Here is a 57671-nt window from a genome sequence, read left to right as displayed (position 1 = left end):
CTTCCAGGGCCCACCTGTGCCCGAGCGAGCCGAACACCTCGCCGCTCGACGGCTGGGTACCCAACGTGGCCACACGCTGGCGCACACCGTTCCACTGCTGATCAACCATGCGCAGACCGTACGCGGTGCCAGTGACAGCGGAAGCGGCCGGATACCCACCATACGCGGGCATACCAACTACGAGGCTCAGCCGCGGGTCGATACCCTCGCGGGACCGCTTGATCCGCAGCCGCACCTATGCGCCGTCGGGCGTGGCTGAGACCGCCTCATGGCCGAGCAGGACCCCTGCGGCCCTTGAGGTCCGAAGAGGCGGACAGGGCCGCTCCTTCGGACCTGTCACTCGCTACCCGGCGCGGAGGCGTCCAGGACGACTCGTGCGTGCCGGACGACACCGGTCATCTGGTAGTTGTCGGCATGCCCGGGGCTGTCGGACAGGGTCAGTAGCGGGGTGAGAGTCCGGCGTACATCGGAGACGTCCCGGGGTCCTTGCGGCCCGGTCGGGAGCTCCCGGTCCCCGAAGCGGCGACGGCCGGGCTTTACACGGCACGGGCTGAGACGCCGTGACGGCACGAGCCGCGTACGCACGTTCATTGAGACGGCCGCTGCCTCCCGGACGGTGCCGCCTACTCCCCGTACTTCTCTTCGTGTTCCCGGTCCGGTTCCTCGTACGGGGTCGGCTCCGTGACCCAGCCGACGGCGAGGACGAGGCGGGAGGTTCGGTGTACGGCCAGGAAGCCGAAGGGACGGTGGAAGCGCACGGCCGCGTGGCGGACGCGGTAACGGCATCGGGGTTGGCCGGCCCCCGCCGCCATGGCGAAAGCGGTTACCGCAGCGGCCTCGAACCCCCGTGCGTGGAAGCGCGCGAGCGCCGTCTGCCGCGCCGAGCCGACGGCCAGAGGGGCGGAGCTGATCCCGGGGAAGTGGCCGGCCCCGGTGTCCGAGGCTGCTTCCAGGCCGAACAGCTGTGCTTGGTCCAGGAGGTTGTGCTCCGCCCGCACCTCGAAGGCAGGTGTCGAGACGCTGAGCCATGGCCGGGGCGACTCGGAGGGCACTGTGCGGATGGTCAGGCCCGGGCCCGGGTCCCCAACGGGGAGCAGGCTCGCGCCTGTGGAGGGACGGGCCCTGGTGGCGGCCTGGATCCCGGTCGACAGGACCACTCCCGGTGGGACGCCGGGCTCGCCCAGGACGAGGTGAACGTCGACCCCGGTGTCCCCGACCACCTCCAGCAGCGTGACCGGACCGGCGGGTCCGTGCGCCACCTTGACCCGGTCCAGCAGCGATGTGGTGCGGTGCAGCATGACCAGATCCCGGCCGGCCCACGGCCCCTCGTCTGCCTGGTGGGGGAATTCCTGGAACGGCTGGATCCACTTCAGCCGCAGCGTGAGCGCGGATGCCAGTACCAGCCTGATCTCGTCCGGGCCCTGCGGAAGCTTGACTGGCATGCGGCCGATGAGGCCGTCCGTCCGCTCGACGGCCCACGCGTCCAGCGTCTTGTGGTCGGCGTCTGGGTTTCCGGTCAGCGTTCCCCGGGCGCCCTCGGGGAGCCTGGCCAGCCAGGCCGGATCCAGGGGGAGGTCGGCCCTGGACCACAGGCCTGTCGCCGCCCGCAGGCCCCGTACGCCGGCCAGCGCGCCCAGCAGTTCCCGCGCGGCCCCCGACGCTTCCTCGGCGGGTATGCCGAGCGCCTCCGCCAGTTCCGCGCGGGCCGTGCCCGCCGCTCCGTCCGCGAGGAAAGCGAGCAGAGGCCAGACTCCGGCCGCGGTGAGGACCGTACCCCGGTCCCCACCGCAGGCGACGGCGGCCCAGCGCGCCGCAAGCCGGTTGACCACTCCTACCGTCGAGTTCTTCATGCCGGGAGCGTACGTGGTGCGCGCCTCTGGGCCGGATGGTTTCCCCTTGCCCAGAGGCACTGGCTCAGCAGCCGCGCAGACCCTCCTCGAAGGCGGTGACCGGCTCGCCGTCGGTCGTGTCGGCGTCCCGGGACGGGCCAGCTCTCCGCGCACGTGATCTTGTCGTTTATCGTCCGGCTTCGGTGGATGGGCGGGCAGTGAAGAATGTTCAGATCCAGTTGCCCCAGCCGAACGTGGCGATGTAGGCCCGTCGGACGGCGTCCCAGCCACGGCCGCTGCCGATGTGAATCACTGCCAGCGCAAGAAGGAACCAGGCTGTGAAGGCGCCAGCAACGATCAAGGTCCATTGAGGGCCGGAGAAACTGGCGACCACGATCAAGACGATGACGGTCACGCCCAAGCCCAGGTGGGCGGCGGGCAGATCTGAGCGCAGTGCCTCGCGCACAGAGTGGCGTTCTGCCTGCATGTCCCGGGTGTACCGAGAAGCCGAGCCTTCGCCGCTCTCCCGCTCAGAGCTGTGCTCCATGAGTAGCCCCCTGTAGATCCAGCTGTGACTGCAACCCAAGCAGCCTATTCCGTGCCGTGATCACGGCCATCATCGATCGTCCGCCGGGGCTTCATCCCCTTCTTGTGGTGTGCGGTACTCAGGAGGTGGGCGATGCGGGGAGCGTCGTAGCCCGCGTCCAGCACGACCAAGAATTAGTGCGCGTATTTGGTCGTAATCAAGGGATGGTCTTGGTCAGGTCTTGATCGCGATCATCGCGCCGCGGAGGTGAAGGCCGGCGAGGCAGCTGCCCGGGGTCTTGTCGTACCGGGTGGTGATGCCTCGCCAGGCCTTCAGCTTGTTGATCAGGCGCTCGACGGTGTTGCGTTCCTTGTAGAGATCGAGTTGTGGCCGACGGGCCGCCCCGGCCCACCTTCCAGAGACGTGCGCCCTGGCTGGCCCGCCGCATGTCGAAGAGCCGCTCGGTGACACCGCCCCTTTCGTAAACCGCGCATCAATTCCGACGCGCTCGCCACAGCGGCCTCGCGTGCCGATGTGGCCTCGCCAGCCAGCCCGGCGGTGGCCAGCACAGAAGAAAAGATCAACAAGTTGTTGGCGACTGCGTCCACGTCGGCACCCGATTTGGCAGTGATCCGCCGGTATGCCTGGATCACATCAAGCGCGGCAAGACGCGCCTGGTCGATGTCTCCATCGGCGATCAATCGCTGGGTCAGCATGTGGAGGGCTTGCGCGAGAACCGTCCGGTGCGTCAGCAGCGCCTTCGTCGGCGGGTCACACTCTTTGCGCACGTCGACAGCGGCTTGGGCGGCGGTCAGGGGGCTGGCTCGTAGACGACGGTGGTCGTGGGGCAGTCCTCGGCGAGCCCGAGGAGGGCCTGGTGGTCGGCCTCGTTCGACGCCTACGGCGGCCCCCGCTACGTGCACGGGGGGGCTGAGCTGGCCGCCACTAACTGGCAGGAGACAGACGCCTCTGGCACGCGAGGTCGCACCTCGGCCGCGGGGTCCGAAAGCGACTGGGGTCGGGTCTGGAGCGTCATGCGCACACTCAGCAAAGTCCACGGCGCGGAGAACGTACGTCTCGTCGTCTGGTTCCACTGACCCAACGCCAGGGCTGGCCACCTACTTGGCCAGACGGGCCAAGTAGGTGGCCAGTGCGGGTCCCACAGCGCTGCGCGCTGTGCCAACGAACCGCCTCGCTTCGCTCGACGGGGCCCGGCTTCGCCCGGCCGGGGCCGGCCCTTCGGTCCCGGGTCCTGCGCTTCGCTCCGGACGGGTTCGGTTCCGCTGCGCTCCACCCGAACGGTCCGCTCCGCAGCCCTGAGTGACTTCGCTTCACAAGGTTTGGGCCTGCGGCCCGTTGGGCGGGTCCGCTCCGCTCTCCCCGCCCTGGGCTCTTCCGGCTCCGCCTCCAGACCCACCCGCTCCGTGGGCCGTCGGCAACACTGAGGGCGGGGTCGGGCTGGCAAGCCGCTGAGAGGCCCTGATGCCCCGGACGCCGGTTGGGCCGTAACCACCCCCGCGCAGACCGGGAGGACTGCCGTTGAGTCTCCAGTGCTGGAAGCTTCGGAACCGACCCCGCCAAACAAGGATCCTAGGCACGCCCTCTGACAACCGGCCACATCAAACCCGATGCTCCGATTCACCCCCCTGGACCGTGCGGGGCTTGCGACCGTACACACACGGGCAAGTCCGAAAGACCCCGCCCCGCGGTCCTGGCCGGGCGGGGCAAGGCGGGCATGCGGCCTTGCCCCGCGCAGTGTCTGTGGGTCAGTTGGCGCCGAGGTGGGCGGCCTTCGCCCACTTCTTCTCGCTGTCCTTCGAACAGGTCGAGGTGTAGACGGGACCGAACGCGGCCGGGATGGCGGCAGCCGACGAACAGGTCGAAGAGAAGCCAGCGTGACCACCGGCGAAGCTCTCGATGTCGACTCCGTCGTTGGCCAGAGCGGCGCCGCCACCGCCCAGCAGAATGCCCGCGGCCAGGACAGAGGCGGTCAGGACAGAGCGCATACGCATGCCTACTCCTAGGAGAGTAATCCGGATGACGTGTCAGGAAAGGTGCACGCCGTCCCGTTAAACGTCACAGAAGGAGACGAGAAACGACGTTTCACTCCAATGCCAGGAGGTCACCCGCAGGGCAGACACCACCAGAAGAAGCGCCGACATCCAGGACAAGCTGGACGACCGTACCCGACACCGCCCGGCACGGCAGCGCCAAGCACAAGCATCAGGTGACGCGGGCCCATGTCTGTGCCTGCTTCACTCTCACCCACCGGATGAAACTTGGATTCGGACCACGCACCACTGCGGGACTACGCAACGCTCAACCAACCTGCACGACCTCAGACCAGGAGCGTGACGACTGCTCAGATTCACTGACCGCCGACATCCCAGACAGGACAGTCCCTCTCGCCAACCCCGACCACGCCCACGCCCACGCCCACGCCCACGCCCACGACAACAAACCGTCAACGGGGGAAACGACAGCAATCGTCAGCAGTAGAGCGACATCACAAAACCCGCGGCCAGCCAGAACACTCACGACATCGACTGCCAGACACTGTCGCCAACCACTGCCCCTCACACATCGCCCGTCACGAGACTCTGCGCCCATACCCGTCAGCACGCTTCGGGCCCGGCACCCCGCACATGGGTAAACCCATGACAGCCACTACGAAACAAGCTGCCGCGTCGTACCAGACCGCCCGCGCCCCAAACCGGCAACATGAATGATCAAGATGTGACCGAAGCGAGCTTGTCAGACGGCCCCTCCTTCAGGCGCGAGACCGAGCAGGTCGTCAACGAAATCGCCCAGGAACTCCGCACCTTGGACGACGGGGCCGCCTGGTTCTCCGGACTCTCCCAGGCGCGCCGACAGAACGTGCTGAACGAGGTCGCCAAATACGCGATGCAGGCACACATCACGGCCGCGGACGGCCGCGCAGGGGTAGCGCAGTCCGGGGTGAAACCCACTGCCAACCCCTCAGTCACAACCTGCGCACGGCAGCCGAGAAGCCGTAACAGCGGCTACTCCCAGCACCGTCACCGGCTGCCACCACACCGGTCGAACCGTCGTTCGCCTACGGAGTACCGGTCTTCCGTAGCAGCCCGCTTGGCCTGTATGGGGTGGTGCGGCCCTTGCCCTGGCCTCCTGGCAGCGGCAGACGGCGAGCCCTGGCCCCGACTCTTCCTGGAGACCCCCTCGGATCACGCTTAACCTCCAGCCGCTGCCGGAGCCGCCCCGAACCCCCGCCACGTCCCCATCAAGGCGCAGCCGTTTGAAATGCAGCGGGTGGCGGAAGAGATCACCACGGTCAACGGACGTGCCAGCGCTGATCTCCGCCGCCAGTTCCGACGGACCAAGATCACGTCCAGGACGCCACGGCTGCCCCGCGCCCAGGCAAACCGCAGACTGCTCACGGGTGCTCGGTGCCGACGCGGGGCGGCGCAGCAGCGGGCGCCAGTGACGGCGACGGCCTGATACAAGCCCCCCGCTCTGGTTCCTCGACGGCGCGCTCATCCTGAGTGTCGTCTTGGAGCCGGCACAAGACGGTATAGCCAAGGCAAAGCACCGGCGGCACCACCTCTCTACTTCACCATCATGGAGAGCGTCGGCTGCAGCAAACTTCGCTGAGCTCAGGGGGTTCTTCATTGGCAGGTATCGCGCACCGTCAGGCACGGCTCAGACTTGCCCGCCGACGGCCTCGCCCTCAGCGGGTTCGGCCAAGAGAGTTGGCCCCGCCGCACGCTGAGCCCGACCAAGCGCCCGCACCGCGGTGGTGGCAGCGGGTCAATTGGACCGTGACCGCCACACTGGTCACCGTGCTGGTAGCCGCCGGCGGGTTGTTCTTCACCGCTGTGAGTACCTACTACGCCACTGAAGTAGCAGTGGACCAACTGGAACAGTCCCGGGAAGACGACGAGACAAAGGAGCGCAAGCAGGCGGAGTTGGTGTCCACGTGGTCGGAGCGACTGACAAACGGCGGGAGCAGCGGCGTCATCTCCAACCGGTCCTGGGACCCGGTCACCGACATCGCGGTGATCGGACACGCGCTACCCGGTCCGAGCAATCCGAAGTCCGACGAGAACGCCAGGGTGTTCTTGATCGTATTCCAGACGCTTCCTCCGTGTGCAAAGGTCACCCTCACACCCGATGTCCTGGTGGCTTCCCTCGCAGACTCGTGGACGGCGGATACCAGGATCGAGGTGGAAACTGTCTGGTTCCGTGACTCCTCCGGCGCATGGTGGGAACGCGACAGCACCAAACCGCTAGTCCGATCCAAGATCATCCAGGAGGAATTGAAGGCGCGGACCGGTGCGGAAATAATCGACAACAAGGCCGACGCCAGACTCCGAGCCAGGGTTGCAGCGGCCGAACCTCTGAAGGAATGCATCAAGTAGCCTACAAACCCAGCCCGGCCGGCTGGCGGGCCGGCCCGGAATCGTCTTCGACACCCCTGGTCTCCGACCGTCCGGTCAGTCGCTGGCCTCTTCAGATCTCGCGCCGAGTGCTCCAAGATCGTCCGACTCAGCCAGGGGCACACCCCACAGCCACCCCGCATAACGGGGACCGGTCAGACTGCACACTGAGGAAAACCGGGACGCGGCGAAGTGGGGAGCACCGTTGAGCCAGCTGGACATGCCGGCCGTGTGGAACCTGTTCAGCAGCTACCTGGTCGACCACCTGTACAAGCTCAACGTGCCGAGTGAGCGGGAAGCCGCAGAGCAACTCTACGACGGCGCGTGTGGCGGGACACCTGCGGGGGATGCCGGACGACAGGGGGAAGCGCCGACGCCGAATGTCGTCCCGATTCCTTCCGCGTTGGCATCGCCATACCCCCGGCTCCACCGACGGGGCACGCTCAGCGGGTCATGACGTAGATGACCAAGGCCAGGGGCGCGGGGCAGGCCAGGGCGCCCAGCAGAGTGAAGCGGGCCTCGCGCGACAGTCGCCGGGTGCCAGGGGCGAAGTAGAGCAGGGTCAAGACCGTGCCCGCGCCACCGACGATGTACACCGGCCAGAGCATCAGTTCGGTCATGTCCCCACCCGTCGCCACGCCCAACAGGCTGATCGCGGCCACGACGAAAAGGATCAACCCCACTGCCGACCCGGTGACGGCCCAAAGGACCGCTGCGGCCACCACAAGGGTGCGGTTCGGCACAGCCGTCCTCTGGCGTGCGGATACTGCGGACATGTCGGACTCCCTGGCGCTGACCTTTGGTGACGCACCAAGTCTGGAAGGCTGGCGACGCTGGGGGATGAGTGCGGGTACTCAGAAATGCGACGGCCGGATGCTCAGGAACGCCTGGCATGGGTCGCCAACCGCCTCACCCGCCGGAATCAGCGGCACCGCCAAGCCCCGCATCGCTCGCCGCCACCGTCCGCCTGTGTCAAAGCGCCGCCAATCCTCCCTCCGCACGCGCCGACAGCGAAACAGTCGGCCAGGCTGTCGCTGACCTGAACACCTGTCGCCGCAGGCGATGCGCGGGACAGTCGCGATTGCTCGGCCCGTCGCTGCAGCTGCGGTCGCTGCTGAGCGGGTGTTGCGTCCGGGATGGCTTCACAGAGGCGGGGCGCAGCAGGTCCGTCTGGCGGGCCGCGGGACCGGTTCACCGCGGACGCCTCGGCTTCCCAGGTCCCCTCGACCTTTGGTCCCCCGGGGTGCAGGTCATCGACACGTGGAAGCGGACCGCACCCTGTGGGGGTGCGCTCAGCACACGGTGTCGTCTACCGGTCCTGGGTGGTCTCGAAGACCTCTACAGCCGTGGCTCAGGACTGCGCGAGTTCCCGCTGCCAGCGCTCGGCAGAGGTGCGATCGTAGTGCACGGCCGAGGCATTCTCCTGCCCGTCGAGGACCCATCTCGCCCGGGAACGCACCATGGCCATCGCCGGACCTCCGTCACGCTGTAGAGCGGCCGCCGCGACAGCGCGGAGCCTGCTGACTGATGCCAGCCCTCAGCCACCAGTGACAATCCCGCGGGCGGAGCCGGACCGGTGTCAGTCCAGGGTCACGCGCAGGACGTACGGTCGGCCGGTGCTGATGGCCTCGGCCTGTCCAGGCAGGCGGGGTGGGTGAAACCGAGCAGGGCGTCGTCGGCGGCCCGGCGCGGCAGCGGGAGGCCCCGCAGGGCGGGCACGACATCGCGTCGTTCCGGCCCCAGGTCGTAGACGACGAGCTCCGCGGAATGCCCCTTCTCCGGCCAGCGGAACCGGCCGGTCATCCGCGAACCTGACCACAGTCGGCGGAGGCGTTGCTGCGTTTGGCGTACGCCCTGGCGCCTGAGATCGCGTCCACGACTAGCGTCTGTTCCATGAGCGGGCTGAGAAGGCCGGGTGATGGGCAGGAACACGCCCCGCTGCCTGAAGAGGTCCAGGCCAGACTCGGGAAGCGCCTGGACGATGTCGCCAAGATCCTCGCCGGGGCCCTGGTCACCGTAGCGGGCGTCATGACCGCTCTCGGGCTCACCAGCGACGTCGTATTCGTCGCGCTCAACAACGAGTCGTGGCCCATCTACGTGGCGTCGCTCTGCGCCATCCTGGCGATTGTCTGCAGCATCGTGGCGTTGCTGATGCGTCCCACGCGGCGGGGCAACTTGTGGGAGACCGGCGTGCTCATCCTCGGAGTGATCTTCTACATGGTCGCGCTGAGCGTGGCGGTGGTCGGTGCCGCCAAGGCGGCGGGCGGGAACGGGCGGCCGTCCATCATCGATGTCAGTCTCACGGGGCCCCGATCCGATCCGAGGCTGAGGTTCGGTGTGCATGCCGACGGCGTCGATACGTGGGCCAGCATCGAAGTTTACGCGTATGCCGTGGATGTGGAAGGAGAACCTCTGAAGCCGTCAGTGGAGTTCTTCCGCAGCAATCTCCGGCCCAATGACCGGGGCGTGATCGAGCACCGGGTCGACACACCGGTCACCATTCCGGCGAGGGCGTGGGGCATCGCTATCAACGCCGTGGCAGCCAACGGGTCGGACGTTTGCGAGACGCGCGCGGAGCGCGGACCCACATGCGTGGTGATCCAGCTGCACTGACGTGCCACGGGCCGGCGACCTCAGGCCTAGACATAAGGTCCGGCAGCGCGCGCGTGGCATGTCGGTTGCGAAGAGCCTGCGGAAAACGTGTGGGGTGAACGTCATGCGGGTGGCTTTGGTCATGTGTTGAGAACGGACAGCAGATGTTCACCACTTCGGGAGGCACCGTTGTCCGGGGCTGTTCGATCGGTACTGGCACCCTGTCAGTCCGCTAGAGGAGGCCGGTGCGCATGTGCTGCGTGAGGTTGTCAGTGATCTCGCGTAGCCACGGGGTGCGGACGGCTGGCAGCCGGGCCAGGGTTCGCTGGAAGACTTCCCAGTCGATCCGGAACACGTCCTGGACACTCGGCGTGGGCGGGTCGTCGCGAAGGACGCCGTCGGGTATGGGACCCGATGCGGGGACGGGCAGTTGCGGCTCGGGGAAGACCAGTCGGAGCCACACCCCGAACGGCAACGGGACCGAGTACGCCGGAGCGGCCGGGGTCCATGCCATCCCGGTCTGCGGGTGGGGCGGCACGAGGAGGATGTCCGCGTCAGCGTTGCGGGCCGGCTGTCCCGGTCCGGCCAGGACGGCACGCCGCGTCGGGCCGCCCAGCCGGCAGCAGGGTGTCGAGGGCGCGTTGGAACAACTTTGCGGTCAGGCCGTCCTGAACCGCCACCGCCCGGCCTTCCGAGGCCACCAGGAGGTGGGAGAGCGCCTGCCCGGCTGCCGCCACCCACTGTGGGCTCCAGTGCCACTGGTCGCTCGCCCCGAACGGCGCTCCCCACCGGGCGATCGGCTCGGACGGGGGCACGCCCGCCCCCTCCGCGAGCAGGTCCGCCCAGGACAACAGCCCGGCGTCGGCGCCTTCGACGGGAAGGCGGCGCACGGCGTTCGGCGCGAGCCACACGGCCTGCCAGAGCGAGCAGTCGTCGATCCTGCTCGCCACGAGAAGACCGCATGCATGGCAGGCCGTGTTGGGGCCGTCACCCCCGTCGAAGCCGCAGCAGGCGCCGCCGCGCTTCTCCGGGATCAGCACAGTGCCACGGGTGTCTCCCGGTGCGATGACGACCGCGCCGGCCGCGCCTTCGGACAGGGCGTGGACCGGCGCGTAGATGCCGCGGGCAGCCGCCTCGTCCGGATCGATCTCCTCCCACCTTCGCCACGGCGGCCCCCAGGACTCCAGTTCCACGGCGAACGTCCCCGATTCCATGAGCACCGGGAGCTGAAGCCCGTTCCCGTACTTCTGACGAGCGTGGGCCGGCAGGGCGACCTGGGACAACGGGGCGGTCAGCTCAGCGCCACACCGCACACACACGAAAACGAACAAACGTCCTCAGCTCGGGAAACAGGGGGCATCGTCGCAGCTCCGTGGCAGACCGGCCAACGTGTTTTCGATTCGCTGTGGGGCCGAAGTACAGCCACGACGCCGAACATCACAGTTCGAATCCTCGGCGAGCCCTGATACCTCCCGAAGTGGTGAACATCTGCCGCCCGTTCTCGGGCTCTGGCTCAACCTCTGTGGAGCAGTGACGCTGCGTGCTGCCGAAACCCCGCTCACCCGACCCGGATCCCAGGTGGCGTCCCGCCCGTCCCGGGATCACCGCAGGCGTATTCCGCCCCACGCCCTCAGCTGCGTGCTTGTTGCGAGAGGATGGGGTGGTGATCCGCCACGACCCTGAGATACAGGCTCTGTTCCGCCGCTATTGCGCCCCCGCGCGCCGCTACCTGAAGCTCGGCGGAGCGGTACTTCGTATGCCGCGCGAGGAGTACGAGCCGTTCGTTCATGCCCTGGCCGCTGATGCGAATGCTGTCTCCGACGCCGAGCTCACCATCCTCTTCGAAGGCAGCTGGCGCGAGCGGCGGACCGCGGCATGGCTCGCCGCCGTCTCGCGCCGTGATCACTTCCGCGAGCGTCTGGGAGCACTGCTGCTGGAGAGCGAGGTCTGCTGCGCGGGCGGAGCCTACTGCGTGGCGCTGGCGAGTTTCGGCACCGCATGGGACGCCGACCTGCTCGCCGCTTACCTGGATCGCTACCTGCGCCGGCCCGACCTCGCCTACGACCAGCCCACAGCCATGGGCGCCCTCGCGTACACCGACTCCGTCCTGCACGGCGACCGGGCCAGCCGCTTCCTCCAGGAGGGCGGCCTGTGGCCGCAGTGGTTCCAGGACGCGCCTCACATGCACGGCGATGACGGCATCTCCACCTACCTGGGCGGCATTCGCCTCGCCTGCGCCGTCATCGACGAATGCGCCGACACCTGACCCCCGTTGGCTTTTGTTCACTTCAAAGACTCTGGCTCAACGTCTGTGACGCGGCCACCCTCCGTCACGCCAGTAGGACGCGCTTGCGGAGAAGTTGGAAGCCTGCCCGCCCGAACATCTGGCGCTTGAGCATCTTGATCCGGTTGACATGTCCTTCGACCGCGCCCGAACTCCAGGGCAGGCTCAATCCGGCGATGACGGCGTCGAGGTCGCAGTCGATGCCGGCGGCGAGAGTGTGGAGGCTGGGCAGGTCGTCCTGTCGAACGGCGTCGAGCCACTCCGGGAGACGCTCGCCCTGGCGGTCAGTGAGCATGGTCGCGAAGGAGCGGACGTGACGGGTAAGGGCGTCGAGTTCGGGGCACTGGTCGCGGACGGTCTGGAGCTGGAGCTGGTCGGGCTCGGTGAGGGTTTCCGGGCGTCTGAGGATCCATCCGGAGACCGTGCGGGGCGCGACGGCGGCCGGGCGGTCACAGGTCGCGGTGAGGTGCGCTTCTTGTGCAGATGGGCACGGACGCGCTGGTAGCTGCCCTTGTAGCCGAGCGGCACGATCTCCTCCCACAGCTTCCACGCGTTGGTGAAGCCCTCGTTCCAGCGGTCGTCCAGGTAGGGCTTGTAGTCGTCGAGGACCGAGAGCCGGTTCTGCCACTGCCCGGTGAACAGGTCCTCCGGCGTCGAGGCGTCGGCGAACCGTTTGACCGTGTGCCAGGCCATGCCGAGCTGCCGCCGGACCAAACGCAGGCTGTGTCCTGCCTGTAAGAGTGCGTGAACGGCGGCGTGCCGGGCCCGAGTGCGGTCTGCGAACCGGTGCCCGGTCGGCCACGGTGAACCGGACTCTTCTTCTTGTGGGGCCGACCCAGACTCGGATTCGGGGGTCGCAGGAACAAGGGCTCGAAGGCACTGGCGGTGCTGGGCGACTGCCCGCTCTGCGGCCTCGCTCAGGTTGCGCCAGAGGTGCCACCGGTCCGCGACCTGAATGGCCTGCGGGGCACCGGCGGCGGCGCCTTCGGCGAAGAACGGCGCCCGGTCGCGGCAGACGATCTCAACGCCTGGCCGGTCGGCGAGCCAGACCGCCAGGCTGGACGCCTCCCGGTCCGGCAACAGGTCGACGGGGCGGCGGCTCTCGATGTCGACGAGAACGGTGCCGTAGTGGCGGCCCTTGCGGGTGGCGTACTCGTCGACGCCGACCACCCGCAGCGCGGGGGCCTCGGGATCGGGGAGTACGTCGACCAGGCGGAGCACTCTGCTGCGGCTGACGGGTACCCCGAGAACGCGGGCGATGCGGGCTCCGGCCCGGCCCGCGAGGGCCAGACCGGCCGCGGCCAGGGTGGAGCGCAACCGCTCGGTCCGCTGACCGTGCCGGCGTGTCAGGCCGGGTATCTGCTCGACGAAGGTACGGCGCGCACACCCCCAGTTCCCGCAGATGAACCGACGGACCCTGAGCTGGAGAACAACGCTTCGGCCACCGCTCGGCACATCAGCGGGAAACCGCAGGTAGGAACCATGCACTCGGTTCGACCAGACTCCGCAGACCGGGCACACGGCGCCGTCCGCGATGCATTGCGCATCAACGCGCACTGTCTCGATGTTCACGCCTACCGACAGCACCGCGACGTCCGCGATCGACGGGAACAACAGCTCCTTCAGCCGGAGCACGACTTCTTCCACGGCCCCGAACTGTCAGCCCAACCACCCTGCACACGAACCATTTTCGGGCGACTTCGCGTACGGCTCGAAGGAGCCTGGCTGTCACTCAGAGTGGCCGCATCACAGAAGTTGTGGCCAGAGCCCGTTCTCATGGACAAAGCCAATGCCCAGGAACTCGCACGCGCCAGCGCTCAGGCGAACGGAAAGAACTTCGCATACGTGCGGTGGGGCTCAGACCGCAGCACCCAAGAGCTGCAACGTGGAACAACTGCGGAACTGATGCTCTATGTAGGACCCGGAAGTATCGATCGGCCCTCACCGGGGTGCGAAGCGCCGAAGAACGACTGAAGTCGGAAGCCTTCCGCAGCCCGCACCTGGTCGCCCTGGTCGACGCGGCGCTTGAGGACGCCGCCGCAGCCGAGGGCCACCCGGAACTGACGTGGGCTCGCCACACGCTCGCGTACTTCCTGCTCCGCCAGGGCCGCTACAGCGAATCCGTGGCCCAATTCCGTCACCTCGACGGCTACACACTCGGACTTCCCTGGCACCACCAGGCGTTCCGAGGCTCTCCTACCGCTCCCGTCGCACGCAGGCGATGTGGGGAGCCCTGCTCCTGCGCCGCTGAGGCAGGCGGGTACCGAGTGAGGGCGGACACTCCGCGGCAGAGGGCCCGCATTTGCCCTATCCCGCGAGGCGCGGCGGCGTCCAGGCATTGCGCACCACGCTGACCGGCCCCGGCGGCGTGCCGGCGGGGACATGGCGGCGCCCGGCGGGGATCCGTGTCCCGGCCGGGCGCCGTTGTGGGGTCTGCTGGGCTTCTGTCCGATGGTGAGGAAGGTGTTCCAGCCGTCCTCGTCCCTGCTGGATGCGGAGCCGAGGGTCGCGGTGCCGCCTTGGTAGAGCCTTTGGTTGCCAAGGGTGTCCACGGCCCGGATGTCGGGCATGCCGTCGCCGGTGGCGTCGGGGGTGCCGAGGATCATCGGGATGGTGGTGCGGCCCCAGCCGGTGGTGGCGTGAACCCCTGCCGTATTCATTGCCTGCCAGAGTTCCGGGGTGAGGGGGACTCAGTCCCCGGTGCTCCAAGCACTGGCTACGAGACTCGGATGGCGATGGGCGACCTGGTGCTCGACCCTGGCACGGTCTGGCTCCATCAGTGGCCACACCCAGCATTTCGCCCGCACGACTACGGGCGCCCGAGGAGCTGGCTGCCAGCCGTGTTGTCGGTGCGGGCGGTGAAGTAGTCGGTGAAGGCCTGGACGAATTCGCCTTCGGTGATGCGGCCGTCTCCATCGTGGTCGAGCTGGCGGAAGCCGTGGTTGAGTTCGGCGGGGTGGACCCGGGAGCCGCCGAAGATCGTTCGGTATTCATCGGCGCACAGGTGTCCGCTGCCGTCGGTGTCCGCAGCCTGGAAGACCGCCCGCACCGCGACATGCAGTCCCTGCTCAAGGTAGGACGGCTCGGAGTCGATTCCCGTGAGCATGGCGGTGACGAACTCCTCGCAGGTCACCTGTCCGTCCTCATCAGCATCCATGCCGGTCCGCAGCTGCCGCCACCAGGTCTCGAACGCGGCATAGACGGGGGCTTCACGTTCAGGGGCGAGTTCGAGCGGCCAGCACACGTTGTGCGCCATGGCCTGCAGATCGGCCGAGCTGATGCGGCCGTCGCCTGTCTGGTCCAGGACCTGGCGGAAGAAGGTCCGCAGACGCGCCGGGCGGCCATCGGTACGCTTGCGGCGGCGTGGTGCGGGAAGCCGGACGGGGCTTGTCTCCGGCTCGGAAGGAAAGTCGGTGGAGGCGGTGGGAGGCTGCGGCGTCGAGGGGATTCCGGCCACGGGGGTGCGATAGCGGCGGTGCTCAGGCAGCACATTCATCAGCACGCGCATACTGCGGTGCAGGATGAAGGACAACAGAGCCGCGCGGCGGGTGCGGGGCAAGCTGAAGCGCTCACGGAAGGCTTCCGGCAGGTCCGCGATGGTCAGCGCACCGATCACGTGGGCGGCCACCGTGCGTACGAGCGGCCAGGCCGGCTTCAGGTGGCCGAGGCGACGGGGTGCGGGTGCCTCACGGAGCATGTCGAAGAGCAGGTAGCGGACGGGTTCGCTGTACTCGAGGCGCTCACGGATCGTGCGGTCCACATACGCGGGCACGTCCGCGGCCGTGGCCGGAAGCAGGTCGTCGGACAGGCCGAACTCGGCACACACCGTACGGAATTCTCCGTACATTTGCTCCAGTTCAAGCGGAGCCAGAGGGCGTCCCGATAGCTCCCGCATCGCCGTCATGCACTCGTACAAGGTGACCAGCACCCACACCCGCACCGCCGGGTCCATCGCCGTGAACGGCCTACCCTGCTCGTCGGTCCCGGCCAGACGGCGGTGCGTGCGCTCCAGACGGGCGACCTCACGACGCAGCCCTTCACGGTCGGAGAAGAACAGCCGCTTCCCGCTGTCCATGGTGTGCTCGATACGCCGCCACGGGTGCGCGCGGTAGGTGGAGAAGTTGGCCATGCCGGCGGCGACCGCCGGATCCGCGGTCTGCAGAACCAGCAGCCGCCACGCCACCAACCCGATCCGCCACTCCCCCAGCGTGCGGCGCAGCAGCGAATCAGGACCAGGAAGATCAGCGGTAGCCAAGGGAACGTCTCCTCAAGCACGTGCACAGGAATGGGCAGGGGACGACCGAAGAGCGATCATCCGGCTATCCGCCCAGCCCAACGGCCTTACCGACATCCGGGAGCGGCCGGATTCCCGAATTCACCCATCCGGGACAACCCAAGGGTTCTGGGCGACGGTTGATCTCGGCCCTTGTGACATACCCCCGTTGCTGCTCTTCGCGACCCAGCGCAACGCGCTCCGGCACCAACGGCCCCACAGCCGCGGGCCGGACCGGAGTCGGCTCGGCGCGTGACGGCACTCCTGTTTCAGCACCTGGTTGCCGGGCTTGCCCCCGGCCGGATGGAGACCGCGCCGTACAGGTCATGTGCCAAACAGCGACCGGGCAAAGGTCAGGTGATGCAGATTCCCGCCAAAAGGGTGCTGTCCACGAGCCGTTGCTCCCCGCGCACGCGTAAACGGCCCCTGTCACCGTGCGCGTTTCTGTCCCCGTCGACGCTGCTTCCCGCGCTCGGCCATCAGCGCGGCCCTGACTGCGACCTCGTTCTGGGTCCGGCCGCTTCGGCCTTCACACCGTCAGTAACAGGCCCCCCGTACCCGGTTCACCCGCTCGATGAGGCCGCTGCACCGGCGAAACGACACTGCACCTCGCCCCGCCCCGTCAGCCCGATGGCCGCAGCCGGACCTGGCCGAACCCGTCATAGGCCCGTGAGGGGGACTGCATCGGCACGCCGAGCCGCAGACCGAAGCGCGGCTGGGGATCCGTCCGCTAGACACCGACCCATGAACAGCAGCTACCGCAGAACCACGACCGGCCATCGGCGATCTACAGGCGGAACCGGCCTTCCACAGCGGACTCAAGGGGCGAGCCCATGTCGTTGACACGGCGTCCCGAAGCGAACCGAGGGCTCCGACCGGCACACGGCTGGCCGCGCGCACTGCTTCTCGCGCTCACGGTCACGCTCACCGCCATGGCCCCGGCCGCGGGGGCGGCCGCCGAACCACGTCCCAGCACCTCGCGTGCGGCCGCCGCCCCGGCACAGGCCGACGGGGACGGGGCGCTGAGGAGGGCCCCACTGAAGCGGCGCGTCGATGTACGGTCGCTGCCACGGCCCCGGAGCACCGGGAAGCCGCAGGTGCAGCCCTCTCTGCCGCCTCCGAAGCGGCGCGCACCCGCAGGTCCGAGGCGGGAGGCTAGTCTGCCGGTCACCACCGCGGCCCTGGTACGGGATGCCGCGAAGGCGAAGGAATCTGCAAAGGCGGCGCCGTCCACGGCCGTCATCGAGCGGCTGAAGACCTTTCGCACGCTCGCGAACGCCGACAACGCCGGTCCCGCGCAGACCGCTCCCTCCGATACGCAGCTGGCTGTCGGGCCGACGCACATCATCCAGTTCACCAACCGGTCGGGCCAGATCTACGACAAGGCCGGTAACCGTGTCGGTGCCGTCTTCGACTTGGGTACGTTCTTCGGGTTCGCTGCGGACTCGGGTGGTGACCCGCGTGTGCACTACGACGCGGGGTCGGGTCGCTTCTTCGCCGCGTACGAGGGACTCCTCACCGGCGGAGACGAGGTCGACGTCGCGGTCAGCGACACCTCCGACCCCCGCGGAGGCTGGTCCGTCTACATCGTCGCCGCCAACACCGGCAACGTGCAGCACGACCGACCCAAGCTCGGGTACACCAACGACAAGGTCACACTGACCTGGAACAACTACAACCTGGCCACGACCCCCAAGGCATTCCTGGGCGAGGTGACCGCGGTCGTCAACAAGGCGGAGCTCCTGGCCGGTGGCTCCTCGGTCACCACCACCACGTTCGCCCAGGACAACACCAGGGCCGAGGTCGTACCGGCCACCTCCCTGTCGGGGATTAACGACCAGTTCGCGATGGAGCACGACGGAACCGACGTGGTGGTGACCACCATCACCGGTGTCCCCGGTGTCAGCCCTGTCACCGAGACCGAGAACACCGTCGCCATCGGAACCGCGCCACCGCCGCCGGACGCCGTCCAGCCGGCCGGAGGCGACGCCAGCATCGAGACCAACGACGACCGGATGCTGTCGGTCGCCTGGCAGAACAACCGCCTGTGGGGTCTCTTCAACGTCAGCTGCACCCCAGTCGGTGACACCGCGGTCCACGTCTGCCAGCGCTACATCCAGATCTCAACCGGCGGTACGCAGGCCCTGGTGACCAACCTCGACCTCGGCATGGTGGGCGGTGACATCTACTACGGCTCGCTGGCCCTGAACGACGAGGACGACCTGTTCTCCGGATTCACCGCTTCGTCCTCCACCATGTTCCCCACGGCGGTCGCCATCGCGGTACCGGCCGGCAACTTCCCGGCCAGGACGTTCGGCGACTTCTATGCCGCCGGCACCCAGCCCTACGCATGCCGCTGCCTCGGCACCCCTCGCTGGGGCGACTACTCCGGCACCGCCCGCGACCCCAGCAACCCCAAGGACGTCTGGACGGTGCAGCAGATCGGCGCCATCGCCACCACCGGGCTCTTCGGTGGCGACTGGGGCACCGCGATGGACCGCGTGACGCTCTCCCCTCCCACGGTCACCAGCGTCACCCCGAACCATGCGCCCGAACTCGCCCAGTGCGTGAACACCGTGACGGTGCGCGGCACCGAATTCCCCACCTCCGGTGCCGGCGTCAAGTTCGGCTCCGTGGCAGCCACCAACGTGAACGTCGTCGGGCCTGAGGAACTGACCGCGGACGCACCCCCGCAGGCGCGGGGCACGGTGGACGTCACCGTGGCCAACGCCAACGGCACCAGCCCGATCACCAGCGCCGGCCGCTTCACGTACGACGCGGACACATCCGCGCCGGCGACCTTCGCCACCATCTCACCCCCGCCGAACAGCGCCGGCTGGAACACCACCAGCCCAGCAAACGTGAACATCGGGGCACTTGACGGGTCCTGCGGCTCCGGCGTCCTGAAGATCACCTACAGTGCGAGCGGCGCCCAGCCGATCGCGTCCACGGACATTCCCGGTGCGGCCGCCGCCGTGGCCATCACCGCCGAGGGCGTCACCGTGGTGACCTACACCGCCACCGACGCCGCCGGAAACACCTCCGCACCACAGACGATCACAGTGCGGCTCGACACTGCGGGGCCGACGATCACCATCGTGCGCCCCGTGGCCGGCACCTACCTGTACCGCCAGCCGGTCACCGCGTCCTACTCGTGCACCGACGCCACCTCGGGCGTGGCGAGCTGCACCGGGACGGTCCCCAACGGCAGCCCGATCAACACCTCGACCCTCGGCTCGCGCTCGTTCACGGTCAACGCCACGGACATCGCCACGAACCCGTCCACCAAGGCCGTCACCTACAACGTGGCGTACCGGATCTGCCTGCTCTACGACCCCAGTCGCCCCACCCGGCTGCTCGGCCAGGTCATCATCAGCCTGCGGATCTGCGACGCGAACGGCAACAACCTCTCCAGCTCGAACATCACCCTGACGGCCAGTCGCATCACCGGCCCCGTCACCAGACCGGTCACAGGCCGCTTCAACTACCTCCTCTCCTCCTACAGCCTCCCCGTCAGCACCCAGAACCTGCCGAACGGCAACTACAACCTCGAATTCACCATCAGCGGAGCCGACACCACGACCCACGTGGCACCCTTCACCCTGCGCTGACACCCACCGCCCGTCGAAGCGCAGCGGCCCGGCCCCCGAGACAGGGGACGGGCCGGTGCGCTGCAGGTGTCGAGGACGTCGCAATTCCCCCAGGCCGCCGAGAACCGCACGCCCTCCCCCAGGTGCCCGCAGGCGGCCGCCGACGATCGCTTCGGTGGTGTCCCGCCTCCTGATCCTTGTCCTTCTCTGCACTTCACTCTCACGGGTCGCTGGGCGATATGCGAGTCGTCAAAGGGCGACCGAGTTCGTTGGGGAATGGGGCCACTCGTCACTACGGAGGACTGCTTCGCAGATAGGATCACCGCTCTTATGCAGACTGCGAGACGAACATCAGACCGCGGCGCCGAAGGCGAGAAGTACGCCCTGAGGTCGGACGAGAACGAGGCCGACTTCTGGGGTTTTGCTCGCGAGGCCGAAGGACTGTTCGCACCTCTGCCGAACGAAGCGGGAACGCGCCGTGTCCATCTGGCCGGCTGCTCGCCCCAAGGTGGCCTTGGCAAGAGTCTTGACCACGTTGGCAGCCGTCGAGCGGTGGCAGGAAACGCCTGGTTCGAGTTCCTCGATGCCGAGGGTGCCACCGTGGGGTCCTACTTCGTCAACGATGTAACGGTCGTCGAAGTCCAGCCCTCCGCCCTTGAGCCTGGACTCCTCGATCTCACACTGACCCTGTGGTGTCATCAAGCACTGCCCGGAGCGGACAGGGTGTGGAATCTGCTGCACGCGGGTCGCATCAATCGCACTGGCATCTGGCACGGCCTTTCCGCCGCAGATCGACGAGCGTGGCTGTCGGTCGCGCTGTGGTCCCGGATGTATCAGCGTCAGGGGAGAGCCGACGCTCCCGCCGGTCAGGTGTTCGCACTGGACGGCCACAGGATCGTCGACATAGACAGCTTCTATTGCGCGATCGGTGAAGCCGTCAACGGCCCCGGCGGATACTTCGGCTGGAACCTCGACGCCTTGGCCGACTGCCTGAGAGGCGGTTGGGGCGCCACCACTCCGTTCACCCTGCAATGGGAATCCTCGGCGGAGGCCAGGGCCCATCTGATGGACAGCAGGTCGCCCAGTGCCAACAAGGCTGCCGTGTTCGACTTGCTCCTGGAGATCTTCGAGGAGCGGGGCGTCCGTGTCGTCCTGCGGTGACCGGAGCCCATGCCTCAAAGGTCGTCTCTGCCCTGTGCGCGGTTGCGGAAGGCCTATCTGCGACCGAGGCGCCGCCGACGCATCCGCGTCGTTCCACCCGCACCACGGGGAATCCGCCGGGTCACCGGCTGGATGATGCGGCACCCCGGGAACCTGGGCGACGAGGAACGCCAGCACTTCGCCGCCGCCGTCTTGCTCACTGCCCTGAGCTGAAGGCTCTCCACGCGCATGTCCGTGATTTTGCGGCAATCCTTCAAACCCGCCCCGGCCATCACCTCAAAGACTGGGACGCCGTGCTCCAGGGCCTGGCACACGCTGGAACTCCGGCCCCGTCGAAGGCCGCGTCAATCACGTCAAGATGATCAACGCCAGATGTCCCGATGTTCGGACGGGCCAAGCTCCCTCTGCTCCGCAATCGTGTCCTTCTGACAGCGGCAGCAAACACGTGCCCCGGGAGCCAGGACTGTCAGACCCCTGCGGCATGCTCGCCGTCGGCATTCGGGGAACGCGGTGTTGGATTGTTCCGGACAGGCGCCGACTGGAACGGCGTGTTCAAATCGACATCGACGCGGAGGCGATCCGACCTCTTCGTGGGTTTCCGGCCGCAGGCCGGGGATTCGTTCGCCTAGGGAAGGAGTGACACATGCAAGAAGACCAGGTCGAAGGCAACCTCAAGGGCATGGATGATCTTGACTTCATCGGATGGAACAACGCCGACTGGAACGGCGTGTTTGCCCACCACCACACCGACGACGTAGTGGTGGACTGGAAGGGTCAAGCACCGACTCACGGAATTGAGCAGCACATCGACGCCATGAAGGCCTATGTCGAATCAGCGGGGGGCACGCCGCCTCAGATCACATCCCACCCGATCGCTTTTGGGTCCGGGGCGTGGACGTGTGTCGTCGGCGAGTTCGAAGGCGGAGGCCGGATGGTAACTGTCGCCAAGTGGCTCGACGGCGCGATTGCTGAGGAATACATCTGGGCCTAGCATCTTGTGATCTTGTTCGTGGAACGTGATGTGGTGGTCGTTGGGCTGGTAAGCGATCTCGCCTCCGGGTCGGCCCCGCAGCCCGCCGCCGGAACCCCGGACCACCCCCCTACCAGCAGATCCTGGCCGTCTCCGCTGACACTGACCGGCCGCTACGAGCGCGGGACCTCTGCCAGGCCTTCGACCTGCCGATCATCGCGAAGAACACCGAAGGTACCCATTCCAAAACGGGCATCAGCGCACGTACCGCCCTCCAAGAACTCCTAACACAATGAGTTGATCTGGCGATGGGCGAGTGATCAGGCAGCAGGTGAGCCTGAGAAAGGCTTCGTGGACGTCGGTCCGTCGCTCCCAGCGGACGCGGAGTCGTGTGAAGCCGTGGAGCCAGGCGAAGGTGCGCTCGATCACCCGTCGGTAGACGCCCGGGCCGCTGCCGTGAGGTGTGCCGTGTCGGGCGATGACGGGGAGGATCCGGCGGGCCCGGACCTGGTCTCGGTAGACGTCGTGGTCGTAGCCTCGGTCGGCGCCGTGACAGCTACATATCCGTTCGTCGTATACGAGAACAGGCCGTTTCGCACGTAGCCGGGGAGCTGGTCCGGGTTCACCGGTCGGGCCGGGATCCCGGTCGGCTACGGAACGGAACTACGTTCGATCCAGGCGCCGCGCTCCCTTCACGGAGATGTTGTTTCTCCAGAGTGAGCTGGTTTACGGCGCGCACGAGCGCGGGGACATCAGTGCGGAGCTGCCGGAGTTCCTTGTTCTTGTGGGTGATCGTCTCCTTGAGATTCACGACGGTCACCCTGAGGTGCGCTCGGCGTCGGGGGTGGCGCCGCGTTCTCGGACGCGCTCGTAGAACTCTTTCTTCAGGTCCAGCTGCCGCTGGGTGAGCGCGTTTCGGGGCACCTGGCTTCTTGGGCCAAGGCCACGCTGGTGAGGGCCCCGTTGGAGACCTGCGAGGTGCCGCTCCGGATGCGGTCCATAGGGGCGCGGATGCGGTCGCGTCTTTCCCTTGAGATCGTTTGTGGTCTTGACCCTCGACCCGGACAGCCCCGAGGAGACGAGTTGATCACGGAGTACCAGCAGAAGCTGCGCGAGCGCTACATCGCCGCCACCGTCATGCCGGCCCCCAAGCCGTGGCAGCAGGTGCTGGACCACAGGTCCCCCATCGGGGGTCTGCTCGGCATTGGCTTCGCCGTCCATCCCGACAGCGGGAACGACCTCGTCATGGTCGTGTCCAGCGACGGCCATGGACTCTTCGACGCGGTCACCGGCGAGAAGATCGCCCGCGACCGGGACCCAGACCCCGACTCCAGTACTCCGGACGCGTCGCCGGAGCTCACCTGCCCCGGGCTCGGCCCGGTCGAGGGCACGCCGGTGCGAATCGCCGGGCTCTTCGGCGGCGGCCTGCACAGCACCACACCAGACGGCTGGACCCTGGACGTCGTCAGCCCCGAGTGGCCCCACGACCGCGTCATCCTCTCCGCCGACGGCGGGTCCCACAAAGGCCCGGCGGGAGGGACGTGGTGGCACGTCTTCCACTCCGAGTACTCAGAACTCCGCGCAGCCGGGTTCTCTCCCTCCGGCCTGACCCTGGCGGTTGCCACCAGCAGCGACCTCACCCTCTGGACCCGACCTGAGCTCCACTTTGACGACTGAGCGGAGCAAAACAGCAGAACAGCGGGACAGCAGGCGAAAGGGCGACAGATGGACCGGCCAGAGAACTCGCCGGGATGCTGGGAGGCCAGACCAGGGCTGCGTACCCGCCGGAGCGGCGCTTCTCGAGGGAGAGGCGAGTTACTCAGGTTGAACTCGTGATGTCGGCGGCAGGGCCGGATGGAGGAGCCGCTGTGGCATGCTCGTCCGCGTGATCGAGGTCCCAAATGATGGCTGGTCGTTCGCAGCAGCACGGGAGCCGGCTCGCTTCGGTGCTTGCGAGGTGAACGGAGCCCCTGGTGTCGAGCACGCGGTAGGCGCGCGCGGGACGCTGTGTGGCATATCGGCACGGCACACCACTCTCTATCTGCATCTTTTCATTCCCGACGCGCTGCAGTCGTGTCGACGGTGCCGTCAGCAGGCCGACGCGGCCCCGACCCTGCCCTGTGCCCAGGAGCGCCTTCACGGTCGAGTCCTGGACTCGGCTCCGGGCACGATGCGCGATGAGCTACTCGCCGCCCTTCGTACGGGGGCGAGGGTTCGCTTGTGGATCAACGGCCGCTCCGCAGATCTGGCAAAGTTCTACGCGAGGATCGACGGGCTGACCGAGGGCGTCGGGCCCGCTGCCGAGGCTTTCGCGTCAGCGGCGACAATCGGACTGGCGAACGTTGAGCACGACCTCTGGCGGTTCCTGGTCGTCCTGCCAGAGGGCGGCGGCCCTCCGATCGTCGCTCGCGGACCACGCGACCTTCGCTGATGCGTCCAGGACCTGCGGATGTCGAACACGATCACGGCAGCGCAGCGGTCAGCCCGGTCGCGGTCAGGCAGCCGTCGATGAGCTGCGCCCCAGCCAGTCGCCAGGCCCTGTTCGCACCGGAGTTCATCACCACACCACCACCTTCCTTCGGCCCCGACGCTGCCGCGAGCAAGCCCGACGTCGAGCCCCGACCGGTGCTGTCGGGAGCGGTCGAGGATCTCGACATACGAATGGCCCAACTCGTCACTACCCCGCTCACCCCTCGGGCCGCCGCGGCGCTGACCGAGTTCGGCCGCGCCTGCGAGGCGACCGCCCGCACCCCGCGCCTGAATCCGGGCGGCCTCGTCATCATCGACAACCGCGTCACCGTCCATGGCCGCACCGCCTTCCACCCCCGTTACGACGGAGCAGACCGCTGGCTGCAACGCGCCTACCTCACCATCGACTTGCGCCGCTCCCGCGACCACCGCCCCCACGACGGCCACATACTCGCCCGCTGACCAGCGTCCTGTCCCACAGGCAGGTGTTCACGTACGCGGTGAACGTCTTCCCCGCGTTCTCCCCGGCCTTCCACGGTCGCGTTTTGGGCCAGCTGCTGATTGGCGAACCCGGTCAGCATCGCCGTGAAGACCTGTTCCTCCCGCCCGCAGCAATGCGGCCCCGTCTACCAGGAGCACTCTCGCCGCGCCTGGGTTGGAACCGTTGAACCCCCACTGCTCCACCATTCTCTGCGACTCGCATCAGATGCGAGAAGACCGCCTCGGATGCAAGCTGCCAGAGAACCCGCAGGTCAGCCGAGGGCCGACGAGACCTGAGCTGGAGCGGTTCTGCTTCCTGGATGACGTCGGCCGGGATCTGATCGTGTGCGGCGTACGCAGCATCACCGGCTGGGCTTCGCCCTTCAGATGTGCACGGTCCGGTACGTGGGGCTGCTTCTGGAGGACCCGCTCGCGGTGCCGTGGCCGGTGGTCGAGCACCTGGCCACGCAGCTCGATATCGAGGACCCGTCGTGCGTGAAGCGGTACACCGAGCGGCCGAAGACGGTGTACGAGCACGCGTGGGAGATCCGGGATGCCTACGGCTACCACCCGTACGACGATCCGGAGTGGGGTCGAAGTTCCGTACGTCTCGCGTGTTCAACTGTCGCGTGTGGTGCGTCGTCCCGCTCAGGAATCTGCCACTGACCGTGACGTCGTCAGGGGCGGGTGGTTGTCAGAGGGATCCGGTTGGATGAGCCCGTGACTGTCTCTGACGTAGCCCGCCAGCTTCCCACCATTGCCGAGCTGCGGGACCTGAGCCGCTCGCTTGCAATGCTCGACGCGATCCTGAGCCCAGACTGGGAAAGCCGGTACTACTCCTTCAACGCCAGGTGGGCTGCTGGCGAGGAGATGGCCTCGATGCGCAACGGGTCAGGGGACGAGTACTCCATCGTGTTCTCGGCGGCTGGGGCCTATGTCCGTGGCTTCGGCCACGAATCGCGGATGAGCCCATATGGCCACGACGGCGAGCCCTGGCCGGGAGTGATCGACGACGTTCCCGAGGTCTTCAAGACCTTCGTCGAGGAGCCGGCGTTCACCGACGAGGACGGCGTGCCTGTCGTGACGGCCTGCTTGTGGCGGGAGGGGACGGATGTTCAGTGGCGCCACGGCACGATCGACTTCCCCTCGAACCATGCCGACCCTGATGGGGCGACGGGTCTGTTCCAACTGCTGGTCGACCGCTCGCCCGAAGCGTTCCAGCGCTTCGCCGAGGACTACTACGAGGTCTCTGTGGATCTGGAAGCGGTGAGTGACCTGTATGCCTTGCGGCCACTGAACCAGGAACTCGTGTCGTCGTTGAACGCAGAGGTCACCCTGACGGACTTGGCCCAAGACATCTCCGAAATCGGTTATCCGCAGGGCCGTTGAGAGCTAATCTCGCCACCCACCAGCACGTTCTTGCTGCTGAGCCTTCGCGTTCAAGGCGAGGCCGCTGGGCCGGACGGAGAGGTCTCCAGCAAGGACTTCCCCATGGTGGTCTTCACCGTGCCAGCAGGCGCGGAAGTGGCCGGGATCAAGGCCCTCCTGGCACGGAGGCAGGCGGAGGGATGATGGCACTACGAGGTCGGCTGTTGCACGTACGAGTGGCGGAACGCCTGATTCCGCCGGACTTCTGACCGCTGGCCTTTGACTGCCGCTTCGAACGCAGTTTCGAACGGGTAGTCCAACCGGGCATTCGCCAGGTGTGGGCGGCCCTCGTCTGATCATGTGAGCCCCCGACCAAGGTGCACGTAACGGTCGGGAGCCGCACCTGACAGGAATATCGTGGGTGGCATGTCCACCCCTGAGCTGATCCGCATCGTCTCCCGCAACTCCCCCATGGCCCTGGCCCAGGTGGAACGCGTCCGCAGCGAACTCGCCGTGCTCCACCCTCGCATCCGCACCGAAGTCGTCCCGGTCGTCACGACCGGGGACAAGTGGATGGGTGATCTCTCCCAGGTCGAAGGAAAGGGAGCGTTCACGAAAGAGGTCGACGACGCGCTGCTGAACGATGACGCAGACCTGGCCGTCCACTGCCTCAAAGACATCCCCTGTGACCGGCCCCTGCCTGCTGGCACGATGTTCGCCGCGTTCCTCAAGCGCGACGACATCCGCGACGCGCTCATCCACCCGGGAGGCCTCCCCCTGGATCAGCTGCCGCCCGGAACCCGCATCGGCACGTCATCCGTCCGCCGTGTCGCCCAGCTCGCGGCAAGCCAGCCCCACCTGGAGTGCGTGCCGTTCCGCGGCAACGCCAACCGGCGCCTGGAGAAGCTCTACGCGGGCGAAGTCGACGCCGCCCTCCTCGCCGTCTCAGGCCTCGAGCGCATCGGCCGCACCGACGTGATCACCCAAGTGCTGTCCACGGAGACGATGATGCCGCCCATCGGCGCCGGCATCCTCGCCCTCCAGTGCCGCCAGGACGACGCCCACCTCATCGACCTCATCAGCGGCCTCGGCCACCCCGGCACTCACCGCGAGGCGACAGCCGAGCGGATGCTGCTCCACGTCCTGCAGGGACACTGCAACAGTCCCATTGCCGGCTACGCCCGTGCCGAACGCGGAGGGGACCTGTCGCTGCGTGCCTGCGTCTTCACCCCGGACGGCAAGACTGTCCTGAACGCCCACGAATGGGCCGGCCGGCTCGACCCCGCCACCCTCGGAACCTCAGTCGCCGTCGCGCTTCTGCGGCAGGGAGCCCGCGAGCTCATCGACGGCATCCCGCACTGACCCGCAGCCCCGGAGCAACACGCCTGTCCCTGAGGAACGCCCCACCATGCGAACAGGGCTCCATCAGTGGTGTCGGCACTGGTGGTTGATACAGGTTCTGCGTGAGTTCTGCCTGACGTCTGACCCCAAGGCTCGGCTGTGGTCCTGAGATCAGACTTGTTGGCGAAGCAACAGGGCCTGTGTCGGCCTCCGGACGGAACGACCGGCTTACGGCGTCTCGTCGGCGGCCCGCCAGTACCGCTCGAACGCCGAGTCCCCTGACGGCAGCAGGCCAGCCCTCGCCATCGCCGCGCCGAGCTCCAGCTCGCGCTCCTGGTCGGCGCACTCCAGGCCGCACTGGATGATCTGCGCGACCATCTCGCTGGTCCCGGCCAGGAAAATCGACCCGCTGTCCGCCTGGTAGAACCAAGCCTCGTAAACGGGCGACCCGTCGGCCACCACATCCCAGAGCTCGCAGAAGTTCAGCACCGATTCGTCCTCGGGGTCCGCGGAGAGGCGCCGGTCGGCCGGAAGATCCTCATCGTCGTAGGCGACACCGCAGAGCGCGACCTGCTCGGCCTGGAGCGGATTGAGCTGCGCCACCGAAGTGATCTGTCGCCTGTTGGTGAAATCTGCCATGCGTGGAAGCTAGCAGGGCTCACCGACTGCCGCCTCCAGCCCATGGGGCGGGCCACTTCGGCTGCCGGGCCCCGGGTGCGGGGCGCCGGGCGCCGGGCGCGGCGGGCTACCCGTGGGAGCCGACGTCATGCGGAGCCGAATTGGCCAAAGCGTCAGCAGCGCTGGTGGGGCCCGCTTCGCCTGGTGGGGGTGATCGCCCTGGTGGGGTCGGACTTTTGACCGCGGTCAAAAGTTCGGCGATTTCCGGAGCGCAAGGCGGGAGAGGGGAGAGCACCGCCTTGGGTGAGACGGGTTCTGCATGGCGGGCTGCTTGCGGAGTGCTGTCCTCCGTAGCACCCGGTGCCTACGATCGGCTGCACGGCTCGCGGGCTCAGGGGGAGGGAGACGCGATGCCGGGGGCATGGCACCAACCGGGGGCGACCCCGCTCTCTCCCCCCGCATGCCAGCCAGCAACCAGCGCCGCCTCCGCTCCCGGGCCCGGCGTGTTCCTGGGTGGCGCCTTCCGGATCCCGAGGAGAACCTGGCGCCCTCTGCTGAGAGCCATGCTGCTGTCGGAGCTGGCCGTGTTCGCGGTGACCGCGGCCGCCGGCTTCGGTATGTACGCGCTTCGCGGCGCCCCTGCCCTTGGTGCTCTCTGGGTGGGCTCTGGCGCTCCGGGCGAGCTGGCGAACATGTTCCTGATCCTCCCCCTCCCCCTCGTCCTGGGCCTTCTATCTGGTCCACGCAACGGTGGGCTCACTGGCAGCCACCTTGGCCCAGCAGGACGCGAGCGGGACTCAGGTGACCGTGCGGAGGCTCCTGCGGGCGACCGCGCCCCGGATACCCGGCACGGTCGGCGGCTACCTGCTGGCCTCGCTCCTCTGCCCCGTGCTGCTCACACCCCCCCCTTGCGCCGTTGATGGTCTGGCCGTGGGTGCTGTACACGCTCGCTCCGTCGATCACGGCCCAGGAAGGGGTGGACAGGGGCGGCTCTGTCGGTGTCACGGACGTCGCTGCGTTCTTCGGCCTCGTCATCGGGGCCATCACTCTCTTCATCGGCGTCCTGATGTTCCAGATCGCTTTCACCCACCTGGTCGGTGACCGGCTCTGTTCGGAAACCGCTGATGGGCGTTCTTGGGTACGGCCTGTGCAGCCGTCGCGTCGGACTCCGCACGGCTGTCGTACGCGCGGTGAACTGCCCGAGGTGACCGCTCTGGCCCAGCGGCCGGGGTCGTCCGGCCTGCTCCAGGAGGCCCGACGACTGCGCGATACGCCGGCCGGCCTCAGTGTCAGGGGGCCCGGCGGTCGGCCGCGTCGAAGCGGGCGAGTGCGAGGGCGCCTGCGTGCAGCGCCCGCTCCAGGGCTGGGGCGAGGCCGTCGTCGAGGCCGCCGAGCGCTTCGGCGGCCTCCTCGACCGCGTCGCGGGTGATCTCCGCGGCGACCTCCTCGGCCGGGGTGCGCGGGCCCAGTTTGCTGACGGCTGCCGCCGCCCTGGCCGGGGTGAGCAGCGCGGCGACTTGGCCGAGGAGCCAGCCGGGCACCCCCGCCGCTCCTTCGGCGGGCGCCCGGTACGGCCGCGAGCCGTCGAAGCGCTCGTCCTCGGCGAAGGCGGGGTGCTTGAACTTGGCCACCGGGCGGGCGGCCGGGCCGGTGCCGTCGGGGGTCCCCCACTCCTCTGCGGGCTTGACGACGAGCCCCTCCGCGAGGTTGCCGGGCAGTTCGGGCAGGCCCAGTAGAGCTGGTACCCGGGTCGGGAACACCGGCGTCCGCTCCTGCACCTGGGCGAGCGTCCCGCGCGCGATCAGCGGGGCGCAGTGCAGGCCTGCGGCGTCGGCTGCCTCCCGCAGCGCCCCGTCGCCGACCCAGCGGGTGCCGCCGCCGGCCACCTCGACCGTGGCGTCGAACGGCAGCCAGAGCAGCCCCGGCGCGTACCAGACGCCGGTCTGCACCGGCTCCGTACCCGGCGAGGGCGGCACGTCCGGGTGAGGGTAGCGCCCGCCGGCCAGTTCGCCGTAGACCGTGACCGGCGCCGAGGGATCGGTGCCGTACGCGCGGCGCAGGGCGGCGGCGCAGCGGTCCGCGGCGACGGCCAGGGCCGGCCAGATCCGTCCCACGCCGAAGAAGTCGTCGAGGCCGCTCTCGCCGAGCAGTTCGCGGCGCTTGGCCGGGCGTACTCCGGCCCGGTCGCACACGACGGCGAAGTTCGCCCCGTGGACCTTCTCCAGCGCGACCCACTCCCGGGCCGCCCGCGCCTCGCCCAGCCGGGCCCGGGAGGGGATCTTGGGGTACGGCGACCAGCCGCTGTCAGCCGCCATGCCGACCGCCACCGTGCTGGTGCTGGTGCTGGTGCTGTTCGGGCAGTCGGCTGTCGGGGTGCGCCCACAGCAGCAGGTTGTCGGGGCGCTCGTCGCCGAAGAAGTCGAGGACGTCCTGGTCCGAGTGGCGCAGGCTGAAGTGGGTGAGGACGAAGAGGGTGTCCGGGTGGGCCTCGACGACGGGCCGCAGCCGGCTCCAGACGGTGTGCCCGACCCGGTCGGCACGGTCGAGCTCGGCGTTGTCGAGGTAGGTGCACTCGGTGATGACCACCGGGTACGCGAAGAGCCACGGATTGTCCTCGAAGACGCTCACGTGCGTGTCGCCGAGGAACGCGAACAGCGGCTTGAGCACCTCGTGTTCCACGTCGGCACCGTCCTTGCGGCGCTGCGCGAGGATACGCCCGAACTCGGCGCCACCCCGGCCCTGTCCGGCGAGGGAGCGTCGCAGCTCCTCGTACTCGGGCAGCAGTTCCCTGCGGCGCTCGGAGAAGGCGTAGCCCACGCACGGCACCTTGTGCGTGCACTCCACCACCCGTACGTGATGCCCGCGACGGCCGAAGGTGAACTCGTCGCCGCCGCGCACCCCGTGCAGCCGGCAGTTCGCGGCGGGGTCGTAGGCCGTGCCGTGGTTGAGTTCGGCGGAGGCTCGCAGGAAGCGCTCGACGTACGGGACGGCGGGGGCGGGCAGGTGGATGTCGACGCCGGCGGGCCTGGCGGCGAGGTAGTCGGGGTCCTTGGAATGGTCGTGGTGGGTGTGCGTGAGGAAGACGGTCTCCGGCTGACGGCCTTCCGCCAGGCCGGCGTCGAGCGCGCAGCGCAGTTCGGGAATGTGGAAGAACGTCTTGTCGTTGGCGCGTGAGTACCCGGTGAGGGTCAGCTCGGTGCCGGGTATCCGCCAGGTCTTCCACTGGCGGAACGGGTGTCCCCGCTCAAGCCGTTCGGGGTGCGCGGGGGTCCGCTCGGGGGCCTGTGCCATCGGTGCCTCCGTCGGACCGCCGTGATCAAGGTGAGGGTCCCGATCGTAGCGGGCGGGGCGGCGGGGCGGCCCGTGGATTCCCGGGCGGGGCGGCACGGCACGGTAGCGGATGCGTACACCAGCTGAGCTGTTCCGTTACGCGGGAAGCAGCGCGGGCTGAGTCGGCCTGTCGTACGTCACGGTCAGCGTCACCGCCACCTCCACGGGGTATGCGGAGGCGTTCGCGACCGAGACCAGTCCAGCTCGCCGCGAGCGCCGAGTTCGTCGAGGACCAGGCGGTGGAGCTTAGCCCACACCCTGGCCTTGCTCCACTCGGAGAAGCGCCGGTGGGCTGTCGCCCCCGACGGCCCGAACGACGCTGCGGGCATCTGTTGCCACGTACAGCCCGACGTGGCCACGAACACGATCGCGGCGAGCACTTCCCGGTCACCATGCCGGCGTCGGCCGCCGCCCTGAGGCCGCGATGGCGCCTCCGGCACCACCCTCTGGAACAAGCCCCACAACTCAGCGTCATGGCGGATGAGCTCATCGACAGCGCCTGATGAGAGGTGAAGGAGCATCAGGGACTCCTGGTCACAGCGGGCGAGACACCGATCAGGGCCGACGACGGTGAACAACGGGCGAAGCCCACCATCAGTCAACGGCTCGGCCACTGCCAGCGAGTCATCTCACTGCCGTCGCGTGGATCGATCAGCCACGTCTCCGGGCCATGGTCCGGTCGCGTGGATCGAATCGCCACGCCTCCGGACCATGGCCCAACAGCACACGACCCCCTCCGCCGGGTGGCGGCTCCGCTGGGTCAGCCGATGCTCACCGGTGTGGCGTCGATGCCGTCGGCGGTACCGCGGAACAGCACGGTCCGGCCGTCGGCGGTGACCGCCCAGAGGTCCGTCAGGCCGTCACCCGTGAGGTCGCCGGTGGAGCCGAGTACCGGATAGTCGGCCCGGGCGAGGCCCGATGCGATCTTGGTACGGGCGGAGCCCCAACTGGCCGGCGCGAACTTGCCGTCGCTGCCCTTGGCCCCCGAGACGGCGAAGAGGTCGCCGGTGGCGTCCTCACGCAGCCAGAGGTCGGCCGCGCCGTCACCGTTCACGTCGCCCGGGGCGACCACGGTGACCGGGTCCCAGCCGGTCCCGCCGACCAGGACGGGTGCGGTGTTGTCCAGGTACGGGGAACCGCCGTAGTACAGCCACATTTCCGAGCCCTGCTTGACGAGCAGGTCAGGGCCGCCGTCGCCGTCGACATCGCCCGCGGCGGCGATCTGCTCGGCGTCGTGCCAGTGGTCGTCGCCGGTCTCGCAGCCCAGCTCCGGGTCCTTCACCGGGCAGCTGACGTTGAGCTGGGACCGGCTGGCCTCGGTGACCTTGCCCAGCCCGCCGTTCTCGTACATCCACAGCAGCTTGGTCCGCGTGACGTCGTTGTACTCGAGCACCACCAGGTCGTTGTAGCCGTCGCCGCTCCAGTCACCGCTGGCGAGGACCTGCGCGCCGGGGGCGACGGTGAGGCCGCCGTCCGCCGGGGCGGCGAAGGTGCCGTCGCCCTTGCCCGCGCGGAACTGGAGGCGGCCCGCCGGGTCGACGGTCCACAGGTCGCGGTGCCCGTCACCGTTCAGGTCGCCGGGCGCGTCCGGAGCCGTGCTGCCCTTGGCGAAGAGGGAGTACGTGGCGGTGTCCGAGACGTTGCCCGCCTTGTCCACGCTCTGCGCGTGCACGGAGTGCGGGCCCGCGGTCGGCGGAACGAGCGTCACGGCGGCGCCGGGCGCCACGGACGCCTGGCGGGAGTCCCAGTCCGTCCAGTACACGATCTCGGCGACGTCCTCGACCCCGCCTGCGGCGAAGGTGAAGGTGCCGGGCGTCCGGGCGGTACCGGTCTGTGAGGGCACGCCGTTCGACGCGTCGGGGAACTGTACCGAGCCGATGACCGGCGGCACGTTCGGCCGGGTCCGGTCGACGGAGAAGGCACAGGTCGCGGACCAGGCGGAGGTCTGCCCCGCGGCGTTCGCACCGCGGACGTTCCAGGTGTAGTCCCCGGTGGGCAGGTCGGCGTCCGGGACCGACCAGGTCGTGGCCTGGCTCTTGACCGCCGGCACCGACTGGGTCAGCGCCGGGGCGCTCTGCCCCGCGCGGAAGACCTGGAACTGGGCTGTGAGCCCGCCCTCCTCCGGGCCGTCGACCGTGGCGAAGAGACTCACCCGCGTGTTGCCGACGAGCCCTCCTGTGCATGCCGTGGCCGGTGAGGTCCCCGGGTCCGAGACCGTCGGCGCGGCCGCGGTCTTCGTCTCCAGAACCGCGCTCCTGGCGTCGAAGCGCTTCCACGCGGTCGTGTCGGTTTCGTCGGAGGCGTACAGACCGACGGTGACGTCGGCCTGGCTCTTCGCCGCGGCCTCCTTCACCAGGGCCGTGGCATCGAACTCGATGTCGCCCGCCGCGCAGCCGGGGCGGCCCTTGGCGGCCTTGACCGTGGCCAACTTGGAGCCCTTGGCGGGCTGGTTGTTCCACGTGGTGTTCGCCGAGATCGCACCGACGCTCCACAGCTCCACCGGTGTGGCCGTACAGGATCCGGCGCCGGTGTTGCGGATGCGCAAGGTCGCCTGTGCCACCGGCGCGCCCTTGACGGCGCTGGTGTCGAGCCGGACGAAGGAGCGGGACAACCCCTCGGATCCGCCCTCGTTGCCGGTCCGCAGCGACTCGCTGGACTTCCACGCACCGCGGTTGGGATGCTTCTTGGTCACCTGGGTCCAGGCCTGCGCGCCACCGAACGTCTCCCCCGCGTTCGTGGCATTCGCCGTCGACCCCGACGCGGCTGCTGTGGGGGCCATCACGACGACCGCCGAAGCGGCCAGCGCTGCTGCCGTCACGAGCGAGGCCGCATTCTTCACGGACATGCACACTCCAATTGTCTGATCAACAATCAGACCTTAGAGCACACGTCCGACCCTGACCCAAGCATTAGATGCGCAGTTCAACAGTGTGATGTGCTCGTCAAGGTTTCGTGGGCTGGTGACGCGGCCGGCGGGGCGCTGGTGGCGATCTCCGCGAGGGCGCAGCCCCGTACGCACGCCGGCTGACCGAAGGACAAGAACCGCCCCGCACGTGGCTGATGCCAGGGGTCGGTCCTCGCGCCGGACCTCCCGGTCCAGGTGCATGCAATGCGCAACCCGCGTGCCGTGCCTTGAACCGGGACGTCGAGAACCGAGCCGACCGCTGCACCGCTTGGCCAGGTGAAGTCGGCCTCCTCATCCCGATCGCGGAGCAGGCACCGGCGGCGGACTTCACGTACAAATGGTCGGCGCTGGCCGCACCCCGGGCGCTGCGGCCGCAAGGGACCGGCCGCGGCCTACGTAGTCACTGGCGCGTGCAGCTGCCGGTCGGTGGCCGCCCGGCGCTCCGCCTTGGAAGCGACGGGCATCGTGGCGGCGACGGCGGCCGTAACCACGTGCCGGGTAGCCCGGCGATTGACCTGCCGGCTTCGCGCCGCGGGCAGTCCTGCCCGGAGTCAAGAAGCAAGCCCACCGGGTCCTTGGTCGGCCCGGCCAGCCGCATCTGGTCCTCCAGACGCCGGGCGATCCGGTCGGCGAGGCCCTGCAGATGAGCCGGGCGGCGATTTCGGAGGCGGTCGCCTACCTGACCGAGCCAACGTGGTCGCCACGAGCGCGAGCCGGGCTCCCGGCGCGACCGGTACGTCCTACACGGCGAGCTCTGGTACGAGACCTTCACCCGCCGGGACCAGGTCCTGACTCTGTCGGAGAAGACCCTGCTGGAGGGCGCCGCCGGTCTCGGCACCGACACCCCGGCCGGGGCGCGGATCGCGGAGACGGCGGCCTTCTTCGAGTTCCTCCAGCACGAGATGCTCGGCATCATGGAACGCTGGCGGGCCTACCGCGAGACGCACGACGTGGAGTGACCGGCGCCGGGGCCGGGTCGCCTCCTCAGCAGAAGTCGGCGGCCGCGCGGGCGGCTCCTTCATTCCAGGCCATGTTGTAGGTCGCGGTGCGGGGTGCGATTCCCTGCGGCTGCTTGGCCTGGCAGTTGTTCTTGATCGCCCTGTAGCCGTCGGCGAAGCCCTTGGCCCTCTCCTCGTCCTTCTGCGACTGCTGGCTCTTGGCCTTGGCGCACTTGACGGTGCTCTCACCGTCGTCCACCGAGATGTGGTACTGGCCCTCCTTGCTGATGGGCACGACAAAGGCGCCGTCGGAGTCCACGACGAGGCCATGTCCGGAATTGCTCGGTCCGATGAACGAAACCTTCTGCCCCTCCTTGAACCCCTCGCCCATGAGCGAGAAGGTGGCTAGACCTGCGGCATCGGTGTTCCGCACCACCGCGCAAACCGCCGTCGGGACGACGGTGGCGGTCTCGGGAGCCCTTTCACTCATCGCGTGAGCGCCGGCGGCCGTGCCGAGTGCGAGCGACGCGGCGATCGGTGGTGTCAAGAGAGCTAGACACAGTCTGCGGTTCATGGGTCCACCCTCGGATGGGTGGGCTGACCTTCACAGCCCTGGTCCCACCATTGTCGGTGGAGCCCGTGGCCACCGCATCACAGCAGCGTGACGGCGGACCGGTTGACCGGGCGGCGCCCGCCCTGCCGTGCGTCCCGTCAAACCATCGCCGAGATGAATCGCGCAACCTTCGCCTGATACCGCCATGCCAGGCCGACCGGTCAGAGCCGGCCCGCCCCCGTGTCAGGGCTACTGACGCACCACCGACCGCCGTTCCCATTGGGAACGGCGGCCGCGCCTTTGCTGCCGGGCCCTTACGCCGCAGCCACAGATCAACGGGAAGGGAACCGGCGCCGGAACTGCGTCACATGGGGCTGGTGTGGGCCGGCCGTCTGATGTTGTGCAGCATGAGCCGGGCCTGGCACTGCAGGTGGGACAGGCGATGCCTGTGACACGCAGGGACGGCGAACTTGTCTGCGATCGCCGGGAACGCAACTCCGGTGTGCCTCGCCTGCCGCGACTGATTGGCCTCATTCCGCTGCAGATCGGCCGACAGTTTCCGTACCCGGTCCGCTGCCTTCTGAGCCCGAAGGCCCTCCTGCTCCGCCCGCACGGCTGCCACGTCGGCCTGCCGCTGCTGTGCAAGGGAAGCCACCTACGAGGCCGCCGCGTCCGCAACAGCGTGTGAGGCTCACAAGGTGGCGGGGGTGCTGTGACTGAGCGCCGCAGTTGGCCCGATTGGCCAGATTCGCGCCCAGTTGGGTTCGACGTCCCGTGCGCTGCCCCAGACCTCGAAGCCGCCGGCCCGTCAGATTCCGGCGGCCTGCAGTTGGGCAAAGGTGCCGACCTTCGCCGACCATGCCTGCTGATCCGGTACAGCACGCCAGCCGAAGAGCGAGTCGGAGGTGAGCGTGTCAGGCCAGATCATGTAGCCGAGCATGACGAGTTCACACCCCGCCGCATGCGCGGCTTCGACCGGGAATGTCGGCCAGTCGGGCCAGTGTGAGAGGTCCTTCTCGGCAAGGGACTCAAAGCTGCCATCCCGTACCACTCGCAGTAGATATCCGCTGTGCGCTGCCTTGCAAATGGCAGTGAGATCACGGCGGGAGTTCTCAGTCGTCATGGCAGGACGCTAACGGGTGCTCAGAGGGGTGCTCACCCCCGGCGGGGTCACAGGGCCACGTCGATGTAGTCGATGTCCGTGAACTCCACCTGCAACCCGTCCGTGCGGCTCCCGCTGTCGCGGAAGTAGACCTCCCCGAGCCCATCGGCGGCGATCTGCCGCAACTCGACCTCCGAGGCCCCGGCGCCACCAACCAGGGGCTGCCACCGGCACCGAACCTCGGACTCGAGCTTTTCGGCGGGCGCAGGCTTGGGGTGCTTGATCTGATCCTTCACGGATCGCTCGGCGGTGCGCTGCGAGACCCCCGGCACCCCCGCAACGGCCTGCTCGATGGCGACCCGCATCGGAATGCCCAGGGTTTGCGAGGAACTGCCGTGACCGTGCCATCGCCGCTCTATTGACCCGACTGACCTTGACTGGTGCCCTTTTCAATTGATTCAGCTTTCTCCAGAAGCTCCTTGAAGGGTGTCTGCGCCGTGGAGCCACGCACCTTCGCGAGACCATACCGGTCAATAATCTCTTGATTGAAGTTGGGAAGGGCAGGGTTGAAATGGATCCTGTCACCCGGTGGCGATATGGCCACATCTATGCGCGGCAGTTCAGCATTGGACACACGCCACACCATTATATGCTGTCGACCTCGGGTCACGTTGAGGATCTCACTGCTGTTCGAAATGTCGGAGTCATTTCTATATTTTGTGTGAGCAGGCTCATTAGGGCTCAACTTACCCTCCTTTTTGAGCGTCTCGACGGTCGCCCGGGATTCTTCATACTTGGGAGGCAGTATCATTCTGTCTTTCCTGATCACGTAGACCTCGGTCTGCGCCCTGATCGCCTCGTAGTTCGCCTCTTCGGGCTTCTTGATCTCGACGACTGCATCCTGTGTGATTTCCTCCCCTGGATTCAGAACGCGACCCGCCGGTGTGACGAACTCGCCATCGTAGATCATTTTGTACTTAGGAGGTCTGCCCTCAGTAATGCTGTTCGAGGCCCCGCCCTGGATCCAGTAGATACTGCCGAGTACATAGACCGGAATCTGGCCGCTGTTCTTTACGGACAGGTGGACCGTCACCTGCATCGACGCCGTCGTTCTGTCCAGGGTCGCCTCTTTGAACTCAGCTCCACTCATGATCAGCGGGATGGTCGCATAGGGGACATAGATCTGCGAATATGCCAGGTTGATGCTGGCGAGGAGGGTGGGGACGATTGCCCCGATCGCGATTCGCCCGGGATTCCGGAGACCTTTCCACGCCCGGGATCTGATGAGCCCAATCCCTGCCACTACAGACCAGACAAGGAAAATTCCCGCAGTCGTCGACCAGCGGTTGAAATGCTCGTCAAGCTGCATAAGGAGAAGCGAGAAACTGCCGAGAAAGACGATGACGACTCCGGCCAGAACGATGGCTCCCGAATAGCGCCTCTTCCGCTTGTGCCAATAGTCGAGAGTGGCCACTGCGGCGATCAACACCACCAGGCCAGCAGCAAGGACCGTATATCCTGCGAGCCGTCCGCCGAAGGTCAGGGCATCACGGCTGTCCGCCCAGCCGATCCTGATGAGCAGGCACGCGGGGAAGAGGAAGCCGAGAAATACGATGGTACCGACTGCACGTCGCTGCACCGCTCGATCCGGCCAGACAGTGTCGTCTCCTCCGACCCAATGGATGTCGCGCCCGATTTCTTCCAGACCAGCATGGCGCAGCAGTGCTTGGAGTTGCCTGGGGGACCGTACCTTGCCCTCGGACTTGCCGTTGATTGTGACTTTCCGCCAGCCGAGGTCATCAGGCGCCAATACGGCCACGTCGGGAGTGTTCGGCATAACTTCAGCCTGCCGCTTGTCCGCGGTACGCGCCTCTGGAGCCGTGTACCACTCGCTGCCGGAAACGCCCATCAGGTGCGCTCGACGCGGTGCGGGGTGAAGCTGGTCATGACGTGTTGGTGTCGCTCATCCTCACAGGAGCTCCCATGCGTACACGACTTCTCGGATTCACCGCCGCTCTGATACTGGCTGCTCTTGGCGCCATGGGTCCCGTTGCACAGGCGTCCGTACCTGCGGTACCTGCCGTCGACGGGCCGACGTGTCTGCAGGCTGATGGAACGGTGGAGTACGACTCCGGTGCAGGCCTTTGGATCTGCGTGGGTGGCAGTCACGACGGCGAATCCATCAACTGACCACGCATTTGGCACTCATCGGCCAACTCCTGCCCGCATCCAAAGTCGGCCCCACCCATGCAGGCCCTCAGGCACCGCGGCGGGCACGTACCCGGACCGATCCACAGCCACGCGTTCAAGCCTTACATGGTGACCGCTGGTACCAGGGCTGCACCAACGCCTGGACGGGATAAGGGAGATCGTGCCGCTAAAGCGCCAGATGTTCGGCCGCGCCGGCTTCGCTCTCCCGCGGAAGAGGATTCTTCTGGCCAGCTGACCACAGCCACCCATAGGGTGACGGGGACGAGAGAAGATGCGCTATGGATCCCCGCATACCCCGCCTGCGTCGCAAGCTGGCCGCGATCCCGTTCCAACCGCTACGCAGCCACTCCTTCGGGGAAGAGCAACACGAGTTTCGCCTCGGTCCGAAGCTGACGGAAGCACGCGTCGCCGCGTTTGAGGCCGAGCACGGCATCTTCCTGCCCGATGCCTATCGGCAGTTCCTCATGCACATCGGAGGCTCAGGCGCGGCACCGTTCTACGGCCTCATGCCGCTGGAGCGGTGTTCCCTGCTGGTCATGGATCCGGGCGGGCAACAAGGGGCACCCCCGCGGCTTCAGCGGCACGGGATCTGGGACCCACGAAGGCGACCTCTTCCTTCACGTCATCGAAATGGGCTGCACCGATGTATGCGTCGTCGCGGTGACCGGTCCCCTCATGGGCCGCGTCCTCATCGGCAACGGCGACGGGTTTTGGGGCCCCAACGTCTCCTCCTCCACCGACTTTCTCGACTGGTACGAACGCTGGCTCAACCACATGAGCGCCGGACGCGACAACCGGGCCCTGGAACTCACCTCACCCCGGCTTCGCGCCCATCCCGACCGCCATCGCAGGGCCCCGAGGATCTGACTTTCCGTAACATCTGCACGGAATGTGAGCCAGAACCCGAGAAACGACAGCGCTCCCAGCGCGCCCCGGCGTCGCAGGGCCTCGCCTCGGGAGGCTGCGATGAGGTTCCAAGCAGTTCTGCGTAGTGTTCCGACTCCGTGACATCCATCCGGCCACGGAGCCTCCGCGAAAACCTGTTGGCGGACCACGGCGACGCTGATACTTTTCCGGAGGCCGTGCGAGAGATGGAGGAGGTGGTACCCGTGAACGCAATATCGACATGGGTGCTCCCCTCCGGGGTCACGGTCGGGCGATAGGTCGTCCGGGAGCGCCGTTCATGAGCACTCCCGAAAGGCATGACCATGCACGTCACTTCTGAACAGCGTCTCGACGACGGCGTCCTCGAGCGCGAGTTCACCCTCGGCGAGATCCCCGGTGTCCTGTGGACGCCCGCGTCCGTATCCGCGCCGGCGCCGCTGATCCTGATCAGCCCCCCGCCCCTCGGACTGCGCAAGATGCACCACCGGCTGGCGGGGCGGGCCCGGTACTACGCGTCGGAGTACGGCTTCGCCGCGGCCACCATCGAGCTCCCCGGGAGCGGTGAACGGCCCCGTTGGGCCGCCGCCGAGCAAGCCCGCGCCGACCTGCGCCGGGTAATGGAAGCCGGCGAGCCGGTCGGCGACGAGATCGTCGACGCCCTCGTCCTCCCGCTGGTCGAAAAGGCGGTCCCGGAATGGCAGGCCGCCCTGGACGCCCTCCTGTCGCTGCCCGAGATCGGCGGCCCGGTCGGGTACGAGGGGGGAGTGATCTCCATCGGCGTCCGCCTTGCGGTGGTCGAGCCGCGCATCGTGGCCGCCGGTTTCTTCGCCGGGAGTCTCGTGCCCGCCGCCATGTTCGAGGCGGCCCGCCAGGTCACCATTCCGCTCCATGTCCTGCTGCAGTGGGACGACGAAGGGAACGACCGGCAGGCGGCCCTGGACCTGTTCGACGCCTTCGGCTCCAAGGAGAAGACCCTGCACGCCAATCTCGGCGGGCACACCGGCGTCCCGCAGTTCGAGCTCGATGCCGGGGCCCGGTTCTTCGCCCGGCACCTGAAGTGACGCCGGGCCGTCACCGTCAGGACAGCAGCAGACGGTAGGCGGTGTCGGCCAGGACGCTGCTCGTCGAGGGCAGGTCCCGGCTCTCCTCTGCTGTTTGTGCCGCGGGCCCCTGCCAACTCGGCAGGGGCCCGCGTCCGCCAGGCCCACCTGGCGGACGGGCACTCGCCTGTGACGCCCCGTGGCGGGGACGGTGCCCGGATGCAGGACCAGGTCCCCGGTGTGGGTCCCGTCGGCCGTGTACTCGACGACCACCGTGTCCCCCTGGGACGTGAGGTGGTCGAGGGTGAACGTGCCGTCGGGCATCGCCTCGAACATGGCCTTCGCGAGTTGGGTGAACCCCTCCGGACCTTGCAGCGTCCTTCCGCTGCCCTGCTCGACGAGGGTGCAGTCCGGGGCGACGGCCGCGGCGATGGAGTCGTAGTCCCGGTCGTTCCATGCCCGGAAGAGATCGCGGACGAAAGCTTCGTTGTCAGCCATGGGAACCCTCCACTCGAAAAGATCTTCTCTGTTCCATGCTGACCTGCCGCCCCCGGCTGCGCAGCCGGGGGCGGCGGCAGCTGGGTGCCTGTCCGTCTCCTACGGTGCGGGTGCGGGTGCAGGTGCGGGTGCGGTCCGGGGCCGGCGGGGCATGAGGAGGTACGCCGCGACAGCCAGGGCGAGGGGCAGCAGGCTCACGACCAGCATGGTGAGCCTCAGGCCGTTGGTGAAGTCCAGTCCGAGGTCCAGTCCGGACTGCCGGAGCAGGTTCGGGTCGTATCCGGCGGTGCCCGGACTGTGGGCCATCGCGCTTCGCGTCGCGTCCACGGCTTGATCGGCCTCGGTCGCCGACATGCCCCGCGCCTCGGCGTCATTGAGCCACTGCCGTTGGAAGAAGAGATTGAGGAGCAGGAGGTAGACGGCGGGGCCGAGCGCGTAACCGGTCATTCCGAACGCCGGCTGGACGGAGGCCACGGCGCCGGACTTCCCGGGCGGGGCGTGGGAGAGAATGGTCTCGGCCACCGCGGCGGAGGTCACCAGCGATCCCAGGTTGGCGAGCCAGGTGGCCAGTACGAGGATCCACAGCGCCATCGTGGGCGTGGCGGTGACCGCCATCAGCAGGCCGCTCGCGACCAGCACCAGCAGGCCGGTGATGAGGACCGGCCGGGGGGTGTACTTCCCGATCAGTTGCCCGGCGAGGATGACGGCGCCCGCGATCGCCAGCGTGCCGGGCAGGTACAGCAGGCCGATCGTGCGCGGGGGCAGCGCCAGGATCACGCTGCCGAATTGCCCCAGGACGAAACTGAACCCGGCGACGAGGAAGTTCAGCGTCAGGCTGGCCAGCGCGGCCACGGTGAACGGGCCGCTGCGGAACAGGGACAGGTCCAGGACCGGTTCCGGTGTCCGGCGCTCACGGAGTACGAACAGCACGCCGGCGACCACGCTGACCGCCAGCGGCAGCCAGGCCTGGACCTGGGAGATCCCGTTCTCCGCCTCCGCGATGCCGTGGACGAGGGTCAGCAGGGTGACGCCGACCAGGCCGACGCCGACCACGTCGACTCCGCGACGCCGCAGGACGGGGGGCTCGGTGACGTACCGGGCCGTGAGCCCGAGCGCGATCAGCGACAGCAGGGGGGCGAGCAGGAACAGCCACCGCCAGCCGACCACCTCCACCACCCAGCCCCCGACCGCGGGCGTCACCCCGCACAGCACCATTTCGATGGCCATGAAGATGCCGATGGCCGCCGGCCGCCTCTCCTGCGGCACCGACGCCTTGAGCAGGGCCAGCGACACTCCGAGCATCGCGGCCAGCGCCAGGCCGTCGAGGAGGCGCATCACCAGCAGGAACATGTAGCCGGGGGAGAGCGCGGAAAGCAGGTTGACGACGATGTCGCCGACCAGCCCCAGCATCAGCAGCCGCTTGAGCCCGAAGGCGTCCCCGAGACTGCCCACGGCGAGCACCGCGGCGGCCACGACCAGCGTCGCCGCGCCTCCCAGGAACCCGATGACGTCGGGCGGCACGTCGAGGGCCCTGCTGATCTGCGGCATGTTCAGGCTGAGGACCAGCGGGTCGACGGCCGTGATCGTGAAAGCGAGGGAGAGCCCCGAGATGATCGGGAGTAGCGAGACAAGGGATCGCGGCTCGGCAGTCGACACAGCAACACCTCCCGTACGTCGGCCAGCGCCGACCGCTCGATGACCGACCGTGATCCGGCCACCGCTTCCGGCCCGCCGTCCCGCCCGGCGCGTCCCGGCACCGGACGTACAGACCGCGAAATTGCTGCCGCTCCGGCCGCTGATGCGGTTCGGCGGAGGCGGATCGGCGGATGCGGATCGGCGAATGCGGACCAATGCCGGCCGCCCTCCGCCGGTCCTGGAAGGACGACGGAAGGCTTCCGTCCACAGCCTCTCAGGGCATTGCCGACGGCCCCGTACTCATCCGTACGTGGCGGTGCGCGTTCACCTGTACGCCGACACTGGTCACTGGTCCCCCACTGCAGAGCGCGGCCTGGCGAACGGAGGACTGCCAGTCAGGACAGGACCGCTTCGCAACCACCGACACCTCGGCGGGCCAGCAAGTGGGCGTCGAGGAAACCCCGTTCGGAGGCCGGGTCGTGGACCAGCCGGGCGAACGTTACGAGGCCGGCTCCGGCCAGCAACTCGGCGAAGCGGTCCACCGGCCAACTGTAGGCGGGCGTCACCTTGTGGTCGAAGCGGACCGGATCCGGTCCGTCGGTCCCGAAGAACGAGACCAGGAGCAAGCCCCCTGGTGCCAGAACACGCGCCTGTTCGGCGAGGACAGCGGGCAGTTCCCCGGGAGGGGTATGGATCATCGAGTAGTGGGCCAACACGCCGCCGAGCGCGCCGTCCTCGACCGGCAGGGTCTCCATCCGGGCCTCGTCGAACCGCAGCGTCGGGTGGGCCCGCCGGGCATGGTCGACCATGCCCGGGGAGAGGTCGAGCCCGAAGGCGTCCACCCCCAAGTCGTGCAGCATGGCCGTCAGATGTCCGGGGCCGCACCCGACGTCGACCGCTCGCGGGTTTCCCGTCCCGCGCACCAGCTCGGCGAAGGTGCCGATCATGGCTCGCGCGAAGGGCTGCGTCTCGAGCCGATCAGCGAACATCGACGCGTACAGCTCGACGATCCCGTCGTAGGCAGTCCTGGTCTCATCCTGGTGTTCCACCACGGGAAAGAAGCTAACATCCACGCCAGTTGCAGCCGCCCTCCGGCCTCGTGCCGACGCCCGCCCTGAGGAACTGACCGCCCGGTCCCGTGATCACTACCTGGGTCGGCGAAGGCGGCCCCAACCTGGCCGAACCGCCCGGTGGCCTCGACTCGTATGGCTACCCCCGTCTCGGATGCCTTCCGGCGGCGGGACTGGCGGCGAGCGGGGTGGTCAGGCGGTCCTCACATGGTGACGCGGCCCGCCCAACCGGCCCGGCAGCCAGTCGCCAAACACACCCACCAGGACAAACGGTCTTCAGGATGTCGTTTCGTATGGCTCCGGTGAGGGCTGGGAGCCCTGGGTCTGGGCGGGGGCGGGGGCCGGGGCCTGGGCCTGGGCCTGGGGAAAGCCCAGCTCGTCCAGCAGCGCACTGAAGAGGTCCTCCGCGAAGGGCTCCCGCGAGCGCAGTAGCTCTTCGATCCGGGACTGCTGGGCTGTGGCTGGGATGCCAGCCGCCGCAGCCCAGCCGAGGGCCCCTTCAGCGTCGGCCGGAATATCCACTTCGAGCTCCGCGCGCTTGCGCCTCACAGCCTCGTCGAACGCGGGTGTGCCCAGCCACAGGCTCACGTCGTCCAGGTCCTCGGGTTCCTCTGCGAGAAGTGCCGCAGCGTTATGCAGGTTGAGCCACGCCTGCCAACGCTGTCCGTCGGTTACCAGCCCGGTCACGAGGGCCATGCTGCTGTCAGAGACATCTGCGACGCAGGCTGGTGCACCTGTCCATGCGACCAGGGCGGACAGATAGTCGTCCTCCCACAGTCCGTGATCGAACTGGAGGGTCTGCCAACCGCCCGGGCGCGGCAACCATGCATGCACGGTGTCCTTCAGCTCCTGATCGATGCTGTCGAACACGGGTGCTTCCAGCAGCGGACGCTTGCTACGAGCCATGACCAGATGACCTGAAAGCCCATGGAACCTCCTCCTTGGAGACGTTGCGCGCACTCTATGAGTTGCCACCGACAGGGCAGGCTCGGGCCGGCTCAGCTGCCGAGTCTGCCGGTAGCCGATGAGGGAGGCGGCCATGCCGACGAAAGCGAGGAAGTGCTCAGTCTTGCGCTCGTGACGTGATGCAGGCGTCGGCATCCGGCGAGCCAGGACACGGTTCTCTCGACGAACTGCCGATGACGGCCCATCAGTGTCGAGGGATCCGCTCCCCCTCGCTGCGGTGATCGTGCCGGGCGCCGCAGGGCGGCCGCCGAGGAGCCGGCCGAGGACCGTACGGACGCGTGAGGCTGTCCGGCTCCGTCACCTGCGCGGTACCGGGGTCAGGGCAGCCGCCACCCAACTCCCAAAGGAAATTCTGCAAAAATACTTTTGGAAAGTCTTGGAGGGCTCTAGCCTGCCGTCATGATCAGCGGAGCACAGAGACGCGTCCTCGATCCTGAGCAGGACGCGGCAGCCCTGAAGGCCCTTACACACCCCTTGCGCATCCGACTGCTCGGGCTGCTGCGGCAGGACGGCCCGGCCACCGCGAGCGAGCTCGCGGTCAGGACCGGTGAGTCATCCGCTTCCACCAGCTATCACCTGCGAGTCCTGGCGAAGTACGCGTTCGTTGCCGAGGCCGAGCATCGTGACGGGCGGGAGCGCCGCTGGCAGGCGGTGCACTCCGTGACCTCCTGGAGCAACAAGGCGATGGAGGCCTCACCGGACAGCCGCGCCTACGTCAGCTTGTCGCGCAGGGCTCAGATCGAACACTTGGAGGCTTCTCTCGTCCGGCACGAGGCAGATCTCGCCGACGGACGGCTGGGGCAGGAGTGGCTGGAGCCGTCCGGGATCAGTGACCTGATGCCCCGCTTGACCCCCGAGTCGCTCACCGAACTCTGGGAGGCGCTCGACCGGAAGCTGGAGGAACTGACCGCCCGTGATGCCGGGGATCCGCGCGCCACGCAAGTAGTCCTCCTCACTGCCGGTCTGCCCCTGGCACCGGCACCGCACGGCCCCGGCGCGGAGCCGGACCTGGCCGCCGTTGCGGAGGCAGACGCCGAGAGCGCGTCATGACCGAGCCACTGGACATGTCCACCGCACGTCGCCGCTACGTCATGGTCTGCATGCTCTTCTGGCTGCCTCTGGGCCTTACCATCGCCCCACTGATCCTTCTGTTCACCGAGCGCGGCATGACCATGGCGGCCATCGCGGGCTTCTTCGCCGCGCACTCCCTCACGGCGGCAGTGCTGGAACTGCCCACAGGAGGGCTGTCCGACGTGCTGGGACGTCGCGCTGTCCTGGCGGCCGCCGGCCTGCTGAACCTGACCGCCTTGACCCTTCAGGGCCTGGGTACCGCTCCCTGGTTGCTCGGCCTGGGCATGGCGCTGATGGGTACGGGCCGCGCCCTCTCCAGCGGACCGGCCGAAGCCTGGTACGTCGACACCGTCCACGCGCGCTCCGGCCCCGGCGCCGAAGTGCGCACCGGCCTGGCCCGCGGCTCCTCCGCAACGTCCGCCGCGCTCGCCGTGGGCACCCTGCTCGGTGGAGCCATTCCCTGGCTGCTCGGACTCGGCCCCGACTTCGGCGCCCGGCTGAGCGCGGCAACCTCCGGACTGGTGCTGCCCCTTTCCGTCCCGCTGCTGCTCGGCGCAGCGGTCGAGGTCGCCTTCGTGCTGTACGTCTTGACTGCTCTGCCCGAACCGCCACGGCCGGCGGCCACCCTGCGCAACGTACTCCGAGGCATCCCGGTCACCGTCGCGGGCGGGCTGCGCCTGGGGGGCCGCGATGCGCTGGTCCGCCGGGTGTTCCTCAGCGCAGGGGCTGCCGGTAGCGCCCTGGCCGCGATCGAACTGCTCACGCCGGGCCGTGCCGCGGCCCTCACGGGCGCGTCGGAGTCGGGGGCGGTGCTCTTCGCCGCACTCGCCTGCGCCGGATTCGTCTGCGCGGGTCTCGGCAGCCACCTCGCACCGCTGACCGCCCGGCTGGCGGGCAGCGGCGAGCGTGCGGTCCTGGTGAGCCTTGGCATCAGCGCGAGCGGCCTGCTGATGCTTGGCGCCGCTTCAGCATCGACAGGAGTGGGCCCTACGGCCCTCACGGCTGCCGGCTACGGCCTGGTCTACCTCGGGCTCGGCTCCGCGGGACCGAGCGAGAACGACATCCTGCACCGCCGTGTCGCCGGCGCGGGCCGGGCCACCGCGCTGTCCGTCCAGTCTCTTGCCCTGCAACTGGCAGGAGCTCTGACCGGGTTGATCGTTGGCGTCCTTCCTGCAGGACCGCTGCCGTGGCTGCTGGGAGGTACCGTGCTCCTGGCGGGAGCACTCCTGTGGGTTCACCGCGACCGGCCAACGCCCACCGCTCCGGCGGCAATACCTCAGCCACATGCCCTGCCGTCTCCCCCGAGCACCGTCGACTCCGACCCCCCGCGCGTCTCTTCCAGCTGACTGCCCGGAAACACGAGAAGCGGGCGTTCAGTACCAGGCCCACAGCGCCGATCTGATCCTCCATTCCGTGCTGGTACCACTGGTACGGCTGGTACGGCCTGGTACGGCTGCCCGGCCACCCCGAGCGCGGACATCCGCATCGGCTGGACCGCCCCCCTCACCATCAGCAGTGCCGCCCGCTGCACGCCTGGCGAGCGGACCCGCATCTCCGCCGCTTACGACGCCAATACCGGACTGATGCACCTCTACGTGAACGGCACCCTCGCCGGCACCGGCCACCACGCCGCTATACGAATATCCCTGCCTCCATCGAGAGGCAGGGATATTCACACACGACAAACGACTCCATTATGGGCAGCGCGGCCTTTGCCTTACTCCGCCATCAGACGTCGCAGTACTTGAGAGAGCCAGCACAGCGAGGACGTCGGACGCCGGCTCACCACCCAGCGGCGAGACTGGCGCCGGCTGAACGAGGAGCAACAGCAGCGGTTCGGCGAGCCGGGCTCGGAAGAGCCGTACGGGCACGCGGCCCCCGCGGGGGCGTCCCGAGTTCGGGCCGGGCACGGGCGGCGCGGCCTTCCAACAGGGCACGGAGGCCGTTGCCCGGTCGACAACCAGAAACGGCGCCGCAACCGGCTCGACACCGCCCGGCTCACCGCGCTCGCCGAACTCGGCGTCGACCGGGCACGGTAACCAGCGACGGGGCCCAGAGCGAAACCCCACCCCGCCTCCCGGGCCCCGCGGCTTCGCTGTAGCCTCCCTGGGGTGAGCAGCCCAGATACGGTGCCCGAGTGGCAGGCAGTGTTGGACGCTACCGCGTGGACGTCACTCGAAACGCCCGCAGGACCTGCGACAGGCGGATTCCTGCCGTCCGCCCTGGCTGGCCTTGTGGACCCCGACCCGGCCGTCCGCGCTGCGGCACTCGGCAGGGCCCTGCCCAGCCACCAGAACACGATCTACGAGGCCACCGTGCCCGTCGCACGGTACGTCGCGGCCATCCTGTCGCACCCCGCCACCGCCACCAGCACCAGCACCAGCACCAGCACCAGCGAAGTCCACCCGGCCACTGGGCAGGATCCGAACCGTCCCATGCGCGCTGAGCTGTTGGAATGGCTCGGCTCGACCGCGTACGACGCCGACGACGCGACCGTCACGATCGCCGAAGACGGGTGGGACGGCACGTTTCCCTCCCCGGACCCGGCCATGCGCGCGTTCCGGGACCTGCGCCCGCATCTTTACCAGGCGGTCCGCCCGCTCCTGGACGATGAAGACGAGAGGGTCCGGCACACCGCCCTCGTCGCAGCCATCCCCCTGGCCGAACACCCCGGACTCGTCACCCACCACGACCTGCTCGCCCATCACGCACGCCGCCTGCTGAACACCAGCACCCTCCGTTACCAGCGTGACCGCGCCCTGGACGCCCTGCGGTCCTGGGGCCACAGCACCAGCGCCCTGGAAACACCGGAGGACACCGCAGCACGAGCCCGATACGCCCGCTTCGCCGCCCAGCGCCTCCAGCCTCTCGAGGGGGGCGGCTACAGCGACGAACCGCCTTTCTGACACCGACCCGAGAGAGCGCAGTCGCGCCCCCCGACCGCGAGGGCTCGACGCTACCGGCTCCGTGCCCTCACCGACCCCGGAGCCGACTGGGAGCGGGAAGGCTACGGGGCCGATGACGGATGGGCCGGGCCCGTGAGCGGTGACGGCCGCCGAAACGTTCGGCGCAGATCCCGCAGCCGTCCCGACCCTGCCGGACCGATGGCCGCCGGAGTAGCGGCCCGGGACTCCGTGCCGCCTGCCGGAGACCCGGCCGGACCGGGAGGAGGCTCTGGCCCCGGAGCGACTGAGGCTACTCGGCCCGTAGCGCGGCCAGCCGCTGCTCGAACGGCACCATCTCGAAGCCGTCCGCCGGATCCATCGACGTGATCGCCCCCGTCAGCGAACGGGGGGCGATCGCGACGGCGGTGTCGACGTCCGGGGCGGCGGGCGTCATGGCGCGCGCCAGCTCCGCGCCCGCACGGGCGATCCGCTGCGCCAGCCCCAACTCGCCCCAGTCCTCCGAGGCCGCGTACACGGCGGTTGGCAGGACGACCGCGCGCAGGTAGGTGAACAGGGGGCGCAGAGCGTGTTCGGTGACCAGGGAGTGCCGGGCCGTGCCGCCGGTCGCGCCGAGGAGCACCGGTTTCCCGGTGAGGGCGTCGTTGTCGATGATGTCGAAGAACGACTTGAACAGCCCGCTGTACGACGCCGCGAACACCGGTGTCACGGCGATCAGGCCGTCCGCGGCTGCCACCGCGTCGAGCGCGGCGGCCAGCCGGGCCGGCGGGAACCCGGTGACGAAATGCTGGCCGATCTCCGTCGCCAGCTCCCTCAGTTCGATCACTTCGGGCTCGGCGTCCACGTGCTCCAGCGTCGCGGCCGAGAGCCGGTCGGCGAGTAGCCGCGTCGAGGAGGGCGAACTCAGACCCGCCGAGACGACGATGAGCTTCATGCCTGCGTCTCCTCCTTCTCCTGGGCTGCTGCCACCACGCGAGCGGAGTGCGTCGGCGCGTCCGGCACGCCGGCCGGGCGCAGGTTCGCGAACTCCTTGCGCAGCACCGGCACGACCTCCTCGCCGAGCAGGTCGAGCTGCTCCAGGACGGTCTTCAGGGGCAGGCCGGCGTGGTCCATCAGGAAGAGCTGGCGCTGGTAGTCGCCGGCGTAGTCCCGGAAGGACAGGGTTCGCTCGATGACCTCCTGCGGCGAGCCGACGGTCAGCGGTGTCTGGGAGGTGAACTCCTCCAGGGACGGGCCGTGGCCGTACACCGGCGCGTTGTCGAAGTACGGGCGGAACTCGCGCACCGCGTCCTGCGAGTTCTTGCGCATGAACACCTGGCCGCCGAGCCCGACGATGGCCTGCTCGGGGGTGCCGTGCCCGTAGTGGGCGTAGCGCTGCCGGTACAGGTTCACCATCTGTTTGGTGTGGGAGGACGGCCAGAAGATGTTGTTGTGGAAGAAGCCGTCGCCGTAGTAAGCGGCCTGCTCGGCGATCTCCGGCGAGCGGATGGAGCCGTGCCATACGAAGGGCGCGACACCGTCCAGCGGACGCGGGGTGGAGGTGAAGGACTGCAGCGGCGTGCGGAACTTTCCCTTCCAGGTGACGACGTCCTCGTCCCACAGCCGGCGCAGCAGCGCGTAGTTCTCGATGGCGAGGTCGATGCCGTCGCGGATGTCCTTGCCGAACCAGGGGTAGACGGGACCGGTGTTGCCGCGGCCCATCATCACGTCGACGCGGCCGTCCGCGACGTGCTGGAGCATCGCGAAGTCCTCGGCGATCTTCACCGGGTCGTTCGTGGTGATCAGCGTCGTCGACGTGGACAGGATCAGGGACTCGGTGCGCGCGGCGATGTAGCCGAGCATCGTGGTCGGCGAGGAGGGGACGAACGGCGGGTTGTGGTGCTCGCCGGTGGCGAAGACGTCGAGGCCGACCTCCTCGGCCTTCTGCGCGATGGAGAGCATCGCCTTGATGCGCTCGTGCTCGCCGGGCACGCGTCCGCTCGTCGGATCCGCCGTGACGTCACCGACGGTGAAGATCCCGAACTGCATGGCTCCCCTTCCCGAGATTGTTTAGATTTCAACTATACCCTCGAACAGGGGGTGCGCCTGAGGTATTCCCCCTGGGACGCGGGGCCGCCCGGCCGGACAGGCCGGCTGGCTGGGCGCGCAGCCGAGCTGAATGGCTGCCGCAGGCGGGAGCCGGAGGGCGGGTCCCCGATCCGGGCATCCGATCGTCCGATCGTCCGGGCATCGGGGCATCCGGCATCCGGCATCCGGCATCCGGCATCCGGCATCCGGCACAGAGGTATGCCCTACGCGCACGCCGCGCCGTCCACCCGCGAAACGACACAGGCCTGCACCGGATGATCGACACGCGCCACCAGCGGGGCTACGGGAGGGTGAGGGTGCGGTCGGGGCGGTCCGCGTCGCGGGCCTCGCGGGTCGGGTAGAGGCGCCACTCTCCGTCGCGGAGCACCGCGACCGGGCACGACCAGTTCTCGTGCGGTTCGGGCTCCACGATGTGGGTGGTCGCGGTGGCGACGTCGTGGATCACCAGCGAGAGGACCGCGACCGCCCCCATGCCGACGTGCCCCTGAAGGGGATGGTCGTCCGGGGCGGCCATCTCCGTGACGTAGAAGCGGTGGTTTACCCAGTAGCCGGTGTCGTCGAGGAAACTCGGGCCTCCACCCTGACCCCGTCCACCCACAGCATCACCTGGGACCACCTGCCCTGGACGGTCACCACCCGATGGCGGTCGTCGGCGGTGAAAGCGGCCCGCACCTGGAACCGGCTGTAGCAGTCCCAGAAGCCGCTGCAGGCACCGGCCACCGGGCCGTGGCGCGGAGTCGGCTGCTCGCCCGCGGGCGCCGCGACGGGGTCCTGTGAGCAGGTCTGCGGCTCCCGGCAGGAGCGGTCGATCCGGCGGGTGCAGCCGAAGCCCAGCGCCGCGAAGTCGCGGGGCGACAGCCGGGAGAGCAGCTCGCCCAGCCGCTCGCAGTAGCCGTCCTCGCCGAGCCGAGCGGTCTGCTCGACCACGTCCGCCCACCACTGCCGGACCGTGAGCGCTTCGGGCGAACGGCTCAGCCAGTCCTGCCACGGGTCTGTCTCCGGCTCCGGCTCCGTCACCCGTGCCGGTGCCCGTGCCCTTAACGTGTCGGGCTTCGTCTCGGCATCCGCCCGGTCCTTTCGCCTGCGCCACAGCCACATCGCGCACCACCCCCAGCGATCGATCGTAGGTCCCGGACTTCACCGGACGCCCCAGTGCGTGGCGCCCGGCGGGTCTGCCCGTATCGACCGAAAGGGGGATGGGCCGGGCGAATCGCCGTTCTGGGCACGCGCCGCTGGTGGCGGCCAAGAGCCGCACGCGACGGGGGCCTCCCCCTCGGTGGCACCGAAGCGGAGGTCCCGAGTCAGGAGCCGTCCGCGGCCTTCCGCAGCTCGTACCGCTTTCCGGAATCCGGGTGACCGATGTGCTGGTAGATCCGGGGCTTCCGGTCGGTGCCACCGACGCTCCGCGCCGGCCAGGAACATCCCGGGACGCGGATGCGGATTTCCTGGGCCCAGACGCCCCGCCCGGGCTCGTACGACCAGGGGCCGGCGCCCGAGCACCGCCGCGACGGGCCGCTGGGCGGGTCGTCGGGGTCGTGCTCGCCGACGCCGGACGCCGTGACCCGGCCGTCCGGGGTGAAGACCAGCGTTCCGCTCGTGTGGTCGACCCAGGCGCCGACCATGGTCGCCGGACCGATCGCCGGCGGCTCGTACGCGGGCAGCAGGCCGACAGCGAGCCCGAGTGGACCGAGCAGGCCCGTCCCAGCCACCACTGCCGTACCCCACACGGCCACCCGCCGGACCAGTCCCGGGTGGCGGGGCCGGGCAACCAGGCCGCCCACGGAGAGCGCGGCGGTGGCCACCGCCCAGAAGACGAGCATGGGCCGCGCCTCCACGCGGTTGTACGCCGCGAAGGCCGCGATCGGCGGTGCCACCAGGGCCGCCACCATCAGGGGCACCCACCACCAGGCCTCGCGGCCGCCGATCCGGCGGCCGATCAGGTCGGCCAGCGCCACCGCGTGCTGGTCGCTGCGAGTGCAGTCGTCGGTTCGGTACGAGTCGACCCGGGCCGAAGACTCGGCGTTGTCTGTGCTCCCCCGGCTGCGTACTGCCGGGGCTGCCAGCGCTGCTCGTACGCGGGACGCCGCTCTGTACTTCGCGTTGAAGTCCGGCGTCGGCCACGGCAGACGGTCGAGAAGCAGGAGAACCGACCAGGCCACATGGAGCAGGACGGCCAGGATGCAGGCCCACTTCTCCGGAACCTTGATGACCCGGAGGCTCCCGAACAACGCCGGCAGGCCCATGAGCACGCCTGGGACAACGCCCTACCAACTCCCCCCTTCGGACCCTGCACCGATATCTTGAGCCGCTGGGTACAAGGTGACTGTGATGGTCAGCAGGGGTACCGGCAGCACGACCAGGCGGACGAAGTCCAGAAGCCCGACGAGCAGCGGGTGCCTGCTGCTGAAGGGCCACGGCACTGCTGGACCGGGATGGTCAGCGCCCTCCAGTAGTGGGGCGAGACGCTCGGGGCCGGCTGCGCGAAGCATTCGTGCCACGGAGGCCAGTGCGGCCTGGCGCTGAACTTCGGTGCTGGTGGCGGGCTTGTCCAACACGATGTTGGACACGGGTGGGACAGTGTCCTGGACGGCGAGGAGGGTCTTGGCCTGCCAGAGCTGGCGCTCCACCCGCGCCTGCTCCCGCTCGCCGCCCAGCTTCAGCTGGAGCTCGGCGTTCTCCAGCCGACTCTGCGTGTACGCGAGCATCGGCCGCAGCTCCGCCAGGTGCTTCTCCGCGTTCGCCGCCAGCGCCCGGTACTTGAAGACCTGCTGCAGCGCGTCATCCCGCCGCTGATGCTGACGCACCAGCTCCCCGCCGGAAGAGGTTCGGGCGGCGCGGCGCTCCGTGTCGGCCGCAGTCCACAGCTCCAGCGCGCGGACCGCCTTCGCGTTGCGCGCCGGGCCGGGCCGGGCCGGGCCGGGCCAGGCCAAGCCAGGTGAACGATTCCACCAGACTCCCGACGAGCTGCTTCGGGATGAGTCCGGGCTGGCGGAGCCGGCCTCGGGCGCGGACACCGGGCGAACGTGACCGGCTTCCCGGCTGCTTCCCTTTCCCCAGGGCTCGTTGGAGACCCACATCTGCAACGCCGGCGTCTCCCGCAACAGGGCGAGGACTTCCGGGCCGCGTCGCCCCGGCGGGCTTCAGCGGGTGGCGGGTCCGCTCGTCACGGTCGCCCAGCTGCCGTCGTTCACCGCGTACACCGTCAGCCTGCGGTTGACCGTGTCGCCTTGCCCGTCGAAAGCGACCCGGCCCGTGACACCGTCGAAGGCCAGCCGCGCCACGGTCTGCGGCAGTTTCGCCCGGGCGTCGCGGGGCAGGGTGCCGCCGTTGGCCGTCACGACGGCCTTCACCGCCTCGATGAGGGTCCAGGTCGCGTCGTACGCGTAGGGGCCGTACCAGCCGGCCGTCTCCGGGTACCCCGCCTTCCGGTACCGGGCGAGGAAGTCCCGCCCTGCCGCCGAGTCCTCGGCGGGTACGCCGATGTTGGTCGCGAGGTCGCCCTCGGCCTTCGGGTTCGCCGTGAGGTACTGCTGGTCGAAGATGCCGTCGCCGCCCATCAGGGGGACGTTCACCCCCGCCTGCTTGAGCTGCTGGGAGATCGGCGCTGCGGTGTCGTAGTAGCCACCGAAGTAGACGGCGTCGGCGCCTGAGGACCGCACCCTCGCGGCGAGGCCCTCGAAGGCGCGCTCCGCGGGATCGACCTGCTCGGTACCGACGACGGTCCCGCCGAGCTTCGTGAACTCGGCCGTGAAACCGGAGGTGAGGGCGGTGCCGTGGGCGCTCGCGTCGTCGATCACGTAGAGCTTGGTCTTTCTCGCCTCGCCGTGCAGGTACCGGGCGGCGAACGGGCCCTGGTCGACGTCCGTGGCGACGGTGCGGAAGTAGGTCGGGTACGGACGGGACTTGGTGCCCACGGCCCAGTCGGGGCCGAGCGTCAGCGCGGGGTCGGTGTTGCCTGGTGACACGTTGACCACGCCCGCTCGCGCGAGCGGTGCCACCATGGTCCGCGCGACGACCGAGTTGAGGGGTCCGACGACCCCGAGAACCTTCTCGTCGGACACGAACCGGGCGGCGTTGGGCCCGCCCTGGGCGGGGTCGGCCCCGTCGTCCAAGGCCTGGATCTCGAAGTTCACGCCGGGGACGTGCCGGGTTTCGTTGGCCGTCCTGGCCGCAAGGTCGGCGGAGTTCCTCATACCGACGCCCATCGAGGACAGTCCGCCGCTGAGCGGCACGTCCACCCCGATCACCACGGTGACGGGGGAAACCCCCGAGCCGCTGCCGGCCGCCCCGCCGCCGCCGCGGGGTGCGTGATCGTCACGGGTGAGGGTCCAGGTCAGGACCGAGCCCGTGGCGAGCATGGCCAGCGCCACGCCCAGGACCGCGGAGCGCCGGGTGAGGGCCCGCCCCCGGCCGGACACCCGCTCGCGGTGCTCTGCCTCGGCCGTCACCCCGAACGTGACCGGGTCCTCGGCCGGGGGTACGGGCATGGGCGGGCCGGTCGGCCGGTCCGGCACGGGGCGCGGCGGGGTGCCGGCGGCGGACCCGGCGTCCGGGACCGTGGGGGTCCGCGGTGACGGCGTCGTCGATGGTGCCTGCTCCGGCGCCGTCGGAGCGGAAGCGTGCTCCGCCGCCGCGTCCGGTGCAGGTACGGGGATCGACCTTGGATCGGGCGTGGGCGTGGACGCGGGCGTGGGTGTGGGTGTGGGTGTGGGTGTGGGTGTGGGTGTGGGTGTGGGTGTGGGCTCGCGATTCGGCCCGCGCCCGGCGGATGCGTCGGCCCGGGGCTGGGAGGACCGCAGCACCGACGCCAGCATCTCGGACGCTTCCGCGGCGCCCACGCGCTGCTCCGGGTCCTTGGTGAGGAGCCGGTCGAGTACGGGCGCCAGCGGGCCTGCGTGGACCGGCGGCCGGTGCGGGCGGGTGAACACGGCCACGGCGAGGGCGTGGAGCCCCTCCGCGTCGAAAGGCGGGTGCCCCTCGACTGCGTGGTAGAGGGTGGCACCCAGCGCCCACAGGTCGTTGGCGGGGGTCGGGCGCTTGCCCTCCAGCTGCTCCGGCGGCATGTACTGGGGCGTGCCGATGACGATCCCGCTGTGGCTCAGCTTGGTCGTGGCGTCCGCGAGGTGGGCGATCCCGAAGTCGGTGAGGACGACGCGGTCCTTGGCCAGGAGCACGTTGTCCGGCTTGATGTCGCGGTGGACGATCCGCGCCCCGTGCGCCTCCGCCAGCGCGTCGAGCAGGGCGGCGCCGATCTCGGCCACCCGCTGCACGGGCAGCCGACCCCGGCTTCGGATGGCGGCGGCCAGGGACTGCCCGCGGATCAACTCCATGACGATGACGGGAACGCCGTGGTGCTCCACGACGTCATGGATGGTGATGATCCCGGGGTGGCTGAGAGTGACCGCCGCGCGCGCCTCGCCGGTGAACCGCCGGAGCAGCGCGGCGCGGTCGCCGTCGTCCATGCCCGGTGGGAAGAGGATCTCCTTGACGGCGACCTCGCGTCCGAAAAGCTGCTGGTCCAGGCCGCGCCAGACCCGGCCCATACCGCCCTGGCCGATGCGTTCGACCAGCTGGTACCGGCCGGCGATGAGTTCGGAATTCTGCTCGGTCACGCGCACACTCTAGGTCCTGCTGAGCCGGTCAGGTGACGGAAAGATGGCTTGATCACGCCCACGACGAAGAGGGCACGGTGTGCCCGGCACGGACGCGGCGCAGGTGCTCACCCTCCGGAGCTCACCGGGTTTGGCTCGCCCCGCCTCCGGGGCACGGTCAGAGGCTCGCGGTGATCCACCGCACGAGTGCCGCGTTGGTCGTGTCGTCGAGGGCGGACAGGGTGTGAATGGCCTCCATGTCACCGGGGAGTGGTGGAATGCCGACCGTGGTCAGCGCCGCGTGCAGGTCCAACCGCCTCCGGTCCAGGGGCTTCAGGGACCAGGCGAGGCGGGGGTCCGGTGCCGGCCAGTGTGCCGGCGGACATTCTTCGCCGAGGCCAGGGAGTTGCCAGTCCGTATCACCTGGGCGACTCCGCGACGCGGCGTCGTAGGCCCCGGGATCGATGGCGTCAGCTCCGGGAAAACGGTAGGGGTCGAGGTCCAGCTGAGGGACCGTTACCTCTGACGGGGAATGCTGCCAGGACTCCATAGGGATCCTCCCGGGGTGGGGTCGGATGTGCCGCTGCTGCTTCCAAAGGGCTCGGGGACGCCCCGCACAGTTGGGGGTGGGGCCTGGGCGAGGTCATGCGCCCAGGGTGGTCGGGGGTGTGGCGTGCCGCGGGCGCTTGCCGCGGCACGCCGATGCTGCTGGTCGCCGGCAGTTCACCGTCTCCGCTGGTGTGGCTGCCGGGCTGGGTCAGCGGTGGTCGTTGTCGTGGTGTCCGCGGCGGCCCCAGGACTCGGTGTCGATGACGTTGCCGCGGTTGTCGCGGAGGGTGGCGGTGTCGCGCTCGTCCCAGATCTGGCGGCGGCGGTCCTGGTAGACGTCGTGGCGGCTGTCGCGGCCCTGGCCGGTGTGGACCTTGACGCTGGAGCGGCCATCCAGGCGGAGGTGGTTGAAGCGGTAGC

At 68.8% G+C, this 57671-nt stretch carries 46 protein-coding genes and 8 pseudogenes (2 of these 54 cut by a window edge); 18 read left to right on the top strand and 36 right to left on the bottom strand.

Features of this window, described 5'->3' with window-relative positions; all coding sequences use genetic code 11:
• The 5 genes and pseudogenes from ACFCZ1_RS22325 to ACFCZ1_RS22305 all read right to left on the bottom strand — a co-directional run.
• On the bottom strand, positions 1–109 hold the start of the coding sequence (locus ACFCZ1_RS22325; RefSeq protein WP_376680023.1) for an SMI1/KNR4 family protein. It extends 581 nt beyond the left edge of the window; only the first 109 of its 690 coding nucleotides appear in the window; it begins with the start codon at positions 107–109; the stop codon falls past the left edge of the window.
• 514 nt (positions 110–623) lie between these two features.
• Positions 624–1850: a serpin family protein gene (locus tag ACFCZ1_RS22320; RefSeq protein WP_376680022.1), complete on the bottom strand. Its 1227-nt coding sequence runs from the start codon at positions 1848–1850 to the stop codon at positions 624–626.
• 208 nt (positions 1851–2058) lie between these two features.
• Positions 2059–2316: a hypothetical protein gene (locus ACFCZ1_RS22315; RefSeq protein WP_376680021.1), complete on the bottom strand. Its 258-nt coding sequence runs from the start codon at positions 2314–2316 to the stop codon at positions 2059–2061.
• A gap of 273 nt (positions 2317–2589) precedes the next feature.
• Positions 2590–2762, bottom strand: a pseudogene (locus tag ACFCZ1_RS22310) (IS5/IS1182 family transposase); the annotation flags it as partial.
• A gap of 1359 nt (positions 2763–4121) precedes the next feature.
• A complete protein-coding gene (locus ACFCZ1_RS22305; RefSeq protein WP_376680020.1) occupies positions 4122–4367 on the bottom strand; it encodes a hypothetical protein in 246 nt (81 codons plus the stop codon).
• A gap of 709 nt (positions 4368–5076) precedes the next feature.
• Here ACFCZ1_RS22305 and ACFCZ1_RS22300 point away from each other — a divergent pair.
• Both ACFCZ1_RS22300 and ACFCZ1_RS22295 read left to right on the top strand, forming a co-directional pair.
• Entirely contained in the window at positions 5077–5568 is a 492-nt protein-coding gene (locus tag ACFCZ1_RS22300) for a DUF5958 family protein (RefSeq protein WP_376680019.1), read from the top strand.
• A gap of 584 nt (positions 5569–6152) precedes the next feature.
• Complete coding sequence (locus ACFCZ1_RS22295; RefSeq protein WP_376680018.1) at positions 6153–6752, top strand: hypothetical protein; 600 nt, start codon at positions 6153–6155, stop codon at positions 6750–6752.
• 461 nt (positions 6753–7213) lie between these two features.
• Here ACFCZ1_RS22295 and ACFCZ1_RS22290 read toward each other — a convergent pair whose 3' ends face one another.
• Entirely contained in the window at positions 7214–7432 is a 219-nt protein-coding gene (locus ACFCZ1_RS22290; protein WP_376680017.1) for a hypothetical protein, read from the bottom strand.
• Between the two features lie 928 nt (positions 7433–8360).
• Positions 8361–8573 carry a hypothetical protein gene (locus tag ACFCZ1_RS22285; protein WP_376680016.1) on the bottom strand — a complete coding sequence of 71 codons (213 nt, stop codon included), beginning with the start codon at positions 8571–8573 and terminating at the stop codon, positions 8361–8363.
• A 90-nt stretch (positions 8574–8663) separates the two neighbouring features.
• Here ACFCZ1_RS22285 and ACFCZ1_RS22280 point away from each other — a divergent pair, with 90 nt between their 5' ends.
• Positions 8664–9383 carry a hypothetical protein gene (locus ACFCZ1_RS22280; RefSeq protein ID WP_376680015.1) on the top strand — a complete coding sequence of 240 codons (720 nt, stop codon included), beginning with the start codon at positions 8664–8666 and terminating at the stop codon, positions 9381–9383.
• A gap of 211 nt (positions 9384–9594) precedes the next feature.
• Here ACFCZ1_RS22280 and ACFCZ1_RS22275 read toward each other — a convergent pair whose 3' ends face one another.
• Positions 9595–9876: a hypothetical protein gene (locus ACFCZ1_RS22275; protein ID WP_376680014.1), complete on the bottom strand. Its 282-nt coding sequence runs from the start codon at positions 9874–9876 to the stop codon at positions 9595–9597.
• A 40-nt stretch (positions 9877–9916) separates the two neighbouring features.
• Positions 9917–10576, bottom strand: a complete 660-nt coding sequence (locus ACFCZ1_RS22270) for a hypothetical protein (protein ID WP_376680013.1) — start codon at positions 10574–10576, stop codon at positions 9917–9919.
• 449 nt (positions 10577–11025) lie between these two features.
• On the opposite strand from ACFCZ1_RS22270, the gene ACFCZ1_RS22265 reads away from it, so the two are divergent.
• Complete coding sequence (locus tag ACFCZ1_RS22265; RefSeq protein ID WP_376680012.1) at positions 11026–11628, top strand: DUF6000 family protein; 603 nt, start codon at positions 11026–11028, stop codon at positions 11626–11628.
• A gap of 64 nt (positions 11629–11692) precedes the next feature.
• Here ACFCZ1_RS22265 and ACFCZ1_RS22260 read toward each other — a convergent pair whose 3' ends face one another.
• The 3 genes and pseudogenes from ACFCZ1_RS22260 to ACFCZ1_RS22250 all read right to left on the bottom strand — a co-directional run bounded on the left by ACFCZ1_RS22260 (position 11693) and on the right by ACFCZ1_RS22250 (position 15901).
• Entirely contained in the window at positions 11693–12187 is a 495-nt protein-coding gene (locus ACFCZ1_RS22260; protein WP_376680037.1) for a transposase, read from the bottom strand.
• Between the two features lie 389 nt (positions 12188–12576).
• Positions 12577–13134, bottom strand: a pseudogene (locus ACFCZ1_RS22255) (ISL3 family transposase); the annotation flags it as partial.
• Positions 13135–14455: 1321 nt separating this feature from the next.
• Complete coding sequence (locus ACFCZ1_RS22250; RefSeq protein WP_376680011.1) at positions 14456–15901, bottom strand: oxygenase MpaB family protein; 1446 nt, start codon at positions 15899–15901, stop codon at positions 14456–14458.
• 1115 nt (positions 15902–17016) lie between these two features.
• Here ACFCZ1_RS22250 and ACFCZ1_RS22245 point away from each other — a divergent pair.
• The 3 genes from ACFCZ1_RS22245 to ACFCZ1_RS22235 all read left to right on the top strand — a co-directional run bounded on the left by ACFCZ1_RS22245 (position 17017) and on the right by ACFCZ1_RS22235 (position 21661).
• A complete protein-coding gene (locus ACFCZ1_RS22245; protein ID WP_376680010.1) occupies positions 17017–19530 on the top strand; it encodes an IPT/TIG domain-containing protein in 2514 nt (837 codons plus the stop codon).
• 309 nt (positions 19531–19839) lie between these two features.
• On the top strand, positions 19840–20670 hold the full coding sequence (locus tag ACFCZ1_RS22240; protein WP_376680009.1) for a barstar family protein: 831 nt from the start codon (positions 19840–19842) through the stop codon (positions 20668–20670).
• A 643-nt stretch (positions 20671–21313) separates the two neighbouring features.
• The gene (locus ACFCZ1_RS22235) at positions 21314–21661 is read left to right on the top strand and encodes a hypothetical protein (RefSeq protein ID WP_376680008.1); all 348 of its coding nucleotides are present in this window, start codon (positions 21314–21316) and stop codon (positions 21659–21661) included.
• Between the two features lie 234 nt (positions 21662–21895).
• Here ACFCZ1_RS22235 and ACFCZ1_RS22230 read toward each other — a convergent pair.
• Positions 21896–22186: pseudogene (locus tag ACFCZ1_RS22230) on the bottom strand (hypothetical protein); the annotation flags it as partial.
• A 537-nt stretch (positions 22187–22723) separates the two neighbouring features.
• Between ACFCZ1_RS22230 and ACFCZ1_RS22225 the strand changes: the two are divergent.
• The 5 genes and pseudogenes from ACFCZ1_RS22225 (at position 22724) to hemC (ending at position 27319) form a co-directional block, all read left to right on the top strand.
• Positions 22724–23317 carry a hypothetical protein gene (locus tag ACFCZ1_RS22225; protein ID WP_376680007.1) on the top strand — a complete coding sequence of 198 codons (594 nt, stop codon included), beginning with the start codon at positions 22724–22726 and terminating at the stop codon, positions 23315–23317.
• 831 nt (positions 23318–24148) lie between these two features.
• Entirely contained in the window at positions 24149–24571 is a 423-nt protein-coding gene (locus ACFCZ1_RS22220) for a TauD/TfdA family dioxygenase (RefSeq protein ID WP_376680006.1), read from the top strand.
• Between the two features lie 244 nt (positions 24572–24815).
• Positions 24816–25186, top strand: a pseudogene (locus ACFCZ1_RS22215) (DUF4158 domain-containing protein); the annotation flags it as partial.
• 123 nt (positions 25187–25309) lie between these two features.
• Entirely contained in the window at positions 25310–25978 is a 669-nt protein-coding gene (locus tag ACFCZ1_RS22210; RefSeq protein WP_376680005.1) for a hypothetical protein, read from the top strand.
• Between the two features lie 405 nt (positions 25979–26383).
• Positions 26384–27319, top strand: coding sequence for a hydroxymethylbilane synthase (gene hemC / locus ACFCZ1_RS22205; RefSeq protein ID WP_376680004.1), 936 nt, complete (start codon positions 26384–26386; stop codon positions 27317–27319).
• Positions 27320–27526: 207 nt separating this feature from the next.
• On the opposite strand, the gene ACFCZ1_RS22200 is transcribed toward hemC, so the two are convergent.
• The 9 genes and pseudogenes from ACFCZ1_RS22200 to ACFCZ1_RS22160 form a co-directional block, all read right to left on the bottom strand.
• Positions 27527–27937 carry a hypothetical protein gene (locus ACFCZ1_RS22200; protein WP_376680003.1) on the bottom strand — a complete coding sequence of 137 codons (411 nt, stop codon included), beginning with the start codon at positions 27935–27937 and terminating at the stop codon, positions 27527–27529.
• A gap of 1268 nt (positions 27938–29205) precedes the next feature.
• Complete coding sequence (locus ACFCZ1_RS22195; protein ID WP_376680002.1) at positions 29206–30231, bottom strand: RNA ligase family protein; 1026 nt, start codon at positions 30229–30231, stop codon at positions 29206–29208.
• A complete protein-coding gene (locus ACFCZ1_RS22190; protein WP_376680001.1) occupies positions 30221–31207 on the bottom strand; it encodes an MBL fold metallo-hydrolase in 987 nt (328 codons plus the stop codon). Before ACFCZ1_RS22190 ends, ACFCZ1_RS22195 begins: the two co-directional genes overlap by 11 nt.
• A gap of 227 nt (positions 31208–31434) precedes the next feature.
• Positions 31435–31767: pseudogene (locus ACFCZ1_RS22185) on the bottom strand (transposase); the annotation flags it as partial.
• Between the two features lie 239 nt (positions 31768–32006).
• Positions 32007–34091, bottom strand: coding sequence for an FG-GAP-like repeat-containing protein (locus ACFCZ1_RS22180; RefSeq protein WP_376680000.1), 2085 nt, complete (start codon positions 34089–34091; stop codon positions 32007–32009).
• A gap of 1044 nt (positions 34092–35135) precedes the next feature.
• The gene (locus ACFCZ1_RS22175; protein ID WP_376679999.1) at positions 35136–35579 is read right to left on the bottom strand and encodes a hypothetical protein; all 444 of its coding nucleotides are present in this window, start codon (positions 35577–35579) and stop codon (positions 35136–35138) included.
• A gap of 871 nt (positions 35580–36450) precedes the next feature.
• Positions 36451–36765: a hypothetical protein gene (locus ACFCZ1_RS22170; protein WP_376679998.1), complete on the bottom strand. Its 315-nt coding sequence runs from the start codon at positions 36763–36765 to the stop codon at positions 36451–36453.
• A 47-nt stretch (positions 36766–36812) separates the two neighbouring features.
• A complete protein-coding gene (locus ACFCZ1_RS22165) occupies positions 36813–37109 on the bottom strand; it encodes a hypothetical protein (RefSeq protein ID WP_376679997.1) in 297 nt (98 codons plus the stop codon).
• Between the two features lie 50 nt (positions 37110–37159).
• Positions 37160–38581 carry a hypothetical protein gene (locus ACFCZ1_RS22160; RefSeq protein ID WP_376679996.1) on the bottom strand — a complete coding sequence of 474 codons (1422 nt, stop codon included), beginning with the start codon at positions 38579–38581 and terminating at the stop codon, positions 37160–37162.
• A gap of 652 nt (positions 38582–39233) precedes the next feature.
• On the opposite strand from ACFCZ1_RS22160, the pseudogene ACFCZ1_RS22155 reads away from it, so the two are divergent.
• From ACFCZ1_RS22155 to ACFCZ1_RS22145, 3 genes and pseudogenes are all read left to right on the top strand, one after another.
• A pseudogene (locus ACFCZ1_RS22155) lies at positions 39234–39416 on the top strand (SMI1/KNR4 family protein); the annotation flags it as partial.
• A gap of 169 nt (positions 39417–39585) precedes the next feature.
• Complete coding sequence (locus tag ACFCZ1_RS22150; protein WP_376680041.1) at positions 39586–39822, top strand: hypothetical protein; 237 nt, start codon at positions 39586–39588, stop codon at positions 39820–39822.
• A 341-nt stretch (positions 39823–40163) separates the two neighbouring features.
• Positions 40164–40901, top strand: a complete 738-nt coding sequence (locus ACFCZ1_RS22145) for an alpha/beta hydrolase (protein ID WP_376679995.1) — start codon at positions 40164–40166, stop codon at positions 40899–40901.
• A gap of 165 nt (positions 40902–41066) precedes the next feature.
• Here the strand turns inward: ACFCZ1_RS22145 and ACFCZ1_RS22140 are convergent.
• From ACFCZ1_RS22140 to ACFCZ1_RS22120, 5 genes and pseudogenes are all read right to left on the bottom strand, one after another.
• A pseudogene (locus tag ACFCZ1_RS22140) lies at positions 41067–41378 on the bottom strand (ester cyclase); the annotation flags it as partial.
• Positions 41379–41477: 99 nt separating this feature from the next.
• Positions 41478–43034, bottom strand: coding sequence for an MFS transporter (locus tag ACFCZ1_RS22135; RefSeq protein ID WP_376679994.1), 1557 nt, complete (start codon positions 43032–43034; stop codon positions 41478–41480).
• A gap of 374 nt (positions 43035–43408) precedes the next feature.
• The gene (locus ACFCZ1_RS22130) at positions 43409–44065 is read right to left on the bottom strand and encodes a class I SAM-dependent methyltransferase (RefSeq protein ID WP_376679993.1); all 657 of its coding nucleotides are present in this window, start codon (positions 44063–44065) and stop codon (positions 43409–43411) included.
• Positions 44066–44359: 294 nt separating this feature from the next.
• Positions 44360–44989: a hypothetical protein gene (locus ACFCZ1_RS22125; protein WP_376679992.1), complete on the bottom strand. Its 630-nt coding sequence runs from the start codon at positions 44987–44989 to the stop codon at positions 44360–44362.
• Between the two features lie 105 nt (positions 44990–45094).
• A pseudogene (locus ACFCZ1_RS22120) lies at positions 45095–45291 on the bottom strand (IS5/IS1182 family transposase); the annotation flags it as partial.
• Positions 45292–45448: 157 nt separating this feature from the next.
• On the opposite strand from ACFCZ1_RS22120, the gene ACFCZ1_RS22115 reads away from it, so the two are divergent.
• From ACFCZ1_RS22115 to ACFCZ1_RS22105, 3 genes are all read left to right on the top strand, one after another.
• Entirely contained in the window at positions 45449–46099 is a 651-nt protein-coding gene (locus tag ACFCZ1_RS22115) for a helix-turn-helix domain-containing protein (RefSeq protein WP_376679991.1), read from the top strand.
• On the top strand, positions 46096–47466 hold the full coding sequence (locus ACFCZ1_RS22110) for an MFS transporter (protein WP_376679990.1): 1371 nt from the start codon (positions 46096–46098) through the stop codon (positions 47464–47466). Before ACFCZ1_RS22115 ends, ACFCZ1_RS22110 begins: the two co-directional genes overlap by 4 nt.
• A gap of 888 nt (positions 47467–48354) precedes the next feature.
• Positions 48355–49026, top strand: a complete 672-nt coding sequence (locus tag ACFCZ1_RS22105; protein WP_376679989.1) for a hypothetical protein — start codon at positions 48355–48357, stop codon at positions 49024–49026.
• A 289-nt stretch (positions 49027–49315) separates the two neighbouring features.
• Here ACFCZ1_RS22105 and ACFCZ1_RS22100 read toward each other — a convergent pair whose 3' ends face one another.
• The 9 genes from ACFCZ1_RS22100 to ACFCZ1_RS22060 form a co-directional block, all read right to left on the bottom strand.
• Positions 49316–49957: a CE1759 family FMN reductase gene (locus tag ACFCZ1_RS22100; protein ID WP_376679988.1), complete on the bottom strand. Its 642-nt coding sequence runs from the start codon at positions 49955–49957 to the stop codon at positions 49316–49318.
• Positions 49954–51051 carry an LLM class flavin-dependent oxidoreductase gene (locus ACFCZ1_RS22095; protein ID WP_376679987.1) on the bottom strand — a complete coding sequence of 366 codons (1098 nt, stop codon included), beginning with the start codon at positions 51049–51051 and terminating at the stop codon, positions 49954–49956. The genes ACFCZ1_RS22100 and ACFCZ1_RS22095 overlap by 4 nt, the downstream gene beginning before the upstream one ends.
• 340 nt (positions 51052–51391) lie before the next feature.
• Positions 51392–51625, bottom strand: a complete 234-nt coding sequence (locus ACFCZ1_RS22090; protein WP_376679986.1) for a hypothetical protein — start codon at positions 51623–51625, stop codon at positions 51392–51394.
• Positions 51626–51648: 23 nt separating this feature from the next.
• Entirely contained in the window at positions 51649–52128 is a 480-nt protein-coding gene (locus ACFCZ1_RS22085; protein WP_376679985.1) for a hypothetical protein, read from the bottom strand.
• A 284-nt stretch (positions 52129–52412) separates the two neighbouring features.
• Complete coding sequence (locus tag ACFCZ1_RS22080) at positions 52413–53354, bottom strand: hypothetical protein (RefSeq protein ID WP_376679984.1); 942 nt, start codon at positions 53352–53354, stop codon at positions 52413–52415.
• Between the two features lie 21 nt (positions 53355–53375).
• On the bottom strand, positions 53376–54041 hold the full coding sequence (locus tag ACFCZ1_RS22075; protein ID WP_376679983.1) for a hypothetical protein: 666 nt from the start codon (positions 54039–54041) through the stop codon (positions 53376–53378).
• Between the two features lie 210 nt (positions 54042–54251).
• Positions 54252–56723: a bifunctional serine/threonine-protein kinase/ABC transporter substrate-binding protein gene (locus tag ACFCZ1_RS22070; protein WP_376679982.1), complete on the bottom strand. Its 2472-nt coding sequence runs from the start codon at positions 56721–56723 to the stop codon at positions 54252–54254.
• Positions 56724–56880: 157 nt separating this feature from the next.
• Positions 56881–57015, bottom strand: a complete 135-nt coding sequence (locus ACFCZ1_RS22065) for a hypothetical protein (protein WP_376679981.1) — start codon at positions 57013–57015, stop codon at positions 56881–56883.
• A gap of 444 nt (positions 57016–57459) precedes the next feature.
• On the bottom strand, positions 57460–57671 hold the final stretch of the coding sequence (locus ACFCZ1_RS22060; RefSeq protein ID WP_376679980.1) for a lamin tail domain-containing protein. Its footprint extends 280 nt past the window's final position; the window shows 212 of its 492 coding nt (coding positions 281–492); the start codon falls outside the window, past its right edge; its stop codon occupies positions 57460–57462.

The organism is Streptomyces sp. NPDC056224 (genome assembly GCF_042267665.1).
In the GTDB taxonomy this organism is placed as follows: Bacteria; Actinomycetota; Actinomycetes; order Streptomycetales; family Streptomycetaceae; genus Streptomyces.
This window is presented reverse-complemented; position numbering and strand designations above follow the sequence as displayed.

Bases quoted from the DNA above. Each gene is read 5' to 3' on its own strand.
- ACFCZ1_RS22190 (WP_376680001.1), bottom strand. From the start codon at position 31,207: ATGGCACAGGCCCCCGAGCGGACCCCCGCGCACCCCGAACGGCTTGAG.
- ACFCZ1_RS22090 (WP_376679986.1), bottom strand. From the start codon at position 51,625: ATGGCCGCCCCGGACGACCATCCCCTTCAGGGGCACGTCGGCATGGGG.
- ACFCZ1_RS22240 (WP_376680009.1), top strand. From the start codon at position 19,840: ATGCAGACTGCGAGACGAACATCAGACCGCGGCGCCGAAGGCGAGAAG.
- ACFCZ1_RS22100 (WP_376679988.1), bottom strand. From the start codon at position 49,957: ATGAAGCTCATCGTCGTCTCGGCGGGTCTGAGTTCGCCCTCCTCGACG.
- ACFCZ1_RS22165 (WP_376679997.1), bottom strand. From the start codon at position 37,109: ATGCGGGTCGCCATCGAGCAGGCCGTTGCGGGGGTGCCGGGGGTCTCG.
- ACFCZ1_RS22220 (WP_376680006.1), top strand. From the start codon at position 24,149: ATGAGCTGCGCCCCAGCCAGTCGCCAGGCCCTGTTCGCACCGGAGTTC.
- ACFCZ1_RS22200 (WP_376680003.1), bottom strand. From the start codon at position 27,937: ATGGCAGATTTCACCAACAGGCGACAGATCACTTCGGTGGCGCAGCTC.
- ACFCZ1_RS22195 (WP_376680002.1), bottom strand. From the start codon at position 30,231: ATGGCGGCTGACAGCGGCTGGTCGCCGTACCCCAAGATCCCCTCCCGG.
- ACFCZ1_RS22160 (WP_376679996.1), bottom strand. From the start codon at position 38,581: ATGCCGAACACTCCCGACGTGGCCGTATTGGCGCCTGATGACCTCGGC.
- ACFCZ1_RS22175 (WP_376679999.1), bottom strand. From the start codon at position 35,579: ATGAGTGAAAGGGCTCCCGAGACCGCCACCGTCGTCCCGACGGCGGTT.
- ACFCZ1_RS22110 (WP_376679990.1), top strand. From the start codon at position 46,096: ATGACCGAGCCACTGGACATGTCCACCGCACGTCGCCGCTACGTCATG.
- ACFCZ1_RS22270 (WP_376680013.1), bottom strand. From the start codon at position 10,576: ATGGAATCGGGGACGTTCGCCGTGGAACTGGAGTCCTGGGGGCCGCCG.
- ACFCZ1_RS22280 (WP_376680015.1), top strand. From the start codon at position 8,664: ATGAGCGGGCTGAGAAGGCCGGGTGATGGGCAGGAACACGCCCCGCTG.
- ACFCZ1_RS22150 (WP_376680041.1), top strand. From the start codon at position 39,586: ATGGGCTGCACCGATGTATGCGTCGTCGCGGTGACCGGTCCCCTCATG.
- ACFCZ1_RS22305 (WP_376680020.1), bottom strand. From the start codon at position 4,367: ATGCGTATGCGCTCTGTCCTGACCGCCTCTGTCCTGGCCGCGGGCATT.
- ACFCZ1_RS22320 (WP_376680022.1), bottom strand. From the start codon at position 1,850: ATGAAGAACTCGACGGTAGGAGTGGTCAACCGGCTTGCGGCGCGCTGG.
- ACFCZ1_RS22095 (WP_376679987.1), bottom strand. From the start codon at position 51,051: ATGCAGTTCGGGATCTTCACCGTCGGTGACGTCACGGCGGATCCGACG.
- ACFCZ1_RS22115 (WP_376679991.1), top strand. From the start codon at position 45,449: ATGATCAGCGGAGCACAGAGACGCGTCCTCGATCCTGAGCAGGACGCG.
- hemC (WP_376680004.1), top strand. From the start codon at position 26,384: ATGTCCACCCCTGAGCTGATCCGCATCGTCTCCCGCAACTCCCCCATG.
- ACFCZ1_RS22145 (WP_376679995.1), top strand. From the start codon at position 40,164: ATGCACGTCACTTCTGAACAGCGTCTCGACGACGGCGTCCTCGAGCGC.
- ACFCZ1_RS22170 (WP_376679998.1), bottom strand. From the start codon at position 36,765: ATGACGACTGAGAACTCCCGCCGTGATCTCACTGCCATTTGCAAGGCA.
- ACFCZ1_RS22315 (WP_376680021.1), bottom strand. From the start codon at position 2,316: ATGCAGGCAGAACGCCACTCTGTGCGCGAGGCACTGCGCTCAGATCTG.
- ACFCZ1_RS22125 (WP_376679992.1), bottom strand. From the start codon at position 44,989: ATGGCTCGTAGCAAGCGTCCGCTGCTGGAAGCACCCGTGTTCGACAGC.
- ACFCZ1_RS22080 (WP_376679984.1), bottom strand. From the start codon at position 53,354: ATGGGCCTGCCGGCGTTGTTCGGGAGCCTCCGGGTCATCAAGGTTCCG.
- ACFCZ1_RS22275 (WP_376680014.1), bottom strand. From the start codon at position 9,876: ATGGCATGGACCCCGGCCGCTCCGGCGTACTCGGTCCCGTTGCCGTTC.
- ACFCZ1_RS22285 (WP_376680016.1), bottom strand. From the start codon at position 8,573: ATGACCGGCCGGTTCCGCTGGCCGGAGAAGGGGCATTCCGCGGAGCTC.
- ACFCZ1_RS22300 (WP_376680019.1), top strand. From the start codon at position 5,077: ATGAATGATCAAGATGTGACCGAAGCGAGCTTGTCAGACGGCCCCTCC.
- ACFCZ1_RS22180 (WP_376680000.1), bottom strand. From the start codon at position 34,091: ATGTCCGTGAAGAATGCGGCCTCGCTCGTGACGGCAGCAGCGCTGGCC.
- ACFCZ1_RS22235 (WP_376680008.1), top strand. From the start codon at position 21,314: ATGCAAGAAGACCAGGTCGAAGGCAACCTCAAGGGCATGGATGATCTT.